Consider the following 57671-nt stretch of genomic DNA (forward strand, 5'->3'; position numbering starts at 1 on the left):
ACGTTTTGATTTCAACCGCAATTTTTTCATTATCCTTTGTCGCTGCTAATAACTGTTCTGCACCCAGATCGATATAAAAATCAACAAATCCCAGATCGATATGATAAGGATCATGAGTAATTGTCCAATCCTGATTTTGGAGGGCAGTCTTGACGAGTTCATGAAACTTATCTTTAGCTGGCATATTTAAACGATGGCTAAGCCCGATCGAATTTCCGTATCGGTATACTCCGGCGTCCAGCCTTCTTGGGTAGTAAAATAGCGCACCGCTTTAATTTTCCGGGCTGCTGTCAAATAAAACCAGTGTTCTGTATTCGCCGGCACGTTGATAAATTCTTCCGGCTGCACTGTGAGTTCGACTTGGCTGCCGTCGGGCCGCACGAAGCCGAAAATGCCCTCGCCTGCTACGATATAGCGGACTTCATCATCGGCGTGGATGTGGCACTTGTTGAATTTGGACAGCATGGTGTCGATGTTGGGAATGTCTGGGTGCAGTACGATTAAGTCGCGCGATTGATAGCCTGCCGTTTCCTTGAGTTGTTGAAAGTAGCCGTCGAGGGCTTGCAGCACTTGCTCTTTTTGATTGTCGTCTAGAGCATCTTTAGCTAACAAATTTTGAATTTCAGCGCTGTCACCCACGGGCCAGCGGTTGAGTTGAATGTTTAAGGAAGCGAGTTCTCGGGTAATGTCGCTTTGTTGAGTGTAGGTTGTACCGTTTTCGAGTCGCAGGATAGCCATTTTTGCACGTTCCAATTTTTGGGTGAGGCGATACACAGGCACTGTGAAAGATGTTTGTCGATCGCGCCTGTACCAGAACCACAATTTTAACGCTAATTTGAACAAGCTTTTCGGCCTGTTCCACAACAGTTGAATATTTGTCGCGATAATATTATAAGTCAGGCGCCAGCTAGCACCAGCAGCGATGGCATTACTGATATCTTAAATGTAACTTTTGCAACAACTATGCCTACTTATACTGGAATTTCTAGCGAAGCATTTCAGCATCCCCTCGATCGCCAAGCCGAGGCAGCATTGCGGAGCGTACCTGGATTTGACTTAATTGCCAGCAAATTTGTAGAATTTGTCTACGAACGACCGCAATTCGTTTACTTAATGGGAAATAGCATTCAAGTCGGGCCGCGCCAGTATGCCAGCATTTATCACATATTTCGGGAGTGTGTGCAGGATTTAGATGTTTTTCCAGAACCGGGTTTGTTTGTTTCTCAAAATCCCGCCGTTAACAGCTACGCCCTAGGAAAAAACCAGCCTTATATAGTGTTAAATACGGGTCTTTTAGACTTATTGGACGAGGCAGAAATCAAGGCAGTGCTAGCTCACGAGTTGGGACACATAAAATGCGGTCATCCAATTTTAAATCAAATGGCGATGTGGGCGATGAGCGTCGCATCGACCATTGGCGAGATGACTTTCGGGCTGGGAAATATGGTCGGAAGCGGTTTAATTTACGCTTTTTATGAGTGGCGGCGCAAGGCGGAATTATCCGCAGACCGGGCGGCTTTGTTGGTAACGGATGACTTGAACAGTGTGATGAAGACGATGATGAAACTTGCGGGAGTTAGCAGTAAATATGCTGACCAATGCAGTTTGCAAGAATTTATCCGCCAGTCTGACAACTATCAAGAGCTCGATCGCGACAATCTCAACCAAGTGTATAAATTTTTACTGTACAACGGCGGTCAAGGCGTGATGCTGAGTCACCCTTTCCCGGTGGAACGCCTGCGGTATTTGCGAGATTGGGCCGCTTCGGAGGAATACCGCCAAATCAAGCTGGGAAACTACAAGCGGGCTGTAGCTGAGGGTGCGGTTGATGTGAAATCCCAAGCGCCTAACAGTGAGACGGAGGCTTTGCGCCGTCAGATTGAAGAGTTGCAGCGGGAGATCGATCGGCAAAAATCAAAGCGAAACTAAGTTTCCTCGTCCCCAGGCAGAGCCTGGGGATGCAGATCCAGAGGCTCTGCCTCTTCCAAAGCGAGGATTAGCGAGGCAGAGCCTCTGGATCTCGGTTCCCAGGCACAGCCTAGGAACCAGCTAAAACCAGCTAAATGTTTTGTTGAAGATTTACCGGATTTGAGGGAGGGAGAAACGTAAAAGGAAGGTAAACCAGTGAGAGACTTACTCGCAACTGGCCTCCAATCTAAAAACTGTCCCCTCCTTTCGGAAATCTGTTTCTGAGGAGGTGTAGTTTAAATCAAGAGAAGCTTATAAATCAACGGGGCTAAAAAAAATGATTATTGATAACGCAATGAATACTAAGAAGTCAACTTCTAATTTTTTCGGCAATGTGGGAAAAGTCGCGATCGCCCTGACTCTTCTGGCCGCCGGCATGGCATTTACAAATCCTGGGAGAGCTCAATACCTAACTTATGCTTCCGGCGTACTCCAAACCGAGTTGGAAAGCACTGTGTGCAAAGATTCTCGCGTGCCGAAAGCTTTGGGCGGCATTACAGATACTTTGATCGGCAGTTGCAAGAATTTGCTGACTTCGCAGCGGGGCACGATCGAAAGCTTGCTCGACAATACAACGCAGCGTCAAAATTTAGGTGTTGTCAGCATTTACACAACTGAATTAGGTAAAAAAAGCTATCAAACGGTTGGAGCTTTTGGTAATTTTGTGACGCTGCCTCCTAGTTCTGAAAATGCTCAAAACTAGAGTAAAATTAAGTTCAATAGTAGAAACCGGGTTTTGTAGAAAGCCCGGTTTTTGCTTAGGTAATTCTCTCTGAGTAAATTTCAATAAATTCGGATACAGGCAGCACATATTTTTAATCAAGCCCGCTATTAAAGGCAAAATATTAAGTTTTATTAAAGAAGAAAAGTTATTGTCCCACTTAATATTAACATGAGCCGTATAAAGTTTTAGGTTTAACAAATAAGCAGATGGCAATGCAATTAAGTAAGGGTGAGAGATTTAATATCTCTAAAGAAGCGCCCGGTATAAAAAAAATGGCGATCGCCCTCGGTTGGCAGGTGACAGAGGCAGGGCAAAGCTACGAGATTGATGTCTCTGCGTTTATGTTAGGTGCTGACGGCAAAATACCTAACGATAAATATTTGATCTTTTACAATAATTTGCAATCCTTTGACAATTCGGTACTGCAAGTGATTCGGGATAAAAACAACCGAAATCAAGAGAATAAAACTATTTACGGCGTTATCTTAGAAAGAGTTAATCCTGAGATTGAGGAAATAACTTTTGTTGTGACTATTCACGAAGCAGATAAAATTAATGCAAATTTTAGCAATATCAAAAATGCTTTTATCAAAATTATCAATTTGGATACAGGAAGCGAACTTGTTCGGTATGAATTAAAAGAGAATTTTTCGCGAGAGACTGCTGTAGAATTTGGTCGTTTGTATAGAAAGAATGGAGAGTGGAGGTTTCAGGCGGTAGGAGCAGGATATCAGGCAGGATTGCAGAGTTTTGTTGATAAGTATTGCAGCTAAAACAGTAATAATATTGCTCCAATTACTAACGAGTTGGCAGCGGCAACAGCCGATGATTTGCAGTTGCCGGCTGGGGAGTTGGAGGTGGAGTCAGAACCGGCAGCGGAAAAGTCTCGTCTGGAGCTTTTGGTAAATTTATTACCTTGTTACCTAGTTCTGAAAATGCTCCAAACTAATGTCAAATTAAGTTCAATTGTAGAAACCGCTTGGAGCAGAAAGCCCGGTTTTTACTTAGGTAATTCTCTCTAAGTAAATCTCAATAAATTCAGATACAGGCAGCAGATATTTTTAATCACGCCCGCGATTAGAAAAACTCTGTTAAATTTCATTAATTAAAGAACTTATTGTGCCACTTAACATTAAGATTAGGAGTATAAAATTTTAGGTTTAACAAATAAGCAGATGGCAATGCAATTAAGTAAGGGTGAGAGATTTAATATCTCTAAAGAAGCGCCCGGTATAAAAAAAATGGCGATCGCCCTCGGTTGGCAGGTGACAGAGGCAGGACAAAGCTACGAGATTGATGTCTCTGCCTTTATGCTAGGTGCTGACGGCAAACTACCTAACGATAAATATTTTATTTTTTACAATAATCTGCAATCCTTTGACAGTTCGGTACTGCAATCGATTCCTGAGAAAAACAACAGAGGTCAAGAGAATAAGAGTATTTACGGCGTTATTTTAGAGAAAATCAATCCTGAAATTGAGGAAATAACTTTTGCCGTCACTATTCACGAAGCAGATAAAATCAAGGCAAATTTTAGCAATATCAAAAATGCTTTTATCAAAATTACTAATTTGGATACGGGAAGCGAACTGGTTCGCTATGAATTAAAAGAGAATTTTTCCCGAGAGACTGGTGTAGAATTTGGTCGTTTGTATAGAAAGAATGGAGAGTGGAGATTTCAGGCAGTAGGAGAAGGATATCAAGCAGGATTGCAGAGTTTGGTTGACAAGTATTACAGCGGAAATAGCAATAATATTTCTCCAATTACTCACGAGTTGGCAGCGGGAACAGCAGCAGATGATTTGCAGTTGCCTGCTTGGGATTTGGAGGTGGATTCAGAACCGGAAGCGGAACAGTCTCGTCAGACTCCAAGGGTACAGCCATCACGAATTAACAATCAAGTTAATAACTCGCGAAGCCGCAAAATACCCGCAGCTTTATTAGCAGGTTTAGGGGTTTTGGTGTTGGGGACAGGTGTAGGGACGATCGCCTTTATGCGATCGGGAAATGAAACGCTGAAGCAAGCGAAAATACTGGCAGTTGAAACGCAGAATGCAGGGAAAGCCACCGATGTAAATCTGCTCAGAAGTTTGGATAAACGACTTAAAGAAACGATCGCCAATTTAGAGAAAATTCCTAACTTCCCCGGCTTTGGGTATCAGCAAGCTAGAGCAGATTTAGTTAAGCTGCGCCCGAGTTTGGTTCCTGTACAGCAAAACTTACAGGCGGCAGAAAGTCTAGCAACGGCTCAAAAATTGGCGATGGAAGCTGCTGTGGTTGTGCAAAAGCCGCCTCATCCTATAGAAGTTTGGCAGCAGTCGCAAAGTAAATGGCAAGAGGCGATCGCACTTTTAGAAGCGATCGATTCACGTACTCCTGTTTATAATCTAGCTCAAAATAAGTTATCTAATTACCGAGCCAATCGCGCTGTGATCGGTCAAAGAGTTGCGATCGCTCAAAAAGCTGCAAATTTCAGCAACCAAGGTTCTTTGAAAGTTCAAAAGGGAGATGTTCCGGGGGCGATCGCCAATTTTACTCAGGCTTTAGCGCTGAATCCCAACATACCTCAAGCTTACCTCGGATTGGGAATTGCTACTGCCAAACAGGGAAACAAGCAGCAGGCAATTTACAATTACGATCGAGCGCTGCAATTTAATCCTAACTTGGCAGAAGCTTATTTCGGTCGCGGTCAAGCATACTATGAATTGGGAAACAAGCAAAAGGCGATCGGGGATTATGAACAAGCTATCCGCGTTAATCCTAATTATGGTTTGGCTTATTTGGAACGAGGTGCTATTCGCTGTATGTTGGGAACAAAATCGCAAGCAGTAGCAGACTTTGAACAAGCTGGAGAACTTTTCTCAAAGCAGGGAGACGGAAATAATTACAAATTAGCACAAAGCTTTATTAATGATTGTCAAGAACCGATTGCAGAGGCTGCAATCTGCGATTATCGCAGGAACATAGACTCCTTCGGCAGACCCTGCGGTCGATCTCTTAATGTTCCGATTATAATTAGAAGAAAATCCGCGACTGCTACCTCAAACTCTGACTCTACTAATATTAAAAGCAATAGCAGCGTTGAAAAAATCTCGCCTGAAAATTCAGATAGCAGCAGCACAAGAACTCGCAGCAGGAGAAGAAGTAAAAGGTAAACCTCAGTCGCATTACTTAATATAGCAACCGCCAAGACGGTTAGGACGTTGTTAATGGCTGAAACGATAGATTTTATTGCTTCTTCCTTCTTCCTTCTTCCTTCTTCCTTCTTCCTTCTGCTATAGATGACAAAATCTGCTGGTAAGCATCGATGGTTTGCTGGGCGATCGCCTCCCAGTTATAATGCTTTCTTGCATACTCTTGGCCGTTCAATCCCCGGCGTTGACGTTCCTGTGGATTCAGAAGTGCTGATTTGATTGAATGGGCGATCGCCCCTACTTCTAAAGGCCCCACCCAACCGGCTTCTGCTTGCTGTATGTCTTCCGCAATATGTATGCGATCGGAAATGGCGACAGGTACACCAGCGGCCATTGCTTCTGCTACAGCAATGCCAAAGTTTTCGTAATAAGAAGGCAATACAAATAAGTCGGCTTTTCTCAATAGTGCAACTTTTGAATCACCACTCATAAAGCCAGTGATTGTTGTAGATTGTCCTAAATTGGAATTTTGGATTTTTTCTTTAATTTTTGTTTCATAACCTGCATCTTGCGGATTAGAACCTGCTAAAATAAAGTGAAAATTTATGCCTTCTGCCAAAAGACTTTCCAGTGCAGGAATTAGCAAATCTAACCCTTTTTTCGGTTCAATCCGCGACATAAATAATATTATTGGTATTTCAGAATCCGGCAATATATCAGAATAAAAATCTGCCCTCACCCCCAATGGAATCACCAAATCCTGTGGCACAGGCATCTTGCCTGTGCTACCCAAACCAAATCTTTCTGAGATTTTAGCTTCTTCTTTACTTGTGAAATGAATTGCAGCAGCACCTGCTAAATTAGGGCGTTCTAAAAGCGTGGCATAAATCTGTTTCAAGCGCTTTTTTTTCTGCAAATCAGCGGGGTCAAGCATACCGCATGGACGCATAATATATGGCAAGTTATGATATCTAGCAATTGTGGCGGCAAAGGTAGTTACCGGTGAGAAAAGAGCGTGAATGTGGGCGAGGTCAAATTGTTGTGCATTTGCATTCAACCACTGCAATAACGAGAGAGAAAACTTATATCTACGAAACGGAGAACAGCGGAAATAAATAATCTGATAGCCGTTTTGTTGTATTGATTTATTCAGAGGAACATCTAAGGGAATTTGACCGATATCTCCGTTAGAATCTGTGGTGATAATCGTCACATCAATGTTTTTGGCCGCGAGTGCCGCAGAAAGTCCGAGTACCATTTGACTCGGCCCGCCGTAGACGAGGGAAATTGAGGGGATAATTTGGAGAATTCGCATGGTTAGCACTTGGTGTTAGCTGAGGTAGCTGGTTGTGTTATCATAGAACGAATTGCAAAATTTGCACGTTATACTAATTTAGGCGATCGGAGGCAAGTTATGCTGATTGGATTCAGTGTGGGCAACTACAAATCTTTTAAATAAACTGTCACCCTCAGCATGGTAGCTTCGTCAATTACGGAGGAAGACCAAGAGCGGGACGAAAATAATGTATTCCCAATTAATGATAAGTTAAGCTTACTCAAAAGTGCTGCTATTTATGGAGCTAATGCACGCGGCAAAAGCAATCTTATCGCTGCTATTAACTTTATGAAATGGTTTGTCCTCAACTCATCCAAAGAAACACAAGTTTCAGAGGCGATCGATATTGAAGCATTCCGGCTAAGTACGGAGACAGAAAAAGAGCCGTCTTTCTTTGAAATCGTTTTTCTACTAGAAGATAAAACTTTTAGGTACGGTTTTGAGGTGAATGCGCGGGAAGTTGTTTGTGAGTGGCTATTTCAAGCTGATGACAGTGAAGAAAAAATGCTTTTTGAACGGGATTTTAATAATTATATATTAGAAGATTTCCCAGAGGGACAAGGCAGGGTAAGCGCACCTCAGAAAGTAGCTTAAGATACAGATTATTAGAATAATTTGTGCAAAACAAGATCTGAGTATATTTGGGTGTTCGCTTATGTCCACAGATATTGCTTCTCCTAAGCCCACTATTGATTCCTCAGATTCAGATGTTACCAGTCTGGCTCAAAGCCTTCATGATTGTTTTTCGTTAATTCAAGATCATCGTTCTACCAGAACTCTGTTACATCAACTTTCTGATATCCTCACAATCGCAGTTTTAGCAGTTATTGCTGGCGGTAAGGGCTGGGAGGATATGGCACTCTATGGCTTGAGTAAATACGATTGGTTGTCAACATTTCTGCCTCTACCTAATGGTATTCCTAGCCCTGATACTTTTCGTCGTGTTTTTGAGAAAATTCGTCCCGACGAATTCGAGCAATTTTGGAACTATGCGTGCAATTCATATTGGATGATTTGGTTCCTCAATTTATTGCTATTGATGGTAAAGAAACCCGGGGTTCCTATGACCGTGAAGCTGGTACTAAATCACTACATTTGAGGCTGGACGGCCTGTTCCACAAAGAGTGAATTTTCTTGTGGAACAGGCCGTCCAGCCTGTGCCTAAACAAGTAATTGAGAATGGTGCAACATCTCAGTAATATCAAGTACCGTAGCATCGGAATTATACCCTGCCACCGAGCATTATCCTTGCTCCGGGTCACTCGATCGCATCCCGCTGGCAGTGCAATCAGAAAATTATTATTCTGATGCAAAGGTCAACAATATTAGTTATGAATTGTGAGTTGCGAGTTAAAAATCAAACACGATCTTACAAATTACCAATTACCTTCAAATTTTACATAAAAATCGGGGAAGATTCCGAGTTACTGCTGGCGTGACAAATGCGATTTTTGCCTTCGGTTTTGGCTTGATAAAGGGCGCTGTCAGCGCTGCGAATTAGGGTGTTGGGAGATTCCTGGGCAGAAGGAATCGCTGTCGCAATGCCGCAACTGAGGGTAACGTAGGGACCGATCGACGATCGCGCGTGGGGCAGTTTCAAGCTGGCGATGCCGTCGCAAATTTTCCGGGCGACAGCGTTTGCCCCTTCGGCGCTAGTGTTGGGCAGCACTAGGGCAAATTCCTCGCCACCGTAGCGGGCAGTCAAATCCCCAGCCCGGTTGGTGGATCTGGCGATCGCCCCCGCAACTTGGCGCAAACAATCGTCCCCGCCCAGGTGCCCATAAAAGTCGTTGTAAAGTTTAAAAAAGTCGATGTCAAACATAATTAAAGACAGCGGCAGTTCCTCTCTTGCCAATCTGCGCCACTCTAAGCTCAAAACGCGATCGAACTGGCGGCGATTGGCAATGCCAGTCAGTCCGTCAGTAGTGGCCAGTTGCTGCAATTTTTCATTGGCTATTGCTAGCTTGCGATAAAGTTGAGATTGTTCGATCGCGATTGCCACTTGATTTGCCAAGTGCTGTAAAAAATCTATTTCCCACTGCTGCCATTCCCTAACACCGCTGCAATTGTATGCTGTCAGCATTCCCCACAAATTATTGCCATTTTCTGCGATCGAATTCTGCCAACTTTTCCCATGCCCATGCGGTTTGCAACTCGCCTGCTGCCACATATAATTTTCGGCTGCATCTTGATTTTTTTCGGCTTCCCAACCAATGGCTTCTTGTGTTTCTTTTGCCGTTTCCCAGTCGCCCGATTGCCAAATTGGCACGCTAATAACTGCTGCAATTTCACAATCTGCCAGCAATTCTTTGCAACTGCCAGCCAAGGGGGCAGTGCTGACATCTGCTATTGCTTGTACCGACTGGGATTCGACTAAAACAAAGCATGACACCGCTAAAGCAGCACTAATATTTTGGTTTTCAATATAACCTTCTGGCAAACCGTCACCGGCGACGATCGCACCTTTTTGCTCTTCCCCGTCCAATTGAGACACCCAATCCTGACACCGATAAATTAAAACGCGGTCTGTTTGGAGAAATTGGCGCACTTCTGCAACCGTACTTTGGAGAATGCTTGCTGGATCTATTGACGATCGAATATGTTCGATCATTTTGCCCAACAGCCGCTGTCGAAGAGCCTGCTGCCGCAATTGTTCTTCGATTTGCTGGCGTTCGATCGCGTAATGGATTGCCCGCACCAGCAGAGTTCTGTGAAATCTTCCCTTTACCAAACAATCTTGAGCGCCCCAGCGCAATACCGACCGGGCCATATTTTCATCATTGATATCTGTCAGCACCACAATTGGCAATGTGGGCCATCGCCCTTTCAAAACTGCGATCGCCTCGCTTCCCATCAAGCTGTCTGACACTGACAAATCTAATAGTACGGCGTCAAACTTGTCTACTTCCAGACGCCCAACTCCTACCTCCAGAGACTTAACAGTTTGGAGAATAAATAGAGACTCGCTGAATGACCCTAGAAGGTCTTCGATCATTGTCGGATCTCCGAGGTCATCCTCAACCAACAAAATTTTCAGACATTGGTTACGTGTTAACACAACTATAGCGTTCGGAGCGCGTCGAAGGCAACTTTTTTGTTTTGAGAGCGATACTTGCGATCGGCAAATATTTCGGCTTATCAAATTCACTATACACTCAAACTAGGCATTTAGCGCTCCATTAATGCTTACATATCCGGCGGGAGTGAAACGATTTCAAACCAATACTCACATAAAGTCTTCATTACTTCAAGCAAGCCTTCAAAAGTGACTGGTTTGGATATGAAAGAATTGGCTCCCAAGCGGTAGCAAAGCAAGATATCTCCTCGGCGGTGCGAAGTTGTGAGCATTACAACCGGAATTTGTTGCAAATGGGGGTCAGATCTGATCGAAGTTAGTGTTTCGCGCCCGTCCAGCCTCGGCATATTCAGATCCAAAAGTATCAAGTCTGGCTGATGCCAATTGCTGCTAGCAAAATATTGACCACGACGGTACAAGTAGTCTAGCACTTGTTCTCCATTTTCCACAAATTCGCTCGTAATTGCTAATCGGACTTCTCGCAGTGCTTCCTCCATCAAAAAGCGCGTATCCTCGTCATCGTTTGCTATTAAAAGAGTAAATTTTTTCTTTTTATAATTCACCGCTTTGCCTCACTACGAACTTCTTTTGTGAGGTTGCGGGACTTTGAGCCGTGTCTGAGTAGCTGCAAAGCATCTCTTGCCATCATCCGGTAAATCTGGCTGAGAACACTGAAAATGTGTTGCAGCAATTTACAGTTTTTCTTGATTTGCAAAGGTTTGCGAATTATGCTTGTTTCACTTTGCAGTCTGTCCGAGAACCTACAAACTGCAAACACATCACAAATCTTGATCCGGGAACTACTAGGGAAACTACTGCATCCCAAAGCAAGATGCTCTGGATACAGTTGAAAAAAACTAACAAGTCTTGCGCGCACCGCTGATTTATAAGTTGTATAAGGATCGAGCTAATAGATTTATATTGATAGATTTTTAGCTCTATGTCATCAGTGAATATGCTACACTTAATCAGCCCATTTGTAAAGAAAATATAAAGCTCTTTAAAACTTAACTAAAGGACGCGTGACTGCTTCAGGTGGACTGCTGACTTTACTTTGGTATAGGAATAGAAAAATAAAAAGTGGAGCCTCGATTGGGTTCTGATTCTACCCAAAGGCTGCCGCCATGCCGCTCGACAATTCTTTGACAAATCGCTAAACCGATACCAGTTCCCGAATACTGTTTTTGAGTGTGCAAGCGCTGAAAAATCTGAAAAATTCGCGGATGGTATTGTGAGGCAATGCCAATACCATTATCCTGCACTGAAAACACCCAGCTATCCCCCTGACGCGAAGCGTCCACCTGCACCACCGGCGCTTCACTGCTGCGGTACTTAATGGCGTTACCAATTAAATTTTGAAACAGTTGCAGCAGTTGAAAACAGTCACCTTTTACCCGTGGCAAATCCCCCCTAGTAACTGAAGCTTGATTCTCGCGGATTGCCAACTGCAAATTAGCACAAGCATCCTCAAAAACCCGATTGCAATCTATCATCTCAAAAGGTTTCTGACTGCGACCTACCCGCGAATACTCCAGCAAGTCATCAATCAGCGCCTGCATCCGCTCGCAAGAATTAACAATATTGCGGATAAATTTATTTCCTTGGGCATCAAGTTGGTTGGAAGAGCGTTTTTCTAATAGTTGAGCGTAGCCTGCAATCGTGCTCAAAGGCGCTTGCAAATCGTGAGAAGCCACGTAAGCAAACTGTTCTAGTTCGGCATTAGAACGAGTTAATTCTTGAGCGTAGCGGGTTTGAGTGTCTAAACTCGCTTGCAGCAGTTCTTGTACCAACTTGCGTTCCGAAATATCTTCGATCGCACAAATCAAATACTGCAGCGTCCCCTTGACATCGCGCATTGCCGAAACAGTAACATTTGCCCAGCGCACAGCCTCATCTTTGCATAGCAAACGCTTTTCCACAGAAAAAGTTTGAATCTTCCCGGATAACAGTGAACGCAGGTATTCTCTGTCCACTTCTCTGTCATCTGGGTGAGTAATTGCTTCCCAATTTTGCTGTAACAATTCGGATTGTGCATAGCGGACAATTTGACAAAAGCCGGGATTTACCCGCATAAATTTACCGCAAAGCGCGGTTTTAGCTATGCCGACCGCAGCTTGCTCGAATATCGCGCGGAAGCGTTCTTCGCTGTCTCGTAGGGCAATTTCTGCTCGTTTGCGATCGGTAATGTTACGAAATGTTACTGCCAGACCATCGTTTAATTTGACCGCCACAATGTGCAGCCAAACAATTGTATCTCCCTCCTGTTCGTAATAAAATTCTTGGTCTACAGTTTCTCCTGTTTCTACTACAGAAACATACAAATCAAATAACCTTTTATTGCTAACTTGAGAAACTTTGGCTAACAAATTCTTGCCAACGATCTCATGTAATAGCAGACCATAAAATTTTTCAGCGGCCGGGTTGATCAACAGCCACTGGAAATCTACAATATTTCCCTCATTGTTGCGGACAGCAGAATAAGCCACCACACAGTCTAAGGAACTATTTAATATGCTAGCAAGCAGCGACTGTGACTGTTGCAGTTGATAATTTTGTTCTTTTAATTGCTGTTGCAGTTTTTGCAAGCGGACTTGCTTGTCGATGCGCGCTAAAACTTCTTCTACTTGAAATGGTTTAGTAATATAGTCGGCGCCTCCTACTCTAAAAGCTTGTAATTTATCGTTCATTTCATCTAATACACTTAAAAATATCACGGGAATTTGTTCGGTTTCTGGTGTCGCTTTCAGTCTCCGACAAACTTCATAACCGTTCATTTCCGGCATTCTAATGTCGAGCAAAATTAAATCTGGGCAATGGGCGATCGCAACATTCAACGCCAGTTGACCGCAAATAGCTCGGTAAACTTGATACCCCTGGGATGTTAGCAGTTTGGATAAGAACCGCAGATTGCTTGGTTGGTCATCAACCACCAATACTTTAATTTCGCTATTATCCATTTATTTTAAACTCGATTGAGTTAAATCCATTATCTTGTCGAGTCGGTAATCGGCAAGCAAATCTTTTAAAGCCTCAGCTAAAGTTGGATGACTTTCCCCGATGCGATCGACAATTTGAATCGCCAGCTCTTCATTAACATCATTAGCTGCATCGTAGAGTTCCTGCACCCAACTTTGAGGCATCTGAGCCAGCAGACCTCGGAAAAATGAATCGGGTTTTTCGCTCACACAATAACGCCGTAAAGCCCCGACAGGAAGCCGGGGCAACTCTTGATAAAGATAGCGCACTCCCAAGTAGCAAGCCATCTTATCAAAGAGGATTTGTTCTTGAAAAGGTTTTCGCACAAAATCGTCGCAACCTGCGGCGATAATTTCGCCTTTTTTTTCCTCAAAAGTGCTAGCAGTCAGAGCAATAATTACAGTTCGTCGCTGAGTTTGTTTCTCTTTAGCTCTAATTTGTCTGACAGTTTCAAAACCGTCCATTACTGGCATTCGCGTATCCAGCCAAATTAAATGAGGCTGCCAACTTTCCCAAAGTTCAACACCTTGGTGGCCATTTTCCGCTTCTCGGACTTCAAAACCAATTGGTTGCAACATTTTAACCAGCAGCAGCCGATTTTCTTGATTGTCGTCAACTGCTAAAATCCGATAAACTGGTTGGTTTGCTTCTAGTCCGATCGCCCGCTGCAATGTCGCCACTGTTATTTCAGACGAAATACCGGCAAATACTCGGATATTAAATTTAAAACTGGTTCCCTCACCTAAAACACTTTTTACCCAAATATCCCCGCCCATTATCTGCACGTATTTTTTAGTAATCGTCAAACCCAACCCCGTACCCTCAGCCGCTTTTCTCCCCGCTTGTGTTTGCACGAAAGCATCAAATAAAGTCTCAATTTCTGCTTGTGCTATGCCAATTCCCGTGTCTTCAACTTCAAACAAAATTAACAATGATTCTACCGACGTAGAGTTAGGATAAATTTCCGATTCTGCCGGCGGCGGCTGGTTGCTTTCCACGCTAACGCGCAGCCAAATATGCCCACCGTCTAGAGTAAACTTCATGGCATTTCCCAGAAGGTTAATTAAGCAGACGCGCAGCTTTTTTTCATCAGTTTTTATATATTGGGGAACATTTGCCTGGACGGAAAATCTCAGTTGCATTTTTTTTGTTTCAGCTTTGATTTGAAACATTTCTTCGAGAGTGTCGAGGAGTTGATAGAGGTCAAAGCTGCGTTGATCTAAGCCAATTATCCCTGCTTCTATTTTCGACAAGTCTAAAACATCGTTAATTAGTTCCAGCAAATGTTGACCACTGCGGTTAATAATTCGGAGATTTTCGAGATTTTCGTGGCTGAGCAAAGAGTCGCGGCTCATGACTTGGGTAAAACCCAGGATGGCGTTTAGGGGAGTCCGCAATTCGTGGCTCATGTTGGCAACGAATTGACTTTTTGCGAGCGAGGCAGCGGCCGCTGCTTCTTCGGCTTTTTTGCGTTCTATTATTTCTTCTTGCAGTTCTTTATTGCGATCGAGCAATTGTTTTTTCAGTCTCTGGATAGTCAGTTGGTGTTCGATTCGCGCTAAAACTTCTGCTACATGAAACGGTTTTGTGACATAATCTACCCCTCCCACTTGAAAGGCTGTTACTTTGTCCAATACTTCATCTAAAGCGCTGATAAAAATAACGGGAATTTCGGATGTCTTCGGATCTTCCTTAAGCTGTGTGCAGACTTCGTAGCCGTCCATTTCCGGCATTTTGATGTCGAGCAAAATCAAATCAGGAGAACCAGAACGCGCTGCTCTGATTGCCATTTTTCCGTTAATTACGCCGCGGACTTTGTAGCCCCGATCGGACAGCGTTGCTGATAAAACTTGCAAATTTTCTGGAGTATCGTCAACAATTAATATGTTGCCTTTATTTTCTTCTATTTCATTGTTGGTCATCGTTTATAGCTATTTTTGTTAATTTAATAATTGTTGAAATTATGAAAACAGTTTAAATACTCATTATAGCACTCCCTCCTCAATTAACTCCTTTTATCTTTACAGAACTTATCCTAGTTGAGATTTGAGATTAAAGAATTGGGAATAACTGATGATTACCAGGGTGTGGAGCTTGGCTACAAGTAAATTACCCGATCGCCTGCGGGCGAGTTTACAAATAGGCGATCGACCTACATCATCCATAATCCTGAACCTGCCCCTATCCCTTCTTCTTTCATCCTTCAACAATTTCTAAACTCCTCAATCAAATCGATAATCCGATCGCATCGGAAGTTATTCGCCAAATCGGCGAGCGCGCGGCGGAAATTAGCATTAATAGGAGGAATCGACAACAACAGCCGAAAAATCTCCTCGTTATCAACCGCATCCGCCGCCGAATACAATTCATCAATCCATTCAGCAGGCATAACTTCCAAAAATGAAGTATTGAGCGTAAAAGCCAAATCAGCCGTTTCAGTTGTCGTGGAAACCTCGGCAGACAGCGCAGCATCAGAACTTAGCGAAGCTTCTCGATCATAAACATAGCGGACTCCCAGATACTTAGCCATCTTTTCTAGAATCACTTGCTCCCGAAAAGGCTTCGCTACAAAATCATCGCAACCAGCAGACAAAATCAGCGATCGCTCCTCATCAAAAGCACTTGCAGTCAGAGCAATAATCACCGTTGCTTGACCTTTCAAATGCGCTTTAATCTGTTTAGTAGCTTCATAACCGTCCATCACCGGCATCCGCATATCCATCCAAATCAAATGAGGTTCCCAACTCGACCACATTTCCACAGCTTGAACGCCATTTTCAGCGTCCTGCACCGCAAAGCCAAGGGATGTCAGCATTCTGACCAACAGCAAGCGGCTTTCCAGGCGATCGTCAACAGCTAAAATCCGGTATTCTGGCTGTCCGGGTTCCAGGCCCACCACTCGGCGAGCTGTTTGAGCCACCTGAATTTCCACTGCATTAGGGAGCGAAACTTTAACATCAAATCTAAAAATGCTGCCGCGACCGAGGGTACTTGTTACCGTCATCTTCCCTCCCATTAACTGAACGAACTGCTTGCTGATTGGCAAGCCCAAACCGGTTCCTTCTTGAGCTTTTTTTCCGCTTTCTGTTTGCGCGAAAGGTGTAAACAAATTGTCCATTTCTTCCGCAGAAATTCCTGAACCAGTGTCTTCCACTTCAAATAGCAAACAGCAATTCTTACTTGGCGAAATTTCTGGGTAATTTTTATTTTTTAGTCGCTCATGTTTGAGTCTCAAATTAACACCACCTTCCGCAGTAAACTTAATAGCATTTCCGAGGATATTTATCAATATTTGTCGCAACTTACTTTCGTCAGCTTCTATATATTGAGGTAGATCAGGTGGGCAATCAAAAATTAACTGCAACCCTTTTTTTTCGGCTGGCAGCTTCAGCATATTTTCAGTATTTTTTAGCAGTTTATGCAAGTCGAAAGTACTGTTATTAAGTGTCACCAGCCCGACTTCAATTTTTGACATTTGCAGAATATTGTTGATCAAAACGAGCAAATGTTCCCCGCTCTGGCTAATAATTCCTAAGTATTGCTGTTGGTCGGCACCGAGGTCTGGGTCGCGGGCCAGCAGTTGGCTGAAACCGAGAATTGCGTTGAGGGGAGTTCGCAATTCGTGGCTCATATTCGAGAGGAATTCGCTTTTCGCCCTGTTGGCTCTGTCGGCTTCTTCTTTGGCTTTTTTTAGGGCTATTTCTGCTTGTTTGCGCTCGGTAATATCGCTAGCAGTGCCTGTTGTGCCAATAATGTTTCCTTCAGCGTCCAAACGCGCGATCGCCTTCGTATTTACATCAATCTTGCTGCCGTCTTTTCCTAATACTATATTTTCGTACTGAAACACAGTTTTTCCCGTCAGCAAGCGCCGCTGAAGTTCCCATTTCCAGTCTATTTCTCCTGGGGCTAAGAAATCGCTAAAAGAACAGCCAAGCATTTCTTCAGGCTCGTAACCGTAGATTTGTTTAACTGCTTGGTTCACAAAAGTAAGGTGTCCTTGATCATCGCAAGACCAGATAATATCTTGGGAAGTTTCAACTAAATGACGGTATTTTTCTTCGCTCTCAGCTAGGGCTATTTCTGCCCGCTTGCGGGGGGTAATGTCCATCAAAGTTGTGAATAGTTTTGTCACTTTACCTTGTTGATTGACAACTGCTTCTCCTCTGGCTTCGATGTAGCGGATGAAGCCGCCTTCACTTGTTTGTGACCGGCAATTATCCGCACCAATTGTCGGTTCCAGCCGCAGGATTCGATATTCCAAACTGTAGGATTGCCCGCTATCAATAGCAGCGTCGATCGTTGTTTGCCACTTTTGTCGATCGTCGGGATGCACGTATTGCGAAAACTCAGTCAGTGTTGGCGCAGGCTGGGTTGGATCGAGCCCAAAAATCCGAGATAATTCTTCCGACCAAGTAGTTGTGTTGGCAGATAAATCGCATTCCCAATTACCGACACGGGCGATTCTTTGCGCTGCTGCTAAAGAAGCCGCTACAGCTCGGAGTTTTTCTTCGGCTAATTTGCGATCGCTAATATCTTGAATCACAGAAATCACGCAGGTTTCGCCATGAATGTCAATGATTTCTGCTGACAGCAGCCCGGTTCTGAGTTCCCCTCTTTTAGTGCGAAAATCAAATTCGTAGTTGAGAATAATTTGTTTTTCATCTAACATTTTAAACAACTCGGCGCGGGCTTGTATATTTTCCCAAATATTCAAATCAAGCGCCGTGCGATCGAGGATTTCTGCGGCAGAATAACCGATTGTCTGGCAAAAAGCCTCATTAATTTCTAAATAACGACCGTCATTAAATCTGGTAATAGTAATCGGGTTGGGAGAAGAACGAAAAGCTTTAGCAAACTTTTCCTCAGACAAGCGCAGTTGTGCAGTCCGCTCCTCGACTAAAGTTTCCAATTCTTGATTTAGCTTTTGGAGTTGAGCATTTTGTTCCGCTAATTGCTTCTCCCTAAAATAGCTGTTAATCGCTTCTTTTACCGTCAACTTCAAATCTTCTGACTGCCAAGGTTTCGATATGTATCGGTACAATTTAGCATATTTAATAGTATTCGCCACTGCTTCTAGGTCTGCTTGCCCTGTCAGCATGATTTTGATAGTTTTTGGCGAAATTCTGTGAATCTGCTTCAGCAATTCATCCCCTTTGATATTCGGCATCAGATAGTCGGAAATCACTGCTACGATTTCGCAGCCCTCTGCCAGTAATTCCTCGATCAACTCTAAAGCATCTTCGCCACCTTCAGCGGTTTCTAATAAGTGTTCTTCCCCCAGGGTTTTTTTTAACTCAATTTTCAAACTTTCAAGAATTATCGGTTCATCATCCACGCAAATAATCACAGGTTTATTGTTCATATTTTTCTCAAACCAGATTTTATAGTTTCTACTAATTCTTTGCGATCCCACGGCTTGTACAAACAACGGTGCAAGTTTGCTTGCTCTTTCACCCGTGCTATTGCTACTTCGTCGGCTTGCCCGGTCAGCATGACTTTCACAATATTAGGATATTTTTGGTGAACCATAATCAAAAAATCATCTCCTTTAATACCTGGCATTAACCAGTCAGATACTATGACCAAAATATCACTTTCATCTTCTTTTTGAATTTCCTCCATAATTTCCAGAGCTTCATCTGCATTTTCTGCTACTTCATAGAGGTAAGCATCCCCAAATTCTTTTTTAAGTTGAATTTTTAAACTACTTAAGACCACAACTTCATCATCAACGCACAAAATTACTGGTTTAGGCATAAAACTTTACTTCTATTAAATTTAAAAACTTGGTCTTTCCCCTCTTTTTTTAATTGCTCTCAAGGAATTTCGATGGGCAATGATATAGTAAATTTTGTTTGACCAGGCACGCTTTCTACTTGCAGTTCACCTTGGTGTTTTTCTAGAATTTTTTGAACTATATCTAATCCCAAACCGCTGCCTTCCCCGGGAGGTTTAGTTGTGAAAAACGGCTCAAAAATTCTCGGCATAATCTCTGGAGGAATGCCGGGACCACTGTCGGTAATACTGACTGATATTGCGTTCGGTTGGTGTTTGACATCAATTTTTAACACTCCTTTGTTGCCCATCGCTTGTAAAGCATTGTGAACCAAATTTGTCCAAACTTGATTGAGTTCATCAGGATAGCATAGCACAGAGGGCAAATTAGTACCATAGTTTCTGACCACTTCCACACCGTGTTTGATTTGGTAGTGGTAAAGCGTTAAAACAGTATCGATACCGTCGGTAATATTAGCGATTACTTTGGAACCCGACTGGTCGTAACGAGAGTAGCTTTTCAAAGCAAAAACTATTTTGGCCGCCCTATCTGTGGCAGTAGCAATAGTTTTAGTGCTTTTTTGTACCGTAGCAAAATGGTAGGCTATTTGTACAATGTTTCGACTTTGGGTGTCTTTTAATAAAGGTAAAAAAGGTTGTACATTATTGCCGATTCCGATATCTAATAAGGTACAGGCAAGACTGTCGGCGTCGTCAATATTTTCTGATTCTAATTGCCCCTGCAAAAGTTTTTTCAACTGTCGTTTTTCTTTACTAGATAATGTGTCTGTTTCTTGGCTGGAATTGTCCAGCAAAGCAAAGAAATCCTGTCGCTGTTCCGGGGATAGCTGTTGAAAAAATATCGGCAACTGCTGCAATTGTTCGGTCCAGAAGTCGGCTATGTTCTGCACAGAAGAGCGAATTGCCCCTAAAGGAGAATTGATTTCATGAGCAACTCCGGCAATTAACTGTCCGAGGGCTGCCATTTTTTCTGATTGAATGAGTTCTTTTTGAGTCCGCTTCAGTTCTTCTAAGGTATGAGATAACTCTGCATTTTTTTGGCACAGCGCTGCCTCGGCTATTTTGCGGGCGTTGATGTTGCGGGCAACCCAAATGACTGCATCTTGTGAGAACAGAGAAATGCAGGCGGAAAACCAAATTTCGCGGCCACCAACTGTTAAGCTGTAGTCAAAATTGATAGTTTGTTGTGTTTCTAACACTTGCTGGACTAAGACCCACCAATCATCCGGGTTATCGTCGTCAAAAAAATGTTCTATGGTTGAGCTGACTATATCGCAATCAGCCTCAGAAAGCGCTGCCACATTCGTTGGCAAAACTTCTATGTTCCGATGACTGTCTAGCACGAGAACGATGTCGGTCATCGCTTCAAAAACGGCGCGGACTTTCCTTTCAGAAAAGTGCAATTTTTCTTCGAGCAATTTTCTATCGCTAATTTGTTGCTGCAATTCTTCGTTACTGGCTGCTAGTTGAACTGTGCGGTCTAGAACCCGCTGTTCGAGTTCGGTGTTCAGGCGGCGAACTTCAGCTTCAGCGGTGGTGCGGTCTTGTATTTCCTTTTTTAACTGACTGTTGGCATTAATTAATTCTAAAGTTCGCTGTTTGATTTGTTCTTCCAAATTATCATTTAAAGTTCGCAATTTTTCTTCGACTTCTGTTCTCCGCAACGCTTCTTTTTGCAATTCTTCGTTCATTTTGTTCAACTCCTGAATTTTGTCGGCAACTGTTTCCTGCAAAAGCTCGACATTTGCGTGCATTTCTACCGGATCTAAAGCCTGCAGCAAGCTAATTTCAGTAACAATTCCGGCTAAATATCCTTCCTCGTCCACCACCACCAAGCGCCGGATGCCGTGCTGCTGCATTAACTGGTGAGCCTGCCACAAGGTGGCTGTTACCTGCAACGGTATCAGCGGAAAACTCATCGCGGCGGTGACGGGAGTACGTGCGAAATCTAGTCCAGAAGCTTGGAATTTAACAATGTCGCGTTCTGTAATTATGCCCACAGGTTTCTGATTTTTGTTGTCGCTGTCAGTGCAAATGACTATGCAGCTTTTCTGCTGGGTTCTCATCTGTTTTGCGACTTCTAAAACTGAGGCGCTGCTTGAGGTAACTATTACTTGTGTGGTCATAATTTCTTCGGCGCGCCACATTTTCAGCAAGTCGGCCGGTTTGAGGATTTGACGGATGCTTTCGCAGGTGATAGCGCCTAACAAGTTGCCACCGTCGTCTAGGAGGGGTAAATGACGGATTCTTTTCGATCGCAATAAGCTCAATACCTTGAAGATATTCCCGGCTTGATCGAGGGAAATGGCGATCGGGTTTTCAGTCATCACCTCAGAAATTGCCACCCCTGCTAGCGAAATACCGCTAGCAGTTATTTTCACAACATCGCATTCTGTAAAAATTCCGAGCAATTGCTGCTCAAACGCGATTAAAATACAACTGGCACTCGCCTGAGTCATGGCAGCAATTGCGACTTTCAAGGGTGTGTCTGGAGGTAGCACCTGTGGTTTGGGGTCTATCGCCTGTTCTAGCAAGCTTTGGGTATCAGAAACTGTTGTTGACATGGGCAAATCAAGGGGGATAGATGCAGGCGGAACCGGCACTTAATACCATTTTAGATTTCTGATTTTACAGTCGGGGTACGCTCACCGCAATCGAGAATTGACATCGGTCTAAAGTTGCATTTTAGTCGCGCATGGGTATGATTTTTAGTGCGATCGCGCTCAAGGGCGATCGGAATTAACACCATACACGTCCTTTGACCGATAACTGATGTTACTTCTATTTTACCCGAATGTTTTCCCCCACTTTTTTTAACAATCTCCCGTCCCCACCCGCTGCCTTCGTCGGCGGGTTTTGTGGTAAAGAACGGATCAAATATTCGTGGCAAAATTCCCGCGTAATTCCGTGGCCACTGACGAGCAGGCTCTGATTTTCTGCTCTCACCTCTACTTTTAAAACTCGGCAATTCTATATCGCTTGTAAACCATTGTGCATCATATTTATGGAAATTTGTTTGAGTTCGTCTGGATTACACAACAATTTAGGCAGTGGAGCTTGAGAATATTTGACAACTTATACTCTGTGTTTGAGTGATTTTAATCAAAATTTAATAGAGTTTTACTGCGGCCATCAATATTTGCACTTAATTCTTTTTTCTATAGTTATTACAATGTTGTTTAAAATTAAAAACTACTTTTGTTGCTCTCTCTAGAAAATCCTATTCTTGGTAAGCTGTGAATAAATGGCAGAGACTATTTTCATGATTGAGCAAGTTAAGCACCCTTTAATGAAATATTTGATTGCAGTGCAAGTTGATGGATTCCTTCAGTTGAGCAAACAGGTTGCTCGATTCAGTAATTTCGCGTTTTATTTCTGTAAGTTCTTGACCTACCAAATAAGAATATTGGGATTATTGAGACAATAACCGACAACTTCAAACTCAGCGTTTTTGAGAGTAATTTAATAGCTTCCTCGGAATATTAGCCGGGTTTCCCTGACATGAAACTTGCTGTGAGCGATACAAGCTGCTACTAAATATAATATCCTGCCTCATAGGCTGTTGGCATTGAACATCGATAACTGTAGCTATGTGTTGCAGTAACTAGCAGCCCAGAAAATCACGGTGCCCGCAATTGTAAATAATAACCCTGCCTTTGCGCGCAAGCATTCAAGGCAGGGTTATTATTGAGTATTCCGAATTCTCAAGGGTGAAGCGACGGCGCTGCTGCCGACTTCGGCTGCCCAGCAGTGCACTACTCGCCCAATCGAGTGATTTTAGCGCTGCGTTGGGCCAACATCAGCACTACATAAATAGTCATTACATAGCCGGCGGCCAGAATGGGAATAATTAGAGGAATATCGCGATAAATCATAATTAGAACCAAAAGTCAAGGACGAGGAGGAGGAGGACAAGTTCAAGACCTACTACATTAAGTCAGCACGCAAGACCATGCCTTGGTTCTGAAGGCTGTTTTTCCATATCAAGCCTGCGGGAACATTTAGGCGTTCCCGGTCATCAATAATGATTTACTGCTTTACAGATGCTTAAACAGCCTAAAACCATCCACTTTAGCTGCTTTGAGCTACCGTGCACATAAGATGCGCTACTCTTAACTTCTGAAAACTTTTAGCTGCGAGGAACTAAAAATCTGTCCCAGAAATTTTGGCTGCGATCGACTAACAAGGCTGGCTCTACGAAACTCTTACAGGCACCTACAAGCTACCTGCCAGTCTGGCTGTACTTAATGTATAGAATTGTTTAAATCCTTAATACCCATAATAACACAGGGTTTCTGGGATTTAGAGATTTTTTGGCAGTGTCCTTAACAATTCGATACAATAGGGGCAACCCCTCTGGCAGCCGGCTACTCGCCTCTGGCAGGCGGGTGACTCCCATCGGGCGGCAGATGACAAATAACTGCCGATCGCCTACATTTTTCTTTTCTATTGCAGAGAATTACCTTAAAATAAAGATATGATATGTAAAATTTTGTTACTTTACGGCTTGAGTCGGCGTATCCATGATCTCTAGCACTCTCCTATTTTCCTCGGTTGAAGAAGACCTGCGACTGTTGACAGAAAACTTAAAACAGTTAGTGGGTGCCCGTCATCCCATCTTGTACGCGGCTGCAGAATACTTATTCGGCACAAAGGGAAAACGAGTGAGACCCGCGATCGTTCTGTTGATGGCCAAGGCGACTATGCCCGATCGGGAAATCACAGAAAAACACCGCCGCCTCGCTGAAATCACGGAAATGATCCACACAGCTAGTCTCGTGCACGACGACGTGGTGGACGAGTCGGATCTGCGGCGGGGAGTGCCGACGGTTCACAGTCGGTTTAACAACCGAGTGGCAGTATTGGCAGGAGACTTTCTGTTTGCTCAATCTTCCTGGCATTTGGCAAATCTCGACAACCTGCCAGTAGTCAAACTGCTTTCAGAAGTGATTATGGATTTAGCTGAGGGGGAAATTCAACAGGGACTAAATGGATTTGACACCAGCTTGTCGATCGAAGCGTACCTCGAAAAAAGTTATTACAAAACAGCGTCTTTAATTGCCAACAGTTCCAAAGCAGCGGGCTGTTTGAGCGAGGTTTCAGCGGAAATAGCAGACGATTTGTACAACTACGGTCGGAACATTGGTTTGGCATTCCAAATAGTAGATGATATATTAGATTTCACCGCTTCAACGGAAACTTTGGGGAAACCTGCAGGCTCGGATCTCAGAAGCGGTAATCTGACAGCACCCGCACTATTCGCCCTAGAAGAAAAACCTTACTTGGAAGTTCTCATAGAACGCGAATTTGCCCAAGAAGGAGATCTAGAGCAGGCCCTGGCACTGGTAGAAGATTCGAGAGGCATAGAGCGATCGCGAGAACTAGCCACAAATCACGCACAGAAAGCCGTCGAATACTTAGCTGCGCTGCCTCATTCAGAGTCCCGTCAAGCTTTGATTGATTTGGCTGAATACGTTTTGAGTAGACTTTATTAGAGGTTAAAAAGTTACACTTTATTGGTAATGGGGAATGGGTAATGGGGAATTCCCAATGCCTAATGCCCTGTTACCAATTAATAATAGAAAATGGAGTTGTTTAGGCAATATCCGGCGGTGGAGCCGATCGATACTGTTGCAAGTAAACGTTAATTAAACTCTGTACTTGCTCGCGAGGGATTTCCGTCCCGACTTCCTGATTTCCGGGACTTTCAAAAAAAACAATGCTGTCAAGACCTTCCAGAGCTATCATCTGAAATAAAATGTGAGTGACAGGCAAAAGCACCGGTCTGAGACGATCGCCCCCAGCAGCCGCAGCCTGCGACGCATCTTTAAGACTGTTCCAAGCATAAATCACCCTCTTCTCCCGTCCCGGTTGCTTGAGATTGCTCAAAACCACGATCGCCCAACTTTGGTCTACCGCTTGCAGGATCGAGTATTCGAGGTGCTGTAGCTGTTGGGCAATTAACACCAGGGCCGGGGCGATCGCCTTTAAGATTTCTGGCGTCGAACCGTCGGGCGGAGCTTTTTCGATCAATGCTTGAATCTGTTGGTCTAAATCCATCAGTCAGTTCTTTGATATCTAAAATTAAAAATTTCAGGTGAGCAGGTCCGCATCCAAGTATATATTACCCAGCACTGCCCGATTAAAGATAAGCTGACACCCATCTAAATTTAAGATTTTGCAGCCTAGAGTCCTTGTAGCGAGCATTTGGGCCAAAAAATTAAGTGCCTAACAGCTTACACAATGTCATCCAAAAAGTCTAACCATAGGGTGCTGAGCGCTAGCGCTGTCAAGGTGTGTTAAATCTGAGTCCGATAAAAAGCCGAAAACGGCTATTTCACGTTCGGATTTTTCACACTTAAAGCCATAAAAACTGTTTGGGGGAGTTTGGTTTCAAAATCAAAACGCCCTAAGTTAGTAACTTCGTTGTGTACTGAGTCCACCGGTGCTTACCGCGCACTCATGAGCTGGCTGGGTGCTGATGGCGCATTTTACCCCAGATGGCGACTCAAAGAATTTGTTGGCCCCACTCCTATATATCTATTGTTCATATTTATAGTTGGTCGATCGTCCTTGACGCTACCCATACCTACCGCTGCACCTCGGCCTCATCAGCTACACCCCTAATTTTTTCGTTGTTAACAGCCCCAAAGTCACCTCAAATGTAACGAAATATTACAAGATGACGCTAAAGCAGCATAGAGGCTTGACAGCAAAGAATTAAGCGGCTAATCTGATATACATACCCGGGTAAGTCAATTCACTGTCATATGCAAGAAAAGCAAAAAGTTACATTGTATCTTCCACCAGAACTGCATCGCCAGCTCAAAATCCGAGCCGCAGTCGAAACTGAACCGATGTCATCAATTGCAGAAAGGGCAATTGTCTTCTACCTAGGAAATCCCGAACTGGTTGACGAAGTAGAAGCATCCTACGGACAAACCCATCGGGTATACAACTGTCCAGAATGCACGGGTTCAGTAGTAATGCGAGATGGAGAACTGGCATCCGTAACAAGTCAGCCGAGCGTATTGGCTGAACAGGATCTTCCAGTAAAGCAGGTGTCCGGCGTCAGTGCCAGCACGGCCAAACCGGGAGAGGAAGAATTGGTTCCCTGCTAAGAATGCCTTGCTTCCCCAAAAAGCTAAAACTGAAATTTTCAGTAAGAGGACGAAGGGCAGCATTGAGATTCAGCAAAGATAGCACCGTCTCTAGTGGGTCGAGGACTATGCAAGAAGAGATCAGTATTCTAATCCAAGCTCAATATCCTCTGATCTACCTCGTGACATCCGAGGAAGAGCGGTGTGAGCAAGCAATTTCGACAATAGCTCAAGCAAAACCACAGCGACGAGTATTTATCTGGACTGTAACTCACGGCATTGTGGAGTATGGTCAACCCCGCACCACCACCCAACACAACACCGTCTCGCCAGAGGCAGCAATTGAATGGGTGATCAGGCAGCGAGAACCCAACAGTAACGCTAGCATCTACATTTTCAAAGATTTGCATCCTTTTATAGATTCTCCTCCGGTAACGAGGTGGTTGCGCGATGCGATCGCCAACTTCAAAGGAACGCAAAAGACAATTATACTGATGTCTCCTTTGCAGCAAATTCCGATCGAGCTAGAAAAGGAAGTAGTGGTATTAGACTTCGCGTTGCCAGACATGAAGGAACTAAACCAAGTATTGTCTGGTCAGTTGGAGCAAACGAAATCGCGACGCATTACCACAGAAGCGCGAGAAAAACTTTTAAAAGCAGCCTTGGGATTGACCAAGGACGAAGCTGAAAAGGTTTATCGTAAAGCCCAAGTTTCGACTGGGCGCCTCACAGAAGAAGAAGTAGACATAGTTCTTTCGGAGAAAAAGCAATTAATTCGGCGCAACGGCATTCTAGAGTTCATTGAAGAAGACGAAACCCTGGATGCAGTCGGCGGTTTAGAAGAGCTGAAGCGGTGGCTGAGACAGCGTTCCAACGCCTTTACAGAAAGGGCGAGAGAATACGGCCTGCCCCAACCAAAAGGGATGTTAATTCTCGGCGTACCGGGATGCGGAAAATCGCTGATTGCTAAGACCACCTCCCGCCTCTGGGGACTGCCCCTGCTGAGGCTAGATATGGGTAGAGTCTACGACGGCTCGATGGTGGGTCGATCGGAAGCCAACCTCCGCAATGCCCTCAAAACCGCAGAATCCATCTCTCCAGCCCTCCTCTTCATCGACGAACTAGACAAAGCCTTTGCAGGAGGCACTGGTTCGGCCGACTCAGACGGAGGCACCTCCAGCCGGATTTTCGGTTCATTCCTCACTTGGATGCAAGAAAAGACTTCCCCAGTCTTCGTAATGGCAACAGCCAACCGAATCGAGCGGTTGCCGGGAGAATTCTTGAGGAAAGGCCGATTTGACGAACTCTTCTTTGTGGATCTGCCTACAAAAGAAGAACGCCAAGATATATTTAAGATTCACCTGTCAAAGCGCCGTCGGGAAATTACTCGCTTCGATTTAGAGCAACTTTCCAATGTTTCCGAGGGCTTTTCAGGTGCAGAGATTGAGCAAGCGCTAGTAGCCGCAATGTACGAAGCCTTCGCTCAAGATCGAGAGTTTACGCAGCTAGACATCATCGCGGCCATTAAATCTACAATGCCACTGTCTAAAACAATGACCGAACAGGTCACCGCCCTTCGAGATTGGGCTAGACAGCGTGCACGGCCCGCTGCGTCTTCCGTCGCTGAATACCAGCGAATGGAATTCTAAAAGCTTTCTCCTGGTCCAAACAGGAGCAAAGGCTAGCAACAGCTAGCAGTTCGATTCAAGAGCCGCCCAGCGGCACCGTTAAATCCAGACCGTTGTTGTTTCTCTCTCAGTTTTATTAGGAGGAAATCCAATGTCTCACTTTAGCACTCTGCGTACCAAAATCACCGATGCCGAAATCCTGAAAGCTTCACTGCGCGACTTGGGCATTTCAGTCAAGTCAGAAGCTGATGTTCGTGGCTATAACGGTCAGCGCGTTCGCTCCGACATCGTAGCGATTCTCGAAGGCGAATATGACCTAGGTTGGTCTCGCAATAGCGATGGTTCTTTTGACCTGATTGCCGACCTCTGGGGCGTCGCCAAAAAGCACAATCAAACTGAGTTAATCAACTCTATCAACCAGAAGTACGCAGTTAACAAGACCTTGGCCGCAGTCAAGCAGCGCGGTTTGCAAAATGCCAACGTTAAGCTGGTAGTGCAAAACTAATTGATCTGCAGGTTTCCAAGCTCGCGGGTTAACCAAACAAACGGGTTAACCCGTTTTTAGATGGCTAGGATGTAGAGGGGGGTCTTTGGGCCACCACATACTTTTTTAGCACCCCCAAGCAGCAGCTTTCAACCTGAAAGCTGCTGCTTTATGCTTTAATAGTCGGCTACCTAATGCTTCGGGCAATCGTCGATCGTTTGTTGATAAATTTCAAGTATTCGATCGACTTTGCGTTCCCAATCAAAATGCTGCCGGACTCGTTCCCGTCCCGCACAACCCATACTCTGTCGCAATTCTGGTGAATGAGCGAGCTTGAGCATCGCATCTGTCAGTCCCTTGACAAATCCTTCTTTAGAAGTCGGTTCTACTAAAATACCGCAAGTGGAATCAATATAATCCGCTGGACCGCCCCAGTTCATTGCTATGACGGGCAGCCCCACGGCCATTGCTTCCAGCAGCACTGCCCCCCCAGGCTCCCGCAAACTCGGCAGCACCAGTGCATCAGCTTGTTGCAGTTTGATAGCGCACTCCTCCTGAGACAGCCAGCCACTGAATACAGCTCTGCCGCCGAGTCCCAAACGAGCTGTTTGAGCTTCTAGTTCGCCCCGCATCTCCCCATCGCCGATGATTTGCAAGACTGCACTGATTTGAGCTGCGACAACTACGAAGGCATCCAGCAGTATGTCTACACCCTTCCAGTCGGCCAGGCGCCCCAAGAACACAAAATGAACCTCTTGATTGGGTTGCTTTGATGCGGTAGAGTCCGATCGCCACACCGAGAAATCCACGCCGTTTTCCACAAGTTCAATAATTTTACCGCGCACCCCTGATGGAAGTGCCTGCTTCGTGCGCTCGTTTGCCACTAACAGTGTCTCGGCTTGGATTTTGCCCGGTAACAGGCAGTTGAAGACATCGACAAACTTGTGACCGAATGCTATTAAACTCTCGATTGCAATACTTTTGCGTGATCGTTGAAATGTCGCAGGATATTTAACAGCCGCATTGAGCGGCCCCATCGCTATGGGTGCTCCCAATCCGAACATTAGCGAAGGGAATTTTGGCGATACTGGTGTTGGCTCGTGTACAACATCAATCTGGTGTTCGCTCACCAGCCGCCGCACAATGCGCCGCTGCATCTGTTGGGTGTAGAGGTGGCTGAGCAAGCCTATAGTAGGTGCGCCTATGCTTGGAGGCAAAAATCCACTGATCTTGTTAAGCAGCCGGTGCAGCCAAGTGTCGGACACGAAGTGCATTCGATCGCGCTCTTCTGGAAGTAGCGCTGTGAGTTCTGCCTGGGTGCGCGCGTGCACCACTAACCATGTCTCTATTTGGCGCGATCGAAGTATCCTGAAGTAGTTCAGCGGGAGCAATGCTTCGCCGCCGAATTTTGTTGAGGCATTCTGAGCAACAATTAGAATTCGCATAACTTGTTTGGGACTCAACTGGATTTATGTAATCTGAGATTAAATTTGTTCTTTGGAATAACTAAGACGGGTTAGTTATTCCAAGTTTTTCCAAGCACTGAGTTAAAGTTTCTGCACAGCGGCCGTGGCTAAATTTGGCCATGATTTTTTCCGGGATTCCTGGCTGAGGCTCAAAGCAAGTTCGGGATTTTGCAGTATATTGGCAATCAGATCTGCCCTTTCTTCGGGTTTTTCTGATTGGACTAATACAGCACCCGCGCCGTCATCTACTAGCTCAGAAGTTCCGCCTACATTAGTAACAACCGACGGCAACTCCATCGCCATTGCTTCCATCACAGCAACCGGAACTCCTTCATTCAAACTCGCCAAAGCGAAAACGTGAGCTGCTTCTAGACCTTGACGAATTGACTGTTCCGAAACAGCCCCAAGTAGCTCCACGCATTCGGACATCGATTTAGATTCAATGATTTTTTCGAGTTCTTTGTGATATCCGCTGCCCCCTTGTTCATTTTCGCCTGCAATTTCCAACCGCACCTCAAATCCCCGATTTCGGAGCCATTCTACAGTCTTAATCAAGTATTGATGACCTTTCACCCGGTTGAGGCGGCCGCAAGCAAAAATCTTGCACGGACTTCCTTCTTGCCAAGGCGTGTAAGGGTGGCTGCGTTTAATTTCTGCAATATTAACTCCCATTGGAGCAACAGCTAATTGTTTGGGAATAAAATTCGCTAATTTATGTTTGACATCATTGAGAAGCAGTTGAAATATGACGATCGCAAAAGCAGCATTTTTCCACTTTTGTTTATGATTTGACCCGTACACTTCTAGAGTATGCCCGAGAAGAGTCATACTGTAAGTACAGCCTGTAAGAATTGAGTTAAATGACGCTATACTGGCGGCATTGGCACAGGACTGAACGTGGATGTGAGACCAACTTTTTGTTTTTGTTAACCTTGCTAGTTGGCCAGCCACAAAAATCCATGCTAAGAGTCGCACCTTTTCAGATAAGGATGTGTCACTCGCTTTGGCAATAACTGCGAGGCACTGCCACCATGCAGCGGGGCCAGCTTTGAGAACCTCTAGGAATGAGTTAATAAAATCTTTCTTCGCAGCAAAGGGAAATAGATAAACAGTATTTTTTTGAGCTTCTTCTGCCCATACGTGAGAAGAGAGCGCTCTGGGGGGCGGGTGAGTTGATACTAAATCTGTTTCTATTCCAACTTCTGCAAGAAATTGTCGCGGCCGCCACAAAAAGATGTGTTTTTTTCCGGGAAATTGTGGAATAAAGTATCCAGTTTTTGCCTTCATTTCTTACCTGCTTTCTCATTTTTAGCTCAACAAGATCGCTCTACTATCTCGATGCACTAACGCTTTTCTCACCGAGCATTTTTTCGTAAATCTCGACTATTTTTATGGCTTTGTTTTCCCACGCAAATTCTCTGGCTTTTTCGATCGCCTTAGCTGACATACTTTCCCGCAGACGATCATCTTCGACTAACAGCTTAATTTTACTTGTCAACTCCTGGGTGAGATACTCTCTAGAAATCGGCTCGATCTTAAAACCAGTTTCTTCATTCACGTATTCACCAATACCGCCGTTATTAGCCACTATGCAGGGGAGCCCGCAAGCCATAGCTTCCATTACCACTGCGCCGCCAAACTCACGGATCGAAGGGAAACAAAAAATATCTGCTTTTCTGTAATAATCCAGAGTTTCTTGTTGATTAACCCATCCAGCAAAGCTGACTATTTCGCCTAAATTAAGCTCCTTCACTCGGTTTTCCAAGTTGTTTCTTTCTGAGCCGTCTCCTACTATGCTTAAGCGGATTTTACTTTGAATCTCCGGGTCTAATTTGCCAATAGACTCAATGACAATATCGGCGCATTTGTAAGGAACTAACCGACCCACAAAAAGCAGATTGATCTTGCCAACATCTTTATTAAGGATATTTTTTTGATTTAAAAATTCCTCGGAAATCCCATTTTCGTAAAACAAATCAATTCTTTGGTCAGGGATTGCAAACAAATCTTTTAGCATATTTAAAGTATATTTTGAACCTGCTAAGATTTTGTCGGCTTTTTGGTAAGTTTCTACATAACCTGGAATTAATGCTCTACCAACTGCTCTCAAAAAGTTGAACTGAGCAAATTCTTGTCTTGCCGTTTTTTGAAAACCTGGGGGAAAGGGAATGCCTCCATTCACCGGCCCTAGAATAAAAGGAGTCTGCTGGCATACACTGACTACCTTAAACGGATAGCGCGGCATCATGGGGGTAATTGCATGAACTATGTCATAATCTCCGTTGAGGATTTTTCCTTTGAATTTGTGATATACTTGTTGATTGAATTGCTCATATAGTGGGTAGTTCAAGGCATGATAAATTGGCCAATTTACTCGCCCGGTTGCGGTAAGTTTTTCGACTATTTTATAATATTGCTTGGCTAACTTTCCTTCTTCAAGGTAGATGGTTTTTTCATATTCTGGGTGTTTTTCAAGGGCTGGTTTATTTCTAATATGCGTAACGAGTGTCGCATCAACTAAATTGTTTATTTTTTGAAAAAAATTGTATCCAACCAAAGGTACTGAGGCCCAGTCAGGATTGCACTGTTCTACAATTAGTAAAACTTTTAATTTTTTATTACTCATTTGTTTGCTACTCAGGGGTGGACTTTCTGGGACGTTAGCTGTCATTCTAGCTAGCTGAATTAATAGAGTTGGTTGTTTTGTATTCGATTAGCTTGCTCTGCTGCCCCAGCAATCGGCGCTGGTGAAACTGGATTTGACCTTGTAGCTGGGGAAATTTGGCTAATACGCAAGACAAAGCGTAGATGGCTGAGTCTTTAGTTGTGAGCTCCCGATGCTTTATATAATAGTTATAGGTGCGATAGGTTGCTAAAGGGTAGCCACTCAATAGTAACAAGCTCCAGCCTTTTGTCGGCCATGTCATTGCCAAGGCTAGGGCTGGCAAGACTAAGCCCCAAAACCAGGTGCTGCGGGTTTCTTTGACCCAATGGCGCTCTGGTTCGCTGCCGTGCATCCAGGAACCTTCGGCATAGGCATGACCTGCTCTTTGAGCCCGCTTCCACCACTGAGCGAAACTGGTCATTTGGGCGTCGTGCAGGGTCATTTCTGCGTCTAAGCGAAGGATTTTCCAACCTTTTTGGCGCAGCCGCAAGCACAGTTCGGGTTCTTCGCCGGCTATTAGTGCGGGATTGAAACCTTCGACTTGCTGAAATGCTGTGGCGCGCATCATGGAGTCGCCACCGCAGGCTTTGGTTTCGCCGATGGGGGTATCCCACTCGATGTCGCACAATTGGTTGTAGATGCTTGCTTCGGGGTATCGTTCGCGCCTCCGCCCGCATACTGCTGCTACGTCGGGTTTGGCTGCGAGTTCGTTGTAAGCTCGATCGATCCATCCATCAACTACTTCGCAATCACCGTCCACAAATTGGACAAATTCGATGTCTGGGGATAGTTCCAGCAAGCGGGCAAAGCCTTCGTTTCTGGCGCGTGCTGCGGTAAACGGTATAGATAAGTCTAGTTCTACTGTATCGGCTCCGATCGATCGGGCTAACTCTAGGCTGCTGTCTGTTGAGCCGGAATCGACGTAGACGACGCGGGTAACTTTGTCTGTGGCTGAGACTAGGCACTGGCGGAGGCGCTGTCCTTCATTTCGTCCGATCGCCACTAATCCAATTTGTTTCAAGGTTTACCTCTTGAATTCGACTACTGAGTAGTTCGTTTTATATTTTAATAAAAGTCCAGCTAATTTCATAATTTTTCTGCGACTTCTATAATTTTTATCAGACTTTCGGGGTCTTTTTTTCGATGATTTTTGCGGGAATTCCGACTGCGGTTGCACCTGGTGGCACGTCACAAATCACCACAGCATTAGCACCAATCAAAGCATGATCGCCGATCGTTACGGAGCGAATAATTTTTGCTCCTGCACCGATATCGACGTGACCGCCGATTTTGACATCAGCAACAATTGTCACCTGTTGAAGAATCAGACAGTTAGGGCCAATGGAAGCACTGGGATGAAGGACAATGCCATTAGGATGAGGCAGCAGCAGTCCTCCTTGTATTTGGCAGTTTAAGGGGATGTCTGTTGCAGTTACCACGCTCCAAAATCGATGCTGGATAACGTTCCAACGGCATAGAATATATCCTGCAATTCCACCCTGCTTCTGCCACTTTTGATAGTTGCGGATAGATTTGAGCAGTTGGCGACTGGGTTCCCACCACTTGCTAGATTTTTCGCGGCTCCAGTCTGCTTCTGTAGCAGAAATGATTGACTTAGTGATTGACTCAACCATTGTTTGTGCAGTGTTTTAATGATGTAGACAGTTGTGCCTATTTGTGTAATTTATCTTAAGAAGAATCTCTAACTTGACTAGGGAGATTGCTAGAATTGCGCTGCAGTTGGAGTGGATGTGTTGCCGTAGAAGTGCGACACTCGTAACTTTACGAGTTCGGGTTCAATTTCGGGGTCGAAGCTGCCCTCGCGGCTATTAATCAAATCTGCCCAGGGCAGGCTTTGAGTTTCGGCTTGCAATTTTTTCACTAGGTCTTCGACGCGGCCGATGGGTCTGGCGGGGACACCGGCAACTATATCGCCCTCGGCGACATCTTTGGTGACGACGGCACCGGCGGCGACGATCGCATTTGGGCCGATGGTGACGTTGCGAAGGACGATCGCATTGAAGCCGATAAATACGTTGTCGCGGATATCTATCTTGCCTACGGCATCTAGTTTAACGTTGTAAGCTCGGTCAAGCATGGCGATCGAGCCGTCGTGGCCCAGCAGGGTACAAGATGAGAAGTGAACATTGTTGCCGATGCGGATGTAGGCGGGATCTCCAAAGACGGTATTTGGCCAGATGCTGCAATTTTCGCCGATCGCGTACAAGTTGCCGTGGCGGCGGAGAAATTCTGTGTATTCTTTGGAACAGGGGTTACAGAATTGGACGTAAATACCAGGGAACTTGCCGTAACGCATGGCAAGATGGCGGATAATTTTTTGCAATGTTGATCTAAGCATTTTCCTGGTTTTTGGTAGATTGAAGAATCTTGGCAGGAATACCTACTGCTGTTTTGCCTGCGGGAATGTCTGATAAAACTACAGCATTGGCACCGATATTTACGTCGTCTCCCAAGTTTACTTTTCCGAGGATTTTTGCACCAGCGCCGACGTTAACCCGATCGCCCAATTGAGGGGATTCTAGCGGTTTGTCCAAATAGCGGTTTCCCAACGTTACACCTTGCCGGATAATGCAGTCGTCGCCGATTTTACAATATCCGTGAATAATAATAGCGTTTTGATGTTCAATCACCACGCGACGACCGAGCTTCACAGTGTAAGGCAAGTCTATCCCGTAACTATTGCGGACTTTTCGGTAGAGTGCTCGATAAATAATGCTCAAAGGAGCTCGCAGTAATTTCGGTTCTACCTGCATTCTCCAGACCCCAAAACGCTGCACTGCTACGGCGCGAAATCCCGGTTTTGTCCAATCTCGACCATGAGCAATCCAGTCTTCTTTAATTTGCTGCCACAGTCCCAGGCCGGGGTTTTCTACTTGATTTTCACTGGTGATTAAGTTTTGCTCAGTTACCATAAGCTTTAATTCACACTATTTCTTGTTTACTCTATTGCTAGATGCCGACGATATTAATGGGTCTATCAGGTTTTTGAGGAAGGAGCAATCCGGTTTTATCGATCGAGAATACTAATTGATCGGCTGCATCATAAAATATTTTGCTTGCCTAGGTTAACCTGGTTTAGTTGGCTTTGACCGATTTACCAACTCCCTTTAAAAGTTTTTGGATTTTTCAATCTTACCCCCCTTGAAAAATACACTATTTAATACAAAATCCCTCAGCAATTGTGGTGGATCGCCATCGGGTTTGCCTTGAAGTACGCGGCGCACCCTCCACGCAGCAAAACCCGAAGCCCAGGATACATCAGTTAATGCTGTGTAAACCAAGCCGTAGTTTTTGATAAAGTACCTACGCCGGGAATCAAACCAATAGGTAGGCAGCCGCTTGGCGGGCTTTTTGGTGTCAGTGACGCCTGAGCTTTGGCCAACTAAGTGGACAACGCGACTTTCGGGTACGTACCAGCAACTCCAGCCAGCTTTGTTCGCTTGCAGACAAAAGTCCATTTCTTCGCAGTACATGAAATAAGCTTCATCCATCAAGCCAATTTTTTCAAATACTTCGCGACGGACGATCATGCTGGCTCCAGCTACCCAATCAGTTTGACAGGTTTTTTGAGAAATGGGAGGCGCTGCGGCCCAGTTGGCTAATAACTTGGATATAAAGCCTGTCCGCCAACCAAAATCGAGTTCCGTCAAGAGGTTGTGAAACCGAAAAGCTGACTCCTGGGGCGTGCCGTCGGGGTCTTCCAAGCGGCTGCCGGCGATGCCGGCTTCGGGGTGGGAGTCCATGAAATCGACGAGGGCTTTTAAGGCGCCGGGGCGAACAATGGTGTCTGGGTTGAGCAGCAGGAAGTAAGGGGGGGGATTGGTGGATTGGAGGGCGGGACGGATCAGGGCGTTGTTGCCGAAGGCAAATCCGCCGTTGCGGTCTAGGGGAACGAAGGATGCCCATTCATTCCAGCCTTCTGAGGCGATCGCACTACTAATTTCTTCGACGGAGCGATCGCCTGAAGCATTGTCTGCCACTGCAACCCGCATACCGGGCAGCGATTGCACTTCGCTAACTAGAGAGCGCAAGCAGTCAATTGTCAAACTAGGGGTTCGGTAGTTAACAATGACAACCAGTAGTGGATACGGGTGATTGGGCTCGCTGGCATTGGACATAGGTGCGGTTGTTTGTTTAACAACTTTCTAGCTCAAGTTGTACCGATCTGGCAAGCAGGAGCGATCGCTAATAGTATTTTTATTTGTTTGGGTGAGGGAGACTGTTTTTTGTGCCATATTTCGGAAGTATCGCCGCTCTGGATCAAAGTCGATACTGCCTGTAGGCTTGACTGGCGGCTCGGTGCAGCAGCGAATGTCGGTAAACTAACCCCTTAGCGTCATCGGAATAGCCCCCGCCAATCACGCAGGCAACGGGATAGCCGCCCGCCAAACACGCCATCAAAACTTGCATTTCCCGGCGAAATAAGCCCGTATCAGTTAAAGCTAATTTTCCCAGTTTGTCACCGTGATGAGGGTCTACTCCAGCATCGTACAAAACTAAATCTGGCTTGACACTTGACAGCAAATCTGGTAAAAATTTATCCAATGTTTGTAAATATTCGTCGTCCTCCATACCCACAGGCAAAGGTACATCTAAATCGCCCTTTTGTTTAGTGCCGGGAAAATTGACTTCGCAGTGCATCGAGAAAGTAAAAACGCTGCTATCATCTTGGAATATTACGGCAGTTCCGTCTCCTTGGTGGACATCTAAATCGACAATTAAAACTTTGCGAACTAAACCATTTTTTTGCAAGACGCGAGAGGCGATCGCCAAATCATTAAAAATACAAAAACCCGACCCAAAAGCAGGGAATGCGTGATGAGTTCCGCCCGCGGTATTGCAAGCCAAACCGTAGTCTAAAGCGAGCTTGGCAGTTAGGACAGTTCCTGCAACCGCAGTGCAAGTGCGATTAGCAAGGGCCAGACTCCAAGGCAGACCAATTCGCCGAGTCGCTTTGTTATCGAGCGTCCCGTTGCAGTAAGCTTGCACGTAGCAGGGGTCGTGAACTAATTCAATCCATTCTTGAGGCAAAAGTTCGGGAGCATGAAATTGCGATTTATCTGCTACCCCGTCCGCGAGCAGCATCTGGTAAAGCATCCGAAACTTGGCCATCGGGAAGCGGTGATCCGGTGGCAGAGGTGCAACGTAATCTTCGTGGTAAATAATTGGTAAGTCCATTAAAATTATTGTATAACGAATGAATCTCCAATTGAACGCCTGCAATCTCAAATTTAAATTCGCTGGAGAACTTGTATATGCAACAACTAAAAACAGTCTGGCAGTCCGGCAGCACCGACCCCGAAAATGCTGACAATCTCGATAATATTAGTCAGTGGTGGGCAAACCTGAACGGCAAACAAATTAGCTGGGTACAGCGACTGATTCCGCAAATCGGCGGTCTGAGCGAAATTCACTGGCACCCCCAGCGTTTTGACGAAACATTTGTGATAGTCAATCCCGAAATTCGCGAGGAAACTCTCTATTGGTACATACCCGATTCTCCTGTCCAACGTAACAACACTGTTGACAAACTAGAACTTGACAACTTGCAACAGCAATTGTACATCTATCCTCAGTTGGAAGCGGAACTGGTAATTCGCGTAGGAATTCCCGAAGTTAAATATCAAACACTTGAATTAAACAATCCCGAAATCGCCTTGGGCGAAGATAATCTGCTGCTGCTGTGGGAATCTGACCAAGAACTAGAAATTAAAATTTACTTGAGCAATGAAAATATTGCTAAACTTAAGGAATTGCTGGCATAGAAAAGACCAAGACAATAGTTTATAGGGTAGGCTATGGGTGCGGGATGATCGATCTATACTCTTAAGCTGTTGCGGCCTTTAAATTGTATGTCAAAAAACAATCAAACAATGAGTTAGGTATCCCGCCCGCCTCGAATATGCAATTTAAATGCGCGATAGCTTAGTCACCTATAAATATCTTAAGAGTGATGGACAGGTGCGTCGAAACCGAAGTTTTTTACAGCCCTACTTCGTTGCAGCGACAATAGTAAAAAACCCGGTTGCTTCGCCTCGCGGTACGTCCAGGTGTGTATCTCTGCTAAAACCCTTTGAATGTGGTAGCAGAATGTCCACAAACTTGCGTTATCCTCCTGAGAGTTTTAATCCTAAAGTCCAGCAAAAAAACTGGCCTGGGCGCATCAACCGGCTGTTACGAAAATAATTGGTCGCAGCCCTTGAACAACGTTAAAAAATCCGATTGCTTTGGTCTGGAATACCTAAGTGATGATTGTTTTTCGACCGACTTAATTTGGACAGCAAATAAGGGGATTTGTTGGAACAATTAAATATAAGTGAAATACGGTTAATTTTAGTTGCTAACTTAAGACTAGCAACTAATAAGTTGAAAGTAGAGAAGGTGCGTTATTTAATGACCTAATATCTAAAATTACTCTTTTTGTTGCTGAGGTTGAAAAAAATTAATAAACAAGTATGGCCGGAAAAGAATCGCTAAACTTATTAAATAATCAATCTGCTAGCAGTAAAAAATTCACAGTGGTCATAAAAAATGATATTAGATAAAGAAAATATTCACATTTTAATTATTGACGATCAGCCCCAAAACCTGCGGTTTATATCAAACATCTTGACGAAAGAAGGGTATAAAGTTCAGCGGGCGATTTCGGGAGAAATGGTGGTCAATGCTAATTTTCCCTTTCTCCCAGACTTAATTTTGCTGGATATTGCCATGCCCAAAATGAACGGCTATGAAGTGTGTACTCGACTGAAAGATAACGAAAAAACTAGGGAAATTCCGGTTATTTTCTTGAGCGTTTTTAATGAAACTTTTCACAAGGTCAAAGCTTTTGAAGTAGGCGGTGTTGACTACATTACTAAGCCTTTTCAAGTGGAAGAATTTTTAGTCCGGATCGAAAGTCAATTGACTATACAACAGCTATCAAAACAATTAAAACAGCAGAATGCCCAACTGCAACAAGAGGTAGAATTTCGCAAGCTGACAGAACAATCGCTCCGGGAAAGCAAAGCACGGTTGCAGAAATTGGCGGTCAATATACCGGGAGTTCTTTATCAATTTATCAAGAAGCCCGATGGAAGTTTTAAATTTGAATATATTAGTTATGCTTGTAGGGATCTTTACGAAGTAGAGAGTGAGGAAATATTAAAAAATCCAGACTTGTGCTTCGATCAAAATCATCCTGATGACCAAGAATATCTGGTAAAACAAATTGCTACTAGCGCCCAAACTTTAGAACCTTTTGCCTTTGAATGGCGAATTGTTACACCGTCGGGTAAACTCAAATGGCTGCAATCTAATTCTCGGCCAGAAATGCGCTGTAATGGCGATATTGTTTGGTATGGCGTACTGTTTGATATCACCGATCGCAAGCACGCAGAAATAGAAATGGCGGGAGCTAAAGCTGCTTTAGAACGGCAAGTTCAGCGAGAATTGCTGATTGCAAAAATAACTAAAGAAATTCGCTCAAGCTTGCAGCCAGAACAAATATTTCAAATAGCTGCAACTCAAATCGGTCTGGCCTTCTGCGCCAATCGCTGTTTGATTCATACTTACGTTACTACTCCCCAAGTCGATATTCCTCTAGCGGCAGAGTATCTCGAACCGGAGTGCGAATCTATGCGGAACGTAGCTGTTCCAATTTGGGGCAATCCTCACGTCGTACAACTGATGATACAAGATATGGCGATCGCCTCCAACAATGTTTATTCAGACCCTCTGTTGCAAGCTGCTCAACCGATTTGCCAGAAGGTTGGGTTAAAATCGATGCTGGCAATTCGCACTTCTTACCAAGGCAGGGCAAACGGTGCTATCTGTTTGCACCAGTGCGATCGTTACCGGGAATGGACTTCCGAGGAAATCGACTTGTTAGAAGCTGTGGCGGCTCAAGTAGGGCTCGCTATCGCTCAAGCTAAACTGATCGAACGAGAAAAAAACCGAATTCAGCAGCTCGATCGGCAAAATAAAGTGCTGCAAGCAGAAATTCGCACCCGCGTCCGCGCCGAGCAAGCTCTGCAAGAATCGGAAACAGAATTGCGGGCGATTTTTGCCGCCATGACTGACACAGTTTTAGTGAGAAATGCAGAAGGGCGCTGCATCAAAATCGCCCCGACAGCATCAACAAATTTGGTGAAACCTCCAAGCGAAATGATTAACAAAACAGCCCACGAAGTCTTGCCGAAACCTATAGCAGATTTAGTATTAAATGCCATCCAACAAGCTATAAAAACGCAGCAAACTATCAATGTTGAATATAGCTTTCAAGTCGGAGAGCGCGACGTTTGCCTCGATGCTAAAGTTTCTCCGCTGACTCCAGATTCAGTGATTATCGTGGCGCGAGATATTAGCGTTCGCAAACAAACAGAATCCGCACTTAGAGAAAGTCAGCACTTCATTCAAGCGATCGCCGATTCCAATCCCAACCTGTTGTACGTTTACGATCTAATTGAACAGCGGAATGTCTACAGCAACCGACAAATTTCGACGATGCTCGGATACACAGCCCAAGAAATACAAGATATGGGTACAGCAATGATGCCAATTCTGCTGAACCCCGACGATTTGCCAAATTTTTTTGAAAGCGTACAAAAAGTTGATCGAGCCAAAGACGGTGATGTCATTGAATGTCAATACCGCATGAAACACAAAAACGGTGAATGGCGGTGGATGCACAGTTGGGATACAGTATTTCTCAGAACAAGCGATGGTAAACCCAAACAAATTCTCGGCACTGCTAATGACATCACAGACCGCAAATTAGCCGAAGAAAAACTGCTAGAGTCCCAACAAAGAATCTCATTTTTATTGCAGCAAACGCCGATCGCAGTTATCGAGTTAAACCTCAATTTTGAAATTATTACTTGGAATCCCGCAGCCGTTGCTATTTTTGGCTACAGTGAGCAAGAAGCGATTGGTCGAGTTGCCTCCGATTTGATCGTACCTGAAAGCTACCACCCGCAATTATCTGAGATTTTCAATCACGACTTGAATGCCAAATCCAGCGGCACTACCGAAAATCTGACTAAAGACGGCAGAATTATCATCTGCGAGTGGTACAATACTCAGCTAATTGACGATAACGGTACAGCAATCGGCATTGCTTTAATGGCTGTAGATATTACCGAACGCAAGCAAGCAGAAACCGAACTGCAAGAAAGTGCTTTACGACAAAGAGCGATCGCCCGCATCATTGAAAGAATGCGGCAGACTTTAGATATCCGAGAAATTTTTCACGCCACAACCCGAGAATTGCGCCAAACTATGAAGTGCGATCGAGTAGCTATTTACCGTTTCAATCCAGACTGGAGTGGCAAATTTGTAGCCGAATCCCTTGACCGCAAGTGGGTTTCTTTCATCCAAGTACAGGATACCGATTCTAACCTTACTGAAGGCGCTTTAGACAGCGAACTTTGCCTCGTCCAAAAATTAGATAGTGTCTCACCCGAAGTCCACGATACCTATTTGCAACAAACCAAAGGCGGAGCCTACAGCCGAGGTAAAACTTACCTTTGTGTCCCCGATATTTACAAGCAAGGTTTCGATAATTGTTACATCCAATTGCTAGAAAGATTTCAAGCTAAATCCTACATTATTGTACCAATTTTTTCCGGCAAAAAGCTCTGGGGATTACTAGCATCTTATCAAAATTCAGCTCCCCGCCAGTGGAGCGAAGCTGAAATCAACGTTGCAGTTGATGTAGGGACTCAGCTAGGAGTTGCATTACAGCAAGCGGAATTGCTCGCCCGCACTCAAAGGCAGTCAATGGAACTGATGAAATCCAAAGAAAATGCCGAAGTTGCCAACCGCGCCAAAAGCCAATTTCTCGCTTCCATGAGCCACGAACTCCGCACGCCTCTCAACGCCATTCTCGGTTTTTCTCAAGTCATGGCTCGCAACAGTTCTATCACGGAAGAACAAAAAGAATATATAGAAATTATTAACCGCAGCGGCGAACATTTGCTGGAACTCATCAATGATGTTTTGTCAATGTCTAAAATAGAAGCAGGTCAAATTAACATCAATCCCAGCCGCTTCAATCTCTATAATATTCTCAACAGTCTCAAAGAAATGCTGCAACTAAAAGCCAACTCAAAAGGTTTGCAACTAATCTTTGAAAAAGCCAACAATTTGCCGCAGTACATTCAAACAGACGAAGCTAAATTGCGGCAAGTTTTAATTAATCTGCTGGGCAATGCGATTAAATTTACTCAGCACGGAACCGTTACTTTGCGCGTCAGCAGCCAAGCTGAAAAAGACGCCACAGAAGAAAACAAATCCCAATTGTATTTTGAAGTTGCCGACACGGGTCCTGGCATTTCGCCCTCGGAATTTTCTACATTATTCAAGCCATTTTTACAAACTGAAACTGGTCGAAAATCCATGCAGGGAACTGGTCTGGGGTTGCCGATTAGCCAACAGTTTGTCCGAATTATGGGAGGTGATATTGCTGTTGAAAGTCAACTCGGTCAAGGCACAACTTTCAGCTTTAATATCTGGGTTAACTTAGTAACAGAAAGTGATGAACAAGAAAAATCACCGATTAAACAAGTTATTGGTTTAGAAGCCGAACAAGACACTTGTCGGATATTAATAGTTGAAGATGTAGCAGAAAATCGCCAACTGCTGCTTAAGCTGCTGGTACCCCTGGGATTTGAAGTCCGGGAAGCAACTAACGGTCAAGAAGCAATTGCTTTGCATTCAACTTGGAAGCCGCACTTGATATTAATGGATATGCTGATGCCCGTGATGGATGGGTATGAAGCGACAAGAGAGATTAAGAAAACTCTAGAAGGTAAAGAAACAATAATTATTGCGCTGACGGCTAGTGCTTTTGACGAGCAGCGGCAAATAATTTTGTCTGCTGGTTGTAACGATTTGATTTGTAAACCGTTTCGGGAAGAGGTACTCTTTGACAAGATAGCGCATCATCTCAACCTGCGTTATATTTATGAGAAAGAAAACTTATCTACTTCTTTTTCAGCACCCACGCTGCTTAAAAGTTTGACCACCGAGGATTTGAGTGTAATGCCCACAGACTGGGTGGTCGAGTTGCACCGAGCTGCACTTTGTGTTGACGACAACCGCATTCTCGAACTGCTCAAGGAAATTCCCGAAACTGAGGCAAATCTCGCTAACGCTTTAACAGATTTAGTCGATAATTTTCGGATAGATATCATTATCGATTTAACTCAATTATATTATGATGAACGACCATCCATTACCAGCGACTCCTAAAGACATTCTGATCGTTGACGATATGCCGGATAATTTGCGACTTTTATCCACTATGCTGACATCTTACGGGTATCACGTCAGGAAGGCTATTAACGGACACTTGGCTTTGCAAGGGGCACAAATATCTCCTCCAGATCTAATTTTACTAGATATTAATATGCCGCAAATGAACGGGTATGAAGTTTGTGAGCAGTTAAAGTTAAGCGAAAAAACTAAAGATATTCCGGTAATTTTTATTAGTGCGCTAGATGACGTGCTGGAAAAAGTTAAAGCTTTTCAAGTAGGAGGAGTGGATTATATTACTAAACCGTTTCAAGTAGAAGAAGTTTTAGCCCGCGTCCAAAACCAACTTTCCCTTCGTTTGCTGCAATCCAAACTGCAACAGCAAGCTAGGGAATTGCACGATCGCAATTCTAGATTGCAGGAAGAAATCGCAGAACGGCAGCGGGCTGAAGAATCAATCCGGTTTTTGCTGGAAACGACGCGGGCGATCGGCGAAGCTGTAGACTTTCACTCAGCTTTAGAAGTAATTCTGCACCAAGTTGGCGAAACAATCGGATGGGATGTAGGAGAAGCTTGGATTCCCGATGCAGAAGGAACTGTCCTAGAATCAGCCAGGGGCTGGTATGCGAGCAACGCCAGCATGGATGCGTTCCGCCGGCAAAGTGAACAACTGACATTTGCCATGAATATAGGGCTGCCGGGACGAGTTTGGGCATCTAAGCAACCGGAATGGGTAGAAGATCTTTCCAGGGGCTACCCGCATTTTTTCCGAAGTCAAATAGCACTAGAACTCGGATTCAAAGCGGGTTTTGGCGTGCCGATTTTGGTAGGCGATGAAGTATTGGCAGTGCTAGTTTTCTTTAAAATTTCGTCAGGTGGGAAAGACGCACGATTTATAGACGTTTTTAATGCGGTCGGCACTCAATTAGGTTCTTTGATTCAGCGCAAACAAGCAGAAGAATTGCTGCGTATCGCCCAAGAAAAATATCACAGCATTGTAGAAAATGCGATGGAAGGCATTTTTCAAAGCACGCCTTCAGGAGGCTATCTCAGCGCTAATCCAGCTTTGGCAAAATTGTACGGTTACGACTCGCCAGAAGAACTGATGTCCGAGATTAACAATATTGCTCAGCAACTGTACGTTGACCCGGAACGCCGCCTCGAATTTGTGGCTGCTATGGATACTGAAAATGCCGTTTCGGGGTTTGAATCTATGGTATGTCGCAAAGACGGGCGCCGGATTTGGGTGTCAGAAAATGTTCGGGCTGTTCGAGATTCAAAAGGTAATCTGATCTACTATGAGGGTACTGTTTCTGACATTACAGAGCGTAAATTAGCACAAGAAGAGCTAAAAGTTCAACAAGAACAAAGCGAGAAGTTGCTGTTAAATATTTTACCCAAACCGATCGCAGAACGCTTGAAGGCAGAGCAAAGCACGATCGCCGACAGTTTTGCCCAAGTAAGTGTTTTATTTGCTGATATTGTTGGCTTTACTGAGTTGTCTGCTAGAATGTCTCCCACCGAGTTGGTAAAGCGCTTGAACGTAATTTTTTCGCACTTCGACCAGTTAGCTGAAAAGTACGGTGTGGAGAAAATTAAGACTATTGGCGATGCTTACATGGTTGTTGGGGGATTGCCTACGCCGAGACAGGATCATGCCGAGGCGATCGCCCAAATGGCCCTGGGAATGCAGGCAAAAATAGCAAAGTTGTGCGCCGAGACAGGGGAAAAACTGGCAATTCGGGTCGGCATCAATTCCGGGCCGGTGGTTGCGGGAGTAATTGGTGTGAGCAAGTTTACTTATGATTTGTGGGGAGATACGGTGAATGTAGCGGCGAGGATGGAAGCTACGGGTTTTGCAGGCAGCATCCAAGTTACTGATGTTACTTATGAGCTTTTGAAAGATAAGTATTTGTTTGAGAGGCGAGGCGTAATTCCGGTAAAAGGTAAGGGGAATATGATGACTTATTGGCTGCTAGGAAAAATAGTCAGTTGACAGTTGACAGTTGACTGTTGACTGTTGACAGTTGTCAGTTGTCCTTGGGAATTGGGAATTGGGAATGGGAATTGGGAATTGGGAATTGGTAATAATGTTCTTGTGGGATGGGCTTTTAGCAGCGTCCGTTCTTGTGGGGCATTGCTCCTAGCCCGCCCCTAAAGAGATGATGCTGCTATGATGAAAGTAGTTAACGAAACTTTACATAATAGCCGTGACTGCACAACAATTAGTATCTGCAACCAGTTTTGAAAAGCTAATTTGGACTTGGAAAGGTCACAAAATCCAATATACCGTCCAAGGAACTGGCCGCCCTCTGATCTTGATTCACGGATTTGGCGCTTCGATCGGACATTGGCGACAAAATATCCCCCCACTAGCGGCCGGCGGCTATCGCGTATTTGCGCTGGACTTGCTGGGGTTCGGTGCTTCCGCCAAACCAGCCCTAGATTACACTCTGGAATTGTGGGAAGAATTGCTGACTGATTTCTGGGCGGATCTGGTACAGGAACCGGCGGTATTTGTCGGGAATTCGATCGGCGCTTTGCTGAGTTTAATGGTAGTCGCCAACCATCCCGAAATATCAGCAGGTGCAGTCTTAATCAACTGTGCTGGCGGACTCAACCACCGGCCGGACGAACTGAATTTCCCGCTGCGATTAGTGATGGGGACTTTTACTAAATTAGTTCGATCGCCCCTGATCGGCCCCTTTGTCTTCAACAACATCCGCCAAAAACACCGTATCCGCAACACCCTGCGCCAAGTCTACGGGAACCGCGAAGCCATCACCGACGAACTCGTAGAACTCCTCCACGCCCCTTCCTGCGAGCCCGGAGCTCAACAGGTGTTTGCCTCGATTTTGACAGCCCCAGCCGGCCCTCAACCGTCAGAATTGCTGCCCAAAGTCGATCGTCCGTTATTGGTACTTTGGGGCGCAGACGACCCCTGGACGCCGATCGCCGGCAGCCAGATTTATCAACAATTGGCCGCCAACGATAAACCAGTGAAATTTGTTTCAATTCCCAACACAGGCCACTGTCCCCACGACGAGCGGCCGAGTGAAGTCAACGCTCTGATTTTGGACTGGCTGCTGGAAGTGAAGTGAAATTTTTCTGCTCAATCCAACCCTTGGGCGATCGAGTCAAACCCTTACAGTGCAAAAGTTTTGCTTCGCTCCACCGCACCAACACCCCGGCAGCAGCCGACTCAAAAAACAATTTTTGGAAAAAGTATTGACACAATTTACTGAGTCAGCTATATTGATGGACGTGTGAGGAGCGAACCAGAAGAAGCACCGAGACGAAACACGGCCAGTCGTCGGTGCTTTTTCTGTTGAAACCCATTTTTAAGAGTTTGAAATTATCTATAATTCACATCCAGAATATCTGTAAGCCCGCCCGCTTTCTTCAATTCTTCCTTGGCGTTCTTAGCGTCTTCGCGGTTCGTTAAATAAAGATTCGGATCTTGCAAAAAAAGTAATTGACTGGACTTAATCTCAAAAAATCAGAAAGTCTGGATTTTTTTTGATAATCAAAATTTGATTGCATAGAACTCAAAACTAGAGAGTTATATAATAATAAATTGTCGCTGGGTCGGGGCGGGTTTATCTAGATTTTTTCCCAATGTTGGCAAACCCGCCCCTGCGGTATTGGTGCTACAAATATCAACGATCGCCCAAAACAAATTGTTCGATCGCAGCCACCACCCCATCTTCCTCCACATCCGGCGCCACCCAATCAGCAGCAGCCTTCACGCCATCAGGAGCATTGCCCATCGCCACGCCCACACCCGCATAGGCAATCATTTCTACATCATTAAAATTGTCGCCGATCGCCATCACATTCGCCGCCTGCAAACCCAAAAGTTCCTCCGCTAAATACTGCACCGCATCTCCCTTATTCGCCACAGGATGCGTAGCTTCAAAAAAAGTAGCAACGGATCGAGTCAAATAAAGCTCCGCAGGCGTGTAGCGCAGTCGCATACTGCTGAGCAAGCCGTCGAGTACCCCCGGATTCTCGCACAATGCCAAAACTTTCGTCGGTTCCCCCGGAAGATCTCGCCGCAAATCTTTAATCACCATTGGTTCAATGCCCGATCTTTCGGCATAAATTCGGGTAGCTGCGGTAATTTCCGGGACATAAAGTTGGTCGTCAATGTAGAAATGGATCGAAAGGAGCGGTCGCAAATGCGGTTCTTCAAAATAATCTAACAGTTGCAGAGCAGTTTGTTTCGACAGTGGCAAGTGCCGCAGCCGCTTTTGAGTAGCCTGATCTTGAATCCAGGCGCCCTGGTAGCAAATCAGTGGCAATGTTGAGCCGATGTCCCGGTGAAAACGCAAAGCTGATCGGTACATCCTGCCCGTAGCGACGGCCACTTTCACTCCCCGCGACTCGGCAGCCAAAATTGCCTGCTTGACTGGTTCTCGGATGGTATTTGACAAACCTGCGATCGTGCCGTCTATATCCACTACCAGCAATTGAATGTCTGCGGTGTCAAAAGCGCGATCGGTCGCCTTAGCTGGATTTGAGGCAGTTATATTCTGCATGATTGTTTTTAGATTTTAGCTGTTGAGTTGCACGCACCAGTTTATTTTGGCACTAGCGCGATAGCAAAAGGCAACTTCTGATTTTTTGAAGACTAAAATATAGATAAGTAAATAAGCGACAAAAAAAGTATCGAGGAGGACTCTTTAGGGAGGGTTTTAGCTCAGCTATATAAGAGTAGCCAGTTTACTGCCGTAAAAACCGCACTCGCTCCGTGATGTGTATTTCCACTTACTTAATTATATTTGTGGCAAAAAAGAATGTAACTGTAGGTCAGATCCAAAGCCTTATGTGATAAATCATTCCCAATCTAACATTTAAAATTGTATAACCGGATCTTTCAAATAACCCCCAAATATCATGATTTCTATCCCTGGATACCGCATTGACGAAGAACTTTATACAAACCCTCACACAGTTATTTATCGAGGGGTGCAGCTTGAGGAAGAAAAACCCGTTATCCTCAAAACTCTCACGCCGCCATACCCTACCCCAGCGCAAATATCCCAACTTCTGCACGAATCCGAAATTCTTAAAAATTTGAGTTTGCCCGGAATAGTCAAGCTTTACAAAATAGAAACATACAATCACTTTCCTGTTTTAGTTTTAGAAGATTTTGGTGGCATTTCCCTAAAAGAATTTCTCAGCAACAACCAGCTAGAGTTACAACAATTTTTGCATATTGCCATCAAACTAGCAGAAACTCTTGGGCAACTCCACGAACACCACATCATCCATAAGGATATTAAACCCAGCAATATTATTGTCAATATTGAGACAGGAGATGTCAAGATTGCTGATTTTGCGATCGCCTCCCTGCTACCGGGCGAAAACCCCGCCCCCAGCCATCCCCATTTACTCGAAGGCACTCTCGCCTATATGTCTCCTGAACAAACGGGACGAATGAATCGGGCGATCGACTACCGCACCGATTTTTATTCTTTAGGCGTCACCTTTTATGAAATGCTTTGTGGCGAATTGCCTTTTCAGGCGATCGATCCCATGGAATTAGTACACTGCCATATTGCCAAAACGCCAGTTTCTCCTTGTGAAAACAGAAAGCAGAAAGTAGAAAGCAGAACCATCGAAGGCAGAATCAATCAAGTCGAAACCGAGGAGATTCCTCAAGTCGTTTCCGATATCGTCATGAAACTCTTAGCAAAAACCGCCGAAGACAGGTATCAAAGTGCTTTGGGACTTTTGTACGACTTAGAAAATTGTCTCGCTCAACTGCAAACAACAGGTAAAATTTCCCACATAACCCTCGGCGAACAAGATCAATCAAGTCACCTGCAAATTTCCCAAAAATTTTACGGGCGAGAAACAGAAGTTAATATGCTTCTCAGTATCTTCCAGCGTATGAGGCGAGGCAATACAGAAATGGTGCTGATTTCTGGTTGTGCAGGTGTGGGAAAATCGTGGTTAATATATGAAATATACAAGCCGATTCTGCGGCAAAATGGGTATTTTATTGACAGCAAATTTGAGCTACTTAAGCGCGATATTCCCTACGCTTTTTTGCTCCAAGCTTTTCAAGATTTGTTGAGACAAATTTTCACAGAAAATACCGCACAAATCCATGTTTGGAAACAAAAAATTTTAAAGGCACTCGGCGGCAACTGCCAAGTAATTATTGAAGCCATTCCCGAAGTAGAACTGATTGTCGGGCCACAGCCCCCCGTGCCAGATTTAGGAGCCAATGAATCTCAAAATCGCTTTAATTTAGTATTTCAAAACTTCATCCGCGTCTTTGCTCAAAAAGAACACCCCTTAGTAATTTTTCTCGACGACTTGCAATGGGTCGATTCAGCATCTCTCAAGTTAATAGAACTGCTAGCAACTGACCTGGAAACTCAATATTTATTAATAATTGGAGCTTATAGAGAGCAGGAAGTAAATGCAAATCATCCCGTAATGCTGACCGCCGAAGCAATTAAAAAAGCAGGTGGCACTGTAAGTGCGATCGCCCTTTCGCCTTTAGATATAAGCAGCGTCAACCAATTCGTTGCCGATACTTTGAACTGCGCCCCAGAAAAATCCCTGAATTTAGCAGAATTGCTTTTTCAAAAAACTGGTGGAAATCCATTCTTTTTAACTCAATTAATAAAATTTCTTAACTCAAAAAAATTGCTCCAATTTAAATCTTCACCCTCGCATAATTTGGTCGAACTAGGTGAACCCAACCTTTCTGACTTAGCCCAATCCATCTCAGATCGTATTGTAAAAAAAGGCCAAATCACAGGCGAGTGGCAGTGGGATATTGACCAAATACAAGAAATGGCAATAACTGACAATGTTGTAGAATTAATGATAAATAACATTCAGAAACTTTCAGATAATACGCAGGAACTGCTCAAATTAGCCGCTTGTATCGGTAACAGATTTGATTTAGAAATTCTCTCTGCCATCGCCGAGAAACCTCTGCTGTCGGCACCAACAGACCTCGGTGAGGCACTTCAGTCCGGTCTGGTTTTGCTCGTGAATAACGCCTACAAAATTCCGATCGCACTAGCAGCAAGCACAGAAATAACTGACACAATATCTAGAGACTTTACCGATGAATTGTCCCTACCCGTGGCTGATGTTCCTAGGGCAACTTACAAATTTTTGCACGAGCGAGTGCAGCAAGCAGCTTATGCTTTAATATCCGATTCTCAAAAACAAGAAATCCATCTAAAAATAGGCACTTTTTTACTACAAAACGCACCCCCAGAGCAATTAGAAGAGCATATTTTTGATACCGTCAACCAACTAAATTCAGCCAAAGAAATCATCAGCAGTGAATTAGAAAAATTTCAATTATGCCAATTGAATTTAATTGCAGGTCGCAAAGCAAAAGCAAGTACAGCTTACGAACTGGCCCTCAAATATTTAACCGCAGGTATTGAACTGCTTCCCCTCCAAAGTTGGCAAACTGACTACGACTTGACTCTTGCACTCTACGAGTCAGCAGCAGAAGCTGCCTACCTCAATACCGACTTTGAACCAATGGAAAAATGGGCTGAAATTGTTCTGCAACACGCAAACAATGAACTAGATAAAATCAAAGTGTTTGAAATCAGAATCATAGCTTGTGCGATGCAAACCCAACTCCAAGAATCGGTAAAAATTGGTCGTGAAGCGCTAAAAATGTTAGGAATAAACTTGCCAGAATCGCCTATTCCCCTCCACATTCAGCAAGCACTAGCTAAAACCGCCGCTTATTTAACCGAAAAAAAAATAGAAGATTTAATTGACTTGCCGATTATGACAAATCCGCACAAATTAGCAACTATGCGCGTGCTTTCCAGTATGCTTTCAGCTACATTTATAGTTGAACCTGTGCTGCTGCCACTAATTGTGTGCGAGCAAGTTAATTTATCTATTAATTACGGAAATTCTACTTTTTCTGCCTTCGGCTATGCTAATTACGGAGCAATTTTAAAAGGAATAGTTAGAGATATTGAATCGGGCGATCGTTTCGGTCAATTAGCTTTAAGTTTGAGCGATAGATTAAATGCGTTAGAATTCAAAAGCAAAACGCTTAATTTAGTAGCATTTATTTTGATGAACGGCAAGCATCACGTTAAAGACTCTTTGCCACTATTAGAGGAGGCCTATCAAAGTGCGCTAGAAAATGGGGATTTAGAATGTGTCGGATATTCAGCCGTAAATATTTGTCAGTCTTTGTATTTCATCGGTCAAGAATTGCCACAACTGGAACGGAAAATGGTAAGTTACAACCATTTGCTGTTTCAACTCAAGCAAGAAACTGTATTAACTTGGAATCAAATATATCAGCAAACTATTTTGCAATTGATGGGAAAAGTTGAAAGTCCACACCTTGTATTAGGTGAAGCATACAGCGAAGAAAAATTGTTGTCGCTGCTGTTGAAAGCTAACGATCGGGTAGGACTACAGCACTTTTATTTGCAAAAATTAATACTAGCGTATTTATTTGGAGATACCGCTACAGCGCTAGAAAATTCAGCGCAAGCCGAAGTATATTTAGACGGAGTTGCAGGCTTTATTAATGTTTCTGAATACCAGTTTTACGATTCTCTAGCCCGCCTAGCAGCCTATCCATCTGCCACCAATGAGGAACAAGAAGAGCATATTTTTTTCGCTGTCAGTAACCGAAAAAAAATGCAACAAAAAGCGCTTTCGGCGCCCATGAATCTTCAGCATAAATGCGACTTACTTACAGCAGAAAAAGCACGTGTTTTGGGGGATATTGTGAGAGCAATGGAATATTACGATCGCGCAATTGAAGGAGCCCAAGAAAACGGATACATACAAGTACAAGCACTAGCAGCAGAATTGGCAGGAGCATTTTATCTATCCATAGGAAGAGAAAAAAATTCTAAAACTTACTTGACAGAAGCGCGTTATTGCTATCAGCGCTGGGGAGCAACAGCCAAAGCAGCGCATTTAGAATCAAAATACTCGCACTTGCTAACTTCAGGCTCGATTTCAAGTAATATTGAAACTCACAAATCTACCAGCAGCGCTTCCACTACGAACGACAGTGCAGCCGTGCTAGACTTGACCACAGCAGTTAAAGCATCGCAAACCTTAGCCGGGGAAATAGTTCTAGACAAACTGCTGGCAAAAATGATGAAAATTGTTATTGAAAATGCCGGGGGGCAAAGAGGCTTTTTAATATTAGAAAAAGAGGGTCAATGGGTGATTGAAGCATCAGGATCTGTAGATGTCGATCGCGTTGCTGTCATGCAATCAATTCCGATAGATTTTGTAGCCGACGATCGAGAAGTAACTTTGCTGGCAGTTGCAGTTGTGAATTACGTCGCCCGCACCCAGGAAAGTATAGTTTTAAACGATGCCACTCGCGAAGGACAATTTACTCGCACACCCTATATAATGGCAGTTCAACCTAAATCAATTCTTTGCACTCCGTTAATTAATCAAGGCCAACTCACTGGCATTCTATATTTAGAAAACAATCTGACTACAGGTGCTTTTACACAAGACAGGTTAGAAATATTAAAACTGCTGTCTTCTCAAATTTCTATCTCCATCGAAAATGCCCAACTTTACGCCAACTTGCACCAATTCAATCAGAATCTCGAAAATTTAGTACAGCAGCGTACCTCCGAACTCTCCCAAACTTTAGAAGACTTAAAATCGGCTCAAAATAAACTGGTAGAATCGGAAAAAATGGCTGCCCTCGGAGGGTTGGTTGCAGGTGTTGCCCACGAAATCAATACTCCCATCGGCATCGGCATCACCGCCGCCTCCCTGCTTGCTGAAAAGGCCACAAAGTTTTTTGAGGTTTACAGTAACGGCCAAATAAAACGTTCCGAGTTAGAAAAGTTTCTGGATACCGCCGTGCAAAGCAGTAATATGATCTTATCTAACCTCACGCGGGCAGCCGACTTGATTCACAGTTTTAAAGAAGTAGCTGTAGATCAGTCAAGCGAGTTAAAACGCACGTTTAATGTTAAAAACTATCTAGAGGAAATTTTGACATCCTTAACAGCCAAACTAAGAAGAACTAAGCACAAAATAGAGATTAAGTGTGATGAAAATATTGTAGTGGACAGTTACCCTGGCGTAGTGTGTCAAATTGTGACAAATCTGGTGTTGAATTCCCTAATTCACGCCTACGATGGAGAAGACGAAGGAGTTCTGGCTTTTGATTTCAAACTAGAGGGCGATCGGCTAATATTTGAATATGCCGATAACGGCAAAGGAATTGACCCAGAAAATCTCAGTAAAATTTTTGAACCGTTTTTTACGACCAAAAGAGGACAGGGAGGCACAGGATTGGGACTGCACATTATTTATAACCTTGTTACACAAAAACTAAAAGGCACAATTAGCTGCACAAGTCAAGTAAATAAAGGAACAAGATTTATGATTGAATTTCCCGCTAAAATGAGCAGTTAGTTATTAGACCGCCAACATGGATATAAGTTTTATATAGGAGCACGATATATGTCAGAAGCTAGTAAAAACCTGTTGGCAGCAGGCGATGACGAATTAATCGCGGCGGGGGACGATGAATTAATATTTGCCGAGGAAGACGAGGCAGAACAAAAACCGCTAGAAGAAAGTTGGAAAATATTAATTGTAGATGATGAAATAGAAATTCATAATATTACTAAACTAGCGTTAAACGATTTTAAATTTGAAGGTAAAAGTATCACATTTATCAGCGCATACTCAGGAAAAGAAGCTAAAGAAATAATCCAAAATAACTACGACATAGCATTGATTTTACTCGATGTAGTTATGGAAACAGAAGAAGCCGGCTTGGAAGTAGTTAAATACATCCGCGATATTTTAAATAATCAAATTGTGCGAATTATTTTACGCACTGGACAGCCCGGACAAGTACCAGAAGATGTAGTAATTGTCAGCTACGATATCAATGATTACAAAACCAAAACCGAACTTACTAATAAAAAATTATTTACCACAGTAGTCACCGCACTGAGAGCATTTAGATCGCTCAATCAAATCGAATCCAGCAAAAGCGAACTCGAAAAAATTGCCGCCGCATCAGCTCGTTTTGTTCCCCGTGAATTCTTGAAATTTCTCAAAAGAGAAAGCATCGTTGATGCCAGACTCGGAGACTCTGTACAAGCAGAAATGACGATTATGTTTGCCGACATTCGCTCATTTACAAGTCTGTCAGAAAGTATGTCTCCCCGAGAAAACTTTGAATTTCTTAACTCTTACTTAAGCCGAGTTGGCCCAGTTATCCGCGAGTATAACGGTTTTATAGATAAATATATTGGTGACGGGATTATGGCTTTGTTTCCTAACAGGGCTGAAGATGCTGTGCAAGCCGCAATTGAGATGCAGCATCAAGTGAAAATTTATAATAGACATAGGCAAAACAGTGGCTATCAACCTATTTCGATAGGGATTGGCTTGCATACGGGGACTTTAATGTTAGGTACGATTGGCGAAGCGGAACGAATGGAAAGTACGGTGATTTCTGATGCCGTTAATTTAGCTTCCCGCGTGGAAGGATTGACAAAGCTTTATGGAGTTGCTATTGTAGCTAGCGTCCAAACCCTTTGCCGGATAGACGATCCTCAACATTACAAGTGCCGGTTTCTCGATCGCGTTCAAGTCAAAGGAAAACAAACACCTGTTGCTGTATTTGAAATTTACGATGGCGACTCGGCGACAATGATCGAACTAAAAGCACAAACTCAAACTTATTTTGAACAGGGAATTTTTTTTCACTACCAGCAGCAATTCGCGCAAGCAAGGCAAATGTTTCTGCGCGTCTTGCAAGTCAACAAGTATGATAAGGCAGCATCTTTTTATGCTGAACGCTGCGATATGTTGATGAAAAATGCAGTCATTATGACTCTGGAAGGGATAGAGATATAGGTAATGGGGAATGGGGAATTGGGCATGGGGCATGGGGCATGGGGCATAGGGCATTGGGCATTGGCCAAACAGGGCATTGGGAATTGGGCCGAAAAGAATTAGGAAATGGGCATCAGCTAAGATACTTAACAGTGAACGGTGAACAGTGAACAAATAACTTAATTTATGCGCTTCAAATCCCTTGATGTTTTTCGCGGAATTGCGATCGCCTCGATGATTCTAGTCAACAACCCCGGTAGTTGGGAACACGTGTATCCACCGCTAGAGCACGCAGAATGGCACGGCTGCACCCCGACAGACTTAATATTTCCGTTTTTCTTGTTCATCGTTGGCTGCGCGATGTCTTTCTCGCTGTCTAAATATATTGAAAATTATCCAAAAACCGGAATAGAAACCTCAAAAATTACACAAACAAAGGAAAAATCAGAATCCGCTAAAAACCCTCTTCCTTCTTCCTTATTGCTTCTCTCTTCTTCAAATATTTACTGGCGAATTGCGCGCCGCGCGGCGATTCTATTTATATTAGGATTGCTGCTAAATACATCTTCGATCGCCCTTGACGTACTTCTCAACAGCGCCCCAGTGGAAAACTTCAGTAAAATCCGCATCATGGGAGTATTGCAGCGCATCGGCTTAGCTTATTTCATCAGTGCGATCGCCATTCTCAACCTTTCCCCCCGCAATCAAAAACTGCTCGCTGTTGCCGTGCTTTTGAGTTATTGGGGCGCACTAACCGTATTTGCTGTAGGGGGGTACACTGCCGGCGAACTCACGCCAGAGGGCAATTTAGGGGGATATGTCGATCGGCTAATTCTCGGTAGCCAACACCTGTACAAAGGCGGCCCCTTCGACCCCGAAGGATTGTTGAGCACCTTACCCGCAGTTGTCACAGTCCTGATCGGCTACTTTACAGGAGAATGGCTGCGAGTGCAGCCCATCAAAACCCGCACCAGTGTAAACTTAGCAATCTGCGGCCTCAGTTGCGTGGTAATCGGCCACTTGTGGGGATTTTTATTTCCGATCAACAAACAACTTTGGACAAGTTCTTATGTAGTTTTTACTGCTGGTTGGGCCTTGCTATTGCTAGCAGCTTGCTATGAAACAATTGAAGTGCGAAGTTGGAAATGGGGGAGATTGTTTGAAATCATGGGATTGAATGCAATTTTCCTGTTTGTCGCTTCCGGTATTGTCGCCAGAATCCTGTTAAAAACCCATATCGGCACGAGTGAAAATGCTCCAACAACTTACACTTGGATTTATGAAAAATGGTTTGTGCCGTGGGCAGGGCCGCTGAATGGTTCCCTAGCGTTTGCCCTGACTGCGGTATTATTTTGGTGGTTAATTTTGTATGGAATGTACCGCCGTGGTTGGGCGATAAAAATTTGAGTAGTCAGCAATAAGTAAGCCTGCCTAAAAAAACAGAATAACCAGACACCCCAGATACCGGACTTCTTCAAGAAGTCCGGTATCTAAGAGCTAGTCGGTCTTGACATCCACAGCCTTTAGCGGTTAACGTTTGAAAAAAGTGTTTCAATGTGGGAAGGGAGAGAGCAATGAACGACTTCTTAGATAGCTTGATCTGTAGGCAGACATTTGATACACAAGCTCTGATGAATTCTCACTCACCAAAATTTTACAACCCTAATAAGAAGCTCGTTTATGACATTTGTTGTCCACCTGGATGCACTCATCGGGGTCAATTAGCTTTTTCCCGATGGTATGCAATGCCACTTCCAGAATATTTTTCTCCTCTCGAACATCAGACCGATCTTTCTGAGCGAAAGGGATATTTTGAGTACGAGCCATCCCAAGATAGCACTCAGATGGAGTGGTATCTCAATTTCGCTCATCACGATCTTTTTTGTGCTTATGGTGGTTCGCTATTTGCCCAAGATGAAATGCAGGTAGCCGAACATCCATCACTCAGTTCACTGCGAGAAGCTTTACTAGATTCTAACATTAAGCCATTGACAGTGGAGAGCGAACAACCTACACCGATTCTGATTCGTGGGGTGGAACGGAGGTGTGCAATTTCTACCGATCACAATCCAGAACAAGGGCGACCTTTTGGTCTTTACGGCAACAACTTTGGACGAGCTACATCAGATACTATCAGACAAGCTACAAAACCTCTAAACCCGCCTACAATTACAAACATCATTGCGATAGAAGC

At 44.3% G+C, this 57671-nt stretch carries 41 protein-coding genes (2 of these 41 cut by a window edge); 18 read left to right on the forward strand and 23 right to left on the reverse strand.

The features are described from left to right. Together QUA43_RS11210 and QUA43_RS11215 are read right to left on the reverse strand one after the other, a co-directional pair. Positions 1 to 184: the beginning of a XisH family protein gene (locus tag QUA43_RS11210; protein WP_333142927.1), read on the reverse strand. 233 nt of this gene lie to the left of the window's left edge; 184 of the gene's 417 nt are visible here — the first part of the coding sequence; the start codon lies at positions 182 to 184; the stop codon falls past the left edge of the window. Between the two features lie 2 nt (positions 185 to 186). Continuing rightward, a complete protein-coding gene (locus tag QUA43_RS11215) occupies positions 187 to 738 on the reverse strand; it encodes an acireductone dioxygenase (RefSeq protein WP_333373967.1) in 552 nt (183 codons plus the stop codon). 225 nt (positions 739 to 963) lie between these two features. On the opposite strand from QUA43_RS11215, the gene QUA43_RS11220 reads away from it, so the two are divergent. The 4 genes from QUA43_RS11220 to QUA43_RS11235 all read left to right on the forward strand — a co-directional run bounded on the left by QUA43_RS11220 (position 964) and on the right by QUA43_RS11235 (position 5847). Then, complete coding sequence (locus QUA43_RS11220) at positions 964 to 1929, forward strand: M48 family metallopeptidase (protein WP_333373873.1); 966 nt, start codon at positions 964 to 966, stop codon at positions 1927 to 1929. Between the two features lie 316 nt (positions 1930 to 2245). Continuing rightward, positions 2246 to 2671, forward strand: coding sequence for a DUF4359 domain-containing protein (locus QUA43_RS11225; RefSeq protein ID WP_333373874.1), 426 nt, complete (start codon positions 2246 to 2248; stop codon positions 2669 to 2671). Between the two features lie 233 nt (positions 2672 to 2904). Then, entirely contained in the window at positions 2905 to 3465 is a 561-nt protein-coding gene (locus QUA43_RS11230; RefSeq protein ID WP_333373876.1) for a TerD family protein, read from the forward strand. 408 nt (positions 3466 to 3873) lie between these two features. Continuing rightward, positions 3874 to 5847, forward strand: coding sequence for a TerD family protein (locus tag QUA43_RS11235; RefSeq protein WP_333373878.1), 1974 nt, complete (start codon positions 3874 to 3876; stop codon positions 5845 to 5847). A gap of 73 nt (positions 5848 to 5920) precedes the next feature. On the opposite strand, the gene hpsP is transcribed toward QUA43_RS11235, so the two are convergent. Next, entirely contained in the window at positions 5921 to 7141 is a 1221-nt protein-coding gene (hpsP, locus tag QUA43_RS11240; protein WP_333373880.1) for a hormogonium polysaccharide biosynthesis glycosyltransferase HpsP, read from the reverse strand. Between the two features lie 159 nt (positions 7142 to 7300). On the opposite strand from hpsP, the gene QUA43_RS11245 reads away from it, so the two are divergent. Together QUA43_RS11245 and QUA43_RS11250 are read left to right on the forward strand one after the other, a co-directional pair. Further along, positions 7301 to 7756, forward strand: a complete 456-nt coding sequence (locus QUA43_RS11245; protein WP_333373882.1) for an AAA family ATPase — start codon at positions 7301 to 7303, stop codon at positions 7754 to 7756. A gap of 61 nt (positions 7757 to 7817) precedes the next feature. Then, the gene (locus QUA43_RS11250; protein WP_333373883.1) at positions 7818 to 8261 is read left to right on the forward strand and encodes a transposase family protein; all 444 of its coding nucleotides are present in this window, start codon (positions 7818 to 7820) and stop codon (positions 8259 to 8261) included. 297 nt (positions 8262 to 8558) lie between these two features. Here the strand turns inward: QUA43_RS11250 and QUA43_RS11255 are convergent, their stop codons facing one another. From QUA43_RS11255 to QUA43_RS11295, 9 genes are all read right to left on the reverse strand, one after another. Continuing rightward, positions 8559 to 10220 carry a diguanylate cyclase domain-containing protein gene (locus tag QUA43_RS11255; RefSeq protein WP_333373885.1) on the reverse strand — a complete coding sequence of 554 codons (1662 nt, stop codon included), beginning with the start codon at positions 10218 to 10220 and terminating at the stop codon, positions 8559 to 8561. Positions 10221 to 10348: 128 nt separating this feature from the next. After that, positions 10349 to 10801: a response regulator gene (locus QUA43_RS11260; protein WP_190658422.1), complete on the reverse strand. Its 453-nt coding sequence runs from the start codon at positions 10799 to 10801 to the stop codon at positions 10349 to 10351. Positions 10802 to 11287: 486 nt separating this feature from the next. Beyond that, on the reverse strand, positions 11288 to 13195 hold the full coding sequence (locus QUA43_RS11265; RefSeq protein ID WP_333373887.1) for a PAS domain S-box protein: 1908 nt from the start codon (positions 13193 to 13195) through the stop codon (positions 11288 to 11290). Beyond that, positions 13196 to 15136 (reverse strand): response regulator, encoded by a 1941-nt coding sequence (locus tag QUA43_RS11270; RefSeq protein WP_333373889.1) that lies wholly within the window; start codon positions 15134 to 15136, stop codon positions 13196 to 13198. It lies immediately after the preceding gene. Positions 15137 to 15244: 108 nt separating this feature from the next. Then, positions 15245 to 15379, reverse strand: coding sequence for a hypothetical protein (locus QUA43_RS11275; RefSeq protein WP_333373890.1), 135 nt, complete (start codon positions 15377 to 15379; stop codon positions 15245 to 15247). Positions 15380 to 15417: 38 nt separating this feature from the next. Further along, on the reverse strand, positions 15418 to 18576 hold the full coding sequence (locus QUA43_RS11280; RefSeq protein ID WP_333373892.1) for a PAS domain S-box protein: 3159 nt from the start codon (positions 18574 to 18576) through the stop codon (positions 15418 to 15420). Further along, positions 18573 to 18971 carry a response regulator gene (locus QUA43_RS11285; protein WP_333373894.1) on the reverse strand — a complete coding sequence of 133 codons (399 nt, stop codon included), beginning with the start codon at positions 18969 to 18971 and terminating at the stop codon, positions 18573 to 18575. The genes QUA43_RS11280 and QUA43_RS11285 overlap by 4 nt, the downstream gene beginning before the upstream one ends. A gap of 59 nt (positions 18972 to 19030) precedes the next feature. Further along, positions 19031 to 21574: a CBS domain-containing protein gene (locus QUA43_RS11290; protein ID WP_333373896.1), complete on the reverse strand. Its 2544-nt coding sequence runs from the start codon at positions 21572 to 21574 to the stop codon at positions 19031 to 19033. 50 nt (positions 21575 to 21624) lie between these two features. Then, a complete protein-coding gene (locus tag QUA43_RS11295; protein WP_333373897.1) occupies positions 21625 to 21900 on the reverse strand; it encodes a hypothetical protein in 276 nt (91 codons plus the stop codon). 1633 nt (positions 21901 to 23533) lie between these two features. Between QUA43_RS11295 and sds the strand changes: the two genes are divergently transcribed. Then, positions 23534 to 24505: a solanesyl diphosphate synthase gene (gene sds / locus QUA43_RS11300; RefSeq protein WP_333056988.1), complete on the forward strand. Its 972-nt coding sequence runs from the start codon at positions 23534 to 23536 to the stop codon at positions 24503 to 24505. A 100-nt stretch (positions 24506 to 24605) separates the two neighbouring features. Here sds and QUA43_RS11305 read toward each other — a convergent pair whose 3' ends face one another. After that, on the reverse strand, positions 24606 to 25070 hold the full coding sequence (locus QUA43_RS11305) for a hypothetical protein (protein ID WP_333373899.1): 465 nt from the start codon (positions 25068 to 25070) through the stop codon (positions 24606 to 24608). 710 nt (positions 25071 to 25780) lie between these two features. Here QUA43_RS11305 and QUA43_RS11310 point away from each other — a divergent pair. From QUA43_RS11310 to QUA43_RS11320, 3 genes are all read left to right on the forward strand, one after another. Then, positions 25781 to 26131 (forward strand): hypothetical protein, encoded by a 351-nt coding sequence (locus tag QUA43_RS11310; RefSeq protein WP_006635783.1) that lies wholly within the window; start codon positions 25781 to 25783, stop codon positions 26129 to 26131. Positions 26132 to 26238: 107 nt separating this feature from the next. Next, positions 26239 to 27759: a stress-responsive protein Ycf46 gene (gene ycf46 / locus QUA43_RS11315; RefSeq protein WP_006635782.1), complete on the forward strand. Its 1521-nt coding sequence runs from the start codon at positions 26239 to 26241 to the stop codon at positions 27757 to 27759. A gap of 130 nt (positions 27760 to 27889) precedes the next feature. Beyond that, entirely contained in the window at positions 27890 to 28243 is a 354-nt protein-coding gene (locus QUA43_RS11320) for a DUF1257 domain-containing protein (RefSeq protein WP_006635781.1), read from the forward strand. Between the two features lie 170 nt (positions 28244 to 28413). On the opposite strand, the gene QUA43_RS11325 is transcribed toward QUA43_RS11320, so the two are convergent. The 9 genes from QUA43_RS11325 to QUA43_RS11365 all read right to left on the reverse strand — a co-directional run bounded on the left by QUA43_RS11325 (position 28414) and on the right by QUA43_RS11365 (position 37552). After that, complete coding sequence (locus tag QUA43_RS11325; RefSeq protein ID WP_333373900.1) at positions 28414 to 29667, reverse strand: glycosyltransferase family 4 protein; 1254 nt, start codon at positions 29665 to 29667, stop codon at positions 28414 to 28416. Positions 29668 to 29769: 102 nt separating this feature from the next. Beyond that, positions 29770 to 30975, reverse strand: a complete 1206-nt coding sequence (gene epsE, locus QUA43_RS11330) for an exopolysaccharide biosynthesis GT4 family glycosyltransferase EpsE (protein ID WP_333373902.1) — start codon at positions 30973 to 30975, stop codon at positions 29770 to 29772. Positions 30976 to 31018: 43 nt separating this feature from the next. Beyond that, complete coding sequence (locus QUA43_RS11335; RefSeq protein ID WP_333373904.1) at positions 31019 to 32314, reverse strand: glycosyltransferase family 4 protein; 1296 nt, start codon at positions 32312 to 32314, stop codon at positions 31019 to 31021. Between the two features lie 46 nt (positions 32315 to 32360). Further along, entirely contained in the window at positions 32361 to 33374 is a 1014-nt protein-coding gene (locus QUA43_RS11340) for a glycosyltransferase (protein ID WP_333373906.1), read from the reverse strand. A 97-nt stretch (positions 33375 to 33471) separates the two neighbouring features. Beyond that, the gene (locus QUA43_RS11345) at positions 33472 to 33987 is read right to left on the reverse strand and encodes a serine acetyltransferase (RefSeq protein WP_333373908.1); all 516 of its coding nucleotides are present in this window, start codon (positions 33985 to 33987) and stop codon (positions 33472 to 33474) included. Between the two features lie 89 nt (positions 33988 to 34076). Further along, entirely contained in the window at positions 34077 to 34712 is a 636-nt protein-coding gene (locus tag QUA43_RS11350; RefSeq protein WP_333373910.1) for an acyltransferase, read from the reverse strand. After that, positions 34705 to 35286 (reverse strand): serine acetyltransferase, encoded by a 582-nt coding sequence (locus tag QUA43_RS11355; RefSeq protein WP_333295345.1) that lies wholly within the window; start codon positions 35284 to 35286, stop codon positions 34705 to 34707. The genes QUA43_RS11350 and QUA43_RS11355 overlap by 8 nt, the downstream gene beginning before the upstream one ends. Positions 35287 to 35481: 195 nt before the next feature. Beyond that, a complete protein-coding gene (locus tag QUA43_RS11360; RefSeq protein ID WP_333373912.1) occupies positions 35482 to 36492 on the reverse strand; it encodes a glycosyltransferase family 2 protein in 1011 nt (336 codons plus the stop codon). A gap of 142 nt (positions 36493 to 36634) precedes the next feature. Next, complete coding sequence (locus tag QUA43_RS11365) at positions 36635 to 37552, reverse strand: histone deacetylase (protein WP_333373913.1); 918 nt, start codon at positions 37550 to 37552, stop codon at positions 36635 to 36637. A 77-nt stretch (positions 37553 to 37629) separates the two neighbouring features. Here QUA43_RS11365 and QUA43_RS11370 point away from each other — a divergent pair, with 77 nt between their 5' ends. The 4 genes from QUA43_RS11370 to QUA43_RS11385 all read left to right on the forward strand — a co-directional run bounded on the left by QUA43_RS11370 (position 37630) and on the right by QUA43_RS11385 (position 46710). Continuing rightward, the gene (locus tag QUA43_RS11370) at positions 37630 to 38139 is read left to right on the forward strand and encodes a hypothetical protein (RefSeq protein WP_333373915.1); all 510 of its coding nucleotides are present in this window, start codon (positions 37630 to 37632) and stop codon (positions 38137 to 38139) included. A 766-nt stretch (positions 38140 to 38905) separates the two neighbouring features. Further along, positions 38906 to 43606 (forward strand): response regulator, encoded by a 4701-nt coding sequence (locus QUA43_RS11375; protein WP_333373916.1) that lies wholly within the window; start codon positions 38906 to 38908, stop codon positions 43604 to 43606. After that, positions 43572 to 45605 carry an adenylate/guanylate cyclase domain-containing protein gene (locus tag QUA43_RS11380; RefSeq protein WP_333373918.1) on the forward strand — a complete coding sequence of 678 codons (2034 nt, stop codon included), beginning with the start codon at positions 43572 to 43574 and terminating at the stop codon, positions 45603 to 45605. Before QUA43_RS11375 ends, QUA43_RS11380 begins: the two co-directional genes overlap by 35 nt. Positions 45606 to 45819: 214 nt before the next feature. Further along, the gene (locus QUA43_RS11385) at positions 45820 to 46710 is read left to right on the forward strand and encodes an alpha/beta fold hydrolase (RefSeq protein WP_333373920.1); all 891 of its coding nucleotides are present in this window, start codon (positions 45820 to 45822) and stop codon (positions 46708 to 46710) included. A 558-nt stretch (positions 46711 to 47268) separates the two neighbouring features. Here the strand turns inward: QUA43_RS11385 and QUA43_RS11390 are convergent. After that, positions 47269 to 48150 (reverse strand): Cof-type HAD-IIB family hydrolase, encoded by an 882-nt coding sequence (locus tag QUA43_RS11390; RefSeq protein ID WP_333373922.1) that lies wholly within the window; start codon positions 48148 to 48150, stop codon positions 47269 to 47271. A gap of 358 nt (positions 48151 to 48508) precedes the next feature. Here QUA43_RS11390 and QUA43_RS11395 point away from each other — a divergent pair, with 358 nt between their 5' ends. The 4 genes from QUA43_RS11395 to QUA43_RS11410 all read left to right on the forward strand — a co-directional run. After that, positions 48509 to 54037 carry an ATP-binding sensor histidine kinase gene (locus tag QUA43_RS11395; protein ID WP_333373923.1) on the forward strand — a complete coding sequence of 1843 codons (5529 nt, stop codon included), beginning with the start codon at positions 48509 to 48511 and terminating at the stop codon, positions 54035 to 54037. Between the two features lie 48 nt (positions 54038 to 54085). Then, entirely contained in the window at positions 54086 to 55498 is a 1413-nt protein-coding gene (locus QUA43_RS11400; protein ID WP_333373925.1) for an adenylate/guanylate cyclase domain-containing protein, read from the forward strand. A 165-nt stretch (positions 55499 to 55663) separates the two neighbouring features. Continuing rightward, on the forward strand, positions 55664 to 56884 hold the full coding sequence (locus tag QUA43_RS11405) for a heparan-alpha-glucosaminide N-acetyltransferase domain-containing protein (protein ID WP_333373927.1): 1221 nt from the start codon (positions 55664 to 55666) through the stop codon (positions 56882 to 56884). Positions 56885 to 57222: 338 nt separating this feature from the next. Next, positions 57223 to 57671: the 5' portion of a hypothetical protein gene (locus QUA43_RS11410; protein WP_333373929.1), read on the forward strand. The gene runs 391 nt beyond the window's last position; only the first 449 of its 840 coding nucleotides appear in the window; it begins with the start codon at positions 57223 to 57225; its stop codon lies off the right edge, out of view.

The organism is Microcoleus sp. N9_B4 (assembly GCF_036701635.1).
Taxonomy (GTDB): domain Bacteria; phylum Cyanobacteriota; class Cyanobacteriia; order Cyanobacteriales; family Microcoleaceae; genus Microcoleus.

Excerpts from the sequence above, each read along its gene's own strand:
- QUA43_RS11345 (WP_333373908.1), bottom strand. The coding sequence starts at position 33,987 with ATGGTTGAGTCAATCACTAAGTCAATCATTTCTGCTACAGAAGCAGAC.
- QUA43_RS11370 (WP_333373915.1), top strand. The coding sequence starts at position 37,630 with ATGCAACAACTAAAAACAGTCTGGCAGTCCGGCAGCACCGACCCCGAA.
- QUA43_RS11365 (WP_333373913.1), bottom strand. The coding sequence starts at position 37,552 with ATGGACTTACCAATTATTTACCACGAAGATTACGTTGCACCTCTGCCA.
- QUA43_RS11310 (WP_006635783.1), top strand. The coding sequence starts at position 25,781 with ATGCAAGAAAAGCAAAAAGTTACATTGTATCTTCCACCAGAACTGCAT.
- QUA43_RS11280 (WP_333373892.1), bottom strand. The coding sequence starts at position 18,576 with ATGAACAATAAACCTGTGATTATTTGCGTGGATGATGAACCGATAATT.
- QUA43_RS11245 (WP_333373882.1), top strand. The coding sequence starts at position 7,301 with ATGGTAGCTTCGTCAATTACGGAGGAAGACCAAGAGCGGGACGAAAAT.
- QUA43_RS11360 (WP_333373912.1), bottom strand. The coding sequence starts at position 36,492 with ATGTCCAATGCCAGCGAGCCCAATCACCCGTATCCACTACTGGTTGTC.
- QUA43_RS11215 (WP_333373967.1), bottom strand. The coding sequence starts at position 738 with ATGGCTATCCTGCGACTCGAAAACGGTACAACCTACACTCAACAAAGC.
- QUA43_RS11265 (WP_333373887.1), bottom strand. The coding sequence starts at position 13,195 with ATGGATAATAGCGAAATTAAAGTATTGGTGGTTGATGACCAACCAAGC.
- QUA43_RS11285 (WP_333373894.1), bottom strand. The coding sequence starts at position 18,971 with ATGCCTAAACCAGTAATTTTGTGCGTTGATGATGAAGTTGTGGTCTTA.
- sds (WP_333056988.1), top strand. The coding sequence starts at position 23,534 with ATGATCTCTAGCACTCTCCTATTTTCCTCGGTTGAAGAAGACCTGCGA.
- QUA43_RS11250 (WP_333373883.1), top strand. The coding sequence starts at position 7,818 with ATGTCCACAGATATTGCTTCTCCTAAGCCCACTATTGATTCCTCAGAT.
- QUA43_RS11275 (WP_333373890.1), bottom strand. The coding sequence starts at position 15,379 with ATGGATGATGTAGGTCGATCGCCTATTTGTAAACTCGCCCGCAGGCGA.
- QUA43_RS11355 (WP_333295345.1), bottom strand. The coding sequence starts at position 35,286 with ATGGTAACTGAGCAAAACTTAATCACCAGTGAAAATCAAGTAGAAAAC.
- ycf46 (WP_006635782.1), top strand. The coding sequence starts at position 26,239 with ATGCAAGAAGAGATCAGTATTCTAATCCAAGCTCAATATCCTCTGATC.
- QUA43_RS11325 (WP_333373900.1), bottom strand. The coding sequence starts at position 29,667 with ATGCGAATTCTAATTGTTGCTCAGAATGCCTCAACAAAATTCGGCGGC.
- QUA43_RS11400 (WP_333373925.1), top strand. The coding sequence starts at position 54,086 with ATGTCAGAAGCTAGTAAAAACCTGTTGGCAGCAGGCGATGACGAATTA.
- QUA43_RS11235 (WP_333373878.1), top strand. The coding sequence starts at position 3,874 with ATGCAATTAAGTAAGGGTGAGAGATTTAATATCTCTAAAGAAGCGCCC.
- hpsP (WP_333373880.1), bottom strand. The coding sequence starts at position 7,141 with ATGCGAATTCTCCAAATTATCCCCTCAATTTCCCTCGTCTACGGCGGG.
- QUA43_RS11220 (WP_333373873.1), top strand. The coding sequence starts at position 964 with ATGCCTACTTATACTGGAATTTCTAGCGAAGCATTTCAGCATCCCCTC.
- QUA43_RS11390 (WP_333373922.1), bottom strand. The coding sequence starts at position 48,150 with ATGCAGAATATAACTGCCTCAAATCCAGCTAAGGCGACCGATCGCGCT.
- QUA43_RS11320 (WP_006635781.1), top strand. The coding sequence starts at position 27,890 with ATGTCTCACTTTAGCACTCTGCGTACCAAAATCACCGATGCCGAAATC.
- QUA43_RS11380 (WP_333373918.1), top strand. The coding sequence starts at position 43,572 with ATGATGAACGACCATCCATTACCAGCGACTCCTAAAGACATTCTGATC.
- QUA43_RS11270 (WP_333373889.1), bottom strand. The coding sequence starts at position 15,136 with ATGACCAACAATGAAATAGAAGAAAATAAAGGCAACATATTAATTGTT.
- epsE (WP_333373902.1), bottom strand. The coding sequence starts at position 30,975 with ATGAAGGCAAAAACTGGATACTTTATTCCACAATTTCCCGGAAAAAAA.
- QUA43_RS11290 (WP_333373896.1), bottom strand. The coding sequence starts at position 21,574 with ATGTCAACAACAGTTTCTGATACCCAAAGCTTGCTAGAACAGGCGATA.
- QUA43_RS11305 (WP_333373899.1), bottom strand. The coding sequence starts at position 25,070 with ATGGATTTAGACCAACAGATTCAAGCATTGATCGAAAAAGCTCCGCCC.
- QUA43_RS11375 (WP_333373916.1), top strand. The coding sequence starts at position 38,906 with ATGATATTAGATAAAGAAAATATTCACATTTTAATTATTGACGATCAG.
- QUA43_RS11350 (WP_333373910.1), bottom strand. The coding sequence starts at position 34,712 with ATGCTTAGATCAACATTGCAAAAAATTATCCGCCATCTTGCCATGCGT.
- QUA43_RS11335 (WP_333373904.1), bottom strand. The coding sequence starts at position 32,314 with ATGAGTAATAAAAAATTAAAAGTTTTACTAATTGTAGAACAGTGCAAT.
- QUA43_RS11230 (WP_333373876.1), top strand. The coding sequence starts at position 2,905 with ATGCAATTAAGTAAGGGTGAGAGATTTAATATCTCTAAAGAAGCGCCC.
- QUA43_RS11395 (WP_333373923.1), top strand. The coding sequence starts at position 48,509 with ATGATTTCTATCCCTGGATACCGCATTGACGAAGAACTTTATACAAAC.
- QUA43_RS11405 (WP_333373927.1), top strand. The coding sequence starts at position 55,664 with ATGCGCTTCAAATCCCTTGATGTTTTTCGCGGAATTGCGATCGCCTCG.
- QUA43_RS11225 (WP_333373874.1), top strand. The coding sequence starts at position 2,246 with ATGATTATTGATAACGCAATGAATACTAAGAAGTCAACTTCTAATTTT.